Raw genomic sequence first — 54,175 nt, 5'->3', positions numbered from 1 at the left:
CGTTTCGCATTCGCCGTGGCCTGTGCGGTTTCGCCGCTCGCAAGCTGCGCTTCGATGGTGAAGACCGGCGCGTGGTCGGGACCGGTGCGTTCGACCACGGCATAGACCGGGGGCGGCAGGCCACGGCCCTGTGCCCATTCCTGCAACGCGGTCTTGGCGTCCTTGGCGTCTTCCTCGACCGCGCCGATGCGGTCGCCCCAGAGCCGCAGGATCAGCGCCTGCGCCACCTCGAAGCCCGCGTCGAGGTAAACGGCGGCGATCACCGCCTCCATCGCGTCGCCCAGAAGCGCCAGCTTGCGGCGGCCGCCGGACATCTGCTCGGAGCGGCCCAGCTTCAGCGCCTCGCCCAGGCCGATCTCGCGCGCGACATCGGCGCAGGCCTCCTTGCGCACCAGCGCGTTGTAGCGCGGCGCCAGCTGCCCTTCCGAGGCCTTGCGGTCGGCCTTCAGCAGCGCTTCGGCCATGACCAGCCCCAGCACCCGGTCGCCGAGGAATTCGAGCCGCTGGTTGTCCTCGCGCCCGGGGCCGGACATCGAGGCATGGGTCACGGCGCGGCGCAGCAGGCGCGGGTCGGCGAAGGCATGGCCCAGCCGGTCCTGAAGCGCCTGAAGATCCGCCGATAGCTTTGCCTGCGCCATCGCGGCCTCAGTCGATCCGGTGGAAGAAGCGGTCGGAGCGCCAGGTCCAGAAATACAGCATCGACCGGCCAGCGGAGGAGAACATCACCCGGTCGGCCCGGCCCACGAGGTTCTCGTAGGGCACAAAGCCGACGCCCTGCGCGATATTGGGCACGCGCGAATCCGACGAGTTGTCGCGGTTGTCGCCCATGAAGAAGAAGTGGCCCTCGGGCACGGTATAGACCGAGGTGTTGTCCGACCCCTGCATAGCGATGTCGAGGATCGAATGCTGGGTGCCGCCGGGCAGGGTCTCGATGAACTTGTCCTTGGTGCAGGTGCCGCCGGGGCCCACCGGGCCCTCCTTGCAGCGCGGGCGCAGCCCCTGCGGGCCCTGCGGCGCGGCGGTCTCGACGAACTGGCCGTCGGGTTCGACCGTCACCGGCTGGTCGTTGATGTGGAGCAGGCCGGCCTTCATCTGGACGCGGTCGCCGGGCAGGCCGATCAGCCGCTTGATGAAGTCGCGCCCGGTGACCGGGTGGCGGAAGACCACCACGTCGCCGCGCTGCGGCTCGCCGCCGAACAGGCGGCTGTTGTCGCCGTCGGCCCAGCCGCAGATGTCCTTGGCATCGATGTCGATGCCGAAGCGCGGGATGATGATCGAGGGGCAGGAGGCGTAGGAATAGCCGTAGGCCATCTTGTTGACGAAGAGGAAATCGCCGATCAGCAGCGTGTCCTTCATCGAGCCCGAGGGAATCCAGAAGGGCTGGAACAGGAAGGTGCGGAAGACGCCCGCGATCAGCAGCGCGTAGACGATCGTCTTGACGGTCTCGACGATTCCGCCCTTCTTTTCTGCTTTCGCCATGGTGCCCTTTGCCCCCGATTGGTTCCCCGCGCTTCATGGGCGGCGGGTGCGGGCGTGTCAAGGCGGGGGCTTGGTCCGCAGAGCGGAGAGACCGGCCTGTGACGCATCCACCCGTGGCCGTGGCCGGCGCCCCGGCCTGCGGCGGATGATCGTCCTGCCGGTCTAGGGGATTTCCGGGCCGATGCGGCGCGCCTCGATCACCACGAAGGCCTGTGCCCAGGGATGGTCGTCGGTCAGGGTGACGTGGATGATCGCCTCGAAACCCTCGGGGGTCATCGCCGCCAGCCGTTCGGCGGCCCATCCCGTGACCTGCATCACGGGCTGACCGGTGGGCAGGTTCGAGACCGCCATGTCCTTCCACGAGATGCCCATGCGCAGCCCGGTTCCCAGCGCCTTCGAGCAGGCCTCTTTCGCGGCCCAGCGTTTGGCGTAGGTGCCCGCCACGTCCTTGCGCCGCTCGGCCTTGAGCTGTTCGGTCTCGGTGAAGACGCGGTTGCGGAAGCGGTCGCCGAAGCGGTCGAGGGTGGCGGCGATGCGCTCTATATTGGCGAGATCGGTGCCGATGCCGAGGATCATGGGGCCTGCCTTTTGCGCGGATCGTCCCGGGCGTAGCGGGTGGCGGGGCGGGGTGCAAGGCGTGGCTTGGATGCAGGGCCCTGCGGTGTCCCGGGTGCGGGGCTGCCCTGGGCGCGGCACAGGGTTGGCGGGCCCGGAGCGGGGGGAGGCAGGCGCCGGGTGGGGGCGCTGCCCCCACACCCCCGAGGTATTTGACGGACCAAAGAAGGGGCGGTCGGGGGGCGGGTGGTGCGGTGACGGGGCGGGTGCTAGCCGCGTGCTTCGTCCATCAGGCGGCGCATTTCGTGGATTGCCGGGGTGAGGCCGCGGAAGATGGCCTCGCCCACGATGAAATGGCCGATGTTGAGTTCCACCAGTTCCGGCAGCGCGGCGATGGGCGCGACGGTGTCGTAGGTCAGGCCGTGGCCGGCGTGGACCTCGAGCCCGAGGCCATGGGCGAAAGTCGCCATTTCGGCGAGGCGCGCCAGTTCGGCGTCGCGCTCTGTCATGCGGCCCTCGGCGTGGAGGTCGCAATAGGCGCCGGTGTGCAGCTCGATCACCTGCGCGCCGATGCGATGCGCCGCCTCGATCTGGGCGCGGTCGGCGGCGATGAAGATCGACACCCGGCAGCCCGCGTCACGCAGGGGAGCGATGAAATGCGCCAGCCGGTTCTCGTCCCTGGCGACCTCGAGGCCGCCCTCGGTGGTGCGCTCCTCGCGCTTTTCCGGGACGATGCAGACCGCATGGGGGCGGTGGCGCAGCGCGATGGCCTGCATCTCTTCGGTGGCGGCCATCTCGAAGTTGAGCGGCAGGGAAAGCGCCTGCATCAGGCCCTCGATATCGGCGTCCGAGATATGGCGGCGGTCTTCGCGCAGATGCGCGGTGATGCCGTCGGCGCCCGCCTCTTCGGCCAGCTTCGCGGCGCGGATCGGGTCGGGATAGGCGCTGCCACGGGCGTTGCGGACGGTGGCGACGTGGTCGATGTTGACGCCGAGACGGAGGCGGGTGGCGGACATGGGTGGGACCCCCTTGCTGCGAAATTCGATCAAGACGTAAGCGGCGCAGGGCGGAAAGGGAACCCGATTCCGGCAGGGGGGCAGGGGGGAGGCATCGGCGGGCCAGGTGCGGGCGCTTTCGGAACCGGGATGCGTGGCGGTGCCATGAGCGGGGACATGCCGCGCAGCCCGTACGCGCCTGCGGTCTGCATGGGCTGCTGCTGCGTGCTCGGGGGCCGCGGCCCCGGGGTCAGCCGTTGCGCGTGGCTTCGGCCTTGCGCTTCTTCAACTCTGCGAGCTTGGCCTTGATCACGCCCTTGCGGCGGTTCTGGAAGGCCGAGATCAGCGGCAGCGAGACGTAATAGGCGATCAGCCCGCAGATGATGCCGGGCAGGATGCCGCCGATCATATAGGGGTAGAAGACCTCGTCGAAGAAGATCTCCAGCCGGGTCCAGTCCGTCGCCTCGCCATAGGCGGCGGCCAGCAGGTTGTCCCAGAGATCGGCCCCGGCGGCGAAGAACTTGTCGACGAGGTTGCCATGGTGATCGCCGGGCTGCGGATGCGGCCCCTTGTCCATGTCGAGCAGCCAGTAGCCGGTCTTGAGAGAGGCGACGCCGATCGGCACATAGGTCAGCGGGTTGCCGAAGAAGGTCGAGAGCAGCGCCGCGATCACGTTGCCGCGCAGCATCAGCGCCAGCATCCCCGCCACGACGAAATGCAGGCCGTAGAAGGGCGTGAAGGTGGTGAAGACACCGGCAAAGATGCCGCGCGCGATCTTGTGCGGCGGATCGGGCAGGCGGTTCAGCCGCAGGCGGACGTAACGGGCCGCGCGCCCCCAGCCCCCCTTGGGCCAGAGCAGCTCGACCACGATCCGCCAGATCGGGCGTCGATCCCGCCGCTTGAAGACCACTCCCGTCCTTCCTTTCGTTTACCGGGCCGCCGCCTGCGCCGCCGCAAGGCCGGGGTCGCGGCGCCGCTCGACCGAGGCGACGTTGTTTTCCGCTTCCAGCGCCGAGATCACAGAGTGCAGATGTTCCGCATCGCGCAGTTCGACATCCAGCATAAGCCTGTAGAAGTCCGGTTTCCTGTCAACAAAGTTCAGGTCCGAGATATTGGCCTTCTGCTCTCCGATCAATGTGCAAATCCGCCCCAGAACACCGGCGTCGTTGCCGATCACCAGTTCAAGAGACACCGGGTAGGCCGCGGGATGCGTGCCCTCGGCCCAGTGCAGGTCGAGCCAGGGCGCGCTTTCGTCCTCGAAGTCGGCCAGCGCGGCGCAGTCGATGGCATGCACCTGCACGCCGCGACCGGGCCGGGACAGGCCCACGATGCGCTCGCCGGGAAGCGGCTGGCAGCAGGGCGCGCGCGAGAAATTCTGGTTGTGGTCCAGGCCGATGACCGGGTGATCGGCGTCGGCCAGCTGGGTATCGACGATCACGAGGTTGGGGTAGACCGCCTCGACGACCGCGCGCGGCGCAAGCTCGGCGCTGCCAAGCTGCGCCAGAAGCGTTTCGACGTCATCCATGCGCAGCGTGTCGGCGGCCTTGGCCAGCACCTTGTCGGTGCATTTCTTGCCGTGCCGTTCGAAGGCCACGCGGGCCAGTTCCCGGCCCAGCCGGGCATAGCGCTCTTTGTTGGCCTCGCGCAGGGCGCGGCGGATCGCGGTCTTGGCCTTGCCGGTCTGCGCGATGTCGAGCCATGTGGCCTGCGGGGTCTGACCCTCGGCGGTGATGATCTCGACAGACTGACCGTTCTTCAGCCGGGTCCAGAGCGGCACGCGGATGCCGTCGACCTTGGCACCCACGCATTTCGAGCCGATCCGGGTATGGATCGCATAGGCATAGTCCAGCGGCGTCGCCCCGCGCGGCAGTTTCACCACGTCGCCCTTGGGGGTGAAGCAGAAGACCTTGTCGGTATACATCTCCAGCTTCACCGCCTCCATGAAGGCGTCGTGATCCTCTTCTGTCCCGAAGCTTTCGGTCAGCGAGGCGATCCACTTGGCGGGATCGACGGCAAAGGGGTTCTCGGCCCGCTGGCCGTCGCGGTAGGACCAATGTGCGGCCACGCCGGTTTCGGCGACCTCGTGCATCTGGCGGGTGCGGATCTGCACCTCGACCCGCTTGCCGTCGCGGCCCGAGACGGTGGTGTGGATCGAGCGGTAGCCGTTGGACTTGGGCTGGCTGATGTAGTCCTTGAAGCGACCCGGCACCGCGCGCCACCGCTGGTGGATCGCGCCAAGGGCAGTGTAGCAATCGGCCTCTGAGCGGGTGATGATGCGGAACCCGTAGATGTCGGAGAGGCGCGAGAAGCCGGTCTTCTTCTCCTCCATCTTGCGCCAGATGGAATAGGGCTTCTTGGCCCGGCCGAAGACATCCGCATCGACGCCGGCCTTTTCAAGCTCCTTGCGCATGTCCTTGGTGATCCGGTGGATCACGTCGCCGGTTTCCTTCTGCAGCGTGACGAAGCGGCGGATGATCGAATCGCGGCCCTGCGGGTTCAGGACGCGGAAGGCGAGGTCCTCCAGCTCTTCGCGCATCGACTGCATGCCCATGCGACCGGCCAGCGGCGCAAAGATCTCCATGGTCTCGCGCGCCTTCTGCATCTGCTTTTCCGGCTTCATCGCGCGGATCGTGCGCATGTTGTGCAGCCGGTCGGCCAGCTTCACGAGGATCACCCGCAGGTCCTTGGACATGGCCATCAGAAGCTTGCGGAAGTTCTCGGCCTGCTTGGTCTCGGAACTGGTCAGCTGAAGGTTGGTCAGCTTGGTCACGCCATCGACAAGATCGGCGACCTCCTGCCCGAAGCGGTCGCGCACCTCGGCGTAAGAGGCGCGGGTGTCCTCGATCGTGTCATGCAGAAGGGCGGTGATGATCGCCGCGTCGTCAAGCTGCTGCTCTGTCAGGATGGCGGCAACGGCGACGGGATGGGTGAAATAGGGCTCTCCGCTCTTGCGGAACTGCCCCTCGTGCATCGCGCGGCCATAGTCGTAGGCCGCGCGGATCAGGTCCTCGTCGGTGCGGGGATTGTAGTTGTGGACCAGCGAAACGAGGTCTTCGGCCGAAATCATGGCTGTCGCTCCGCGCTGGCCCCGGTCCCCGGTATCACCGGTGGGCTCAGCCCTGTCCCTGGGCTTCCATCAGCGCCCGCAGGAGCTTTTCTTCCGACAGGTCGTCTTCCGCCGGCTTGTCCTGTTCGGCACCCATGAGCAGCGCCATGGTGTCGTCTTCGGGCTCGTCGACCTCGATCTGGCTTTGGTTCGACTCGATCAGCCGTTCGCGCAGTTCGTCGGTGGACTGGGTTTCCTCGGCGATCTCGCGCAGGGCGACGACCGGGTTCTTGTCGTTGTCGCGGTCGACAGTCAGCGCGGCACCGGAAGAGATCTCGCGCGCGCGGTGGGCGGCGAGCATCACCAGTTCGAACCGGTTCGGGACCTTGTCAACACAATCTTCTACCGTCACGCGGGCCATGGGCGCTCCGTCCTATCGTCTGGATGCATCAGAAGGTGATGATCTAGCGCGGCTGCTCTGGTTTTACAAGCGGCATCGCGGGCAACGGCTGCAGTGCGGCGCGGTCCCCGGGGGGCAGGTCGGCCAGCAGCTGCGCGACATTTCGGCACAGCAGGGGGTGGGTCCAGCCTGCGGCGATGTCGGCCAGCGGGCCCAGCACAAAGGCGCGGTCCTGTATCCGGGGGTGCGGCAGGATCAGGGTTTCGGGGCTGGCCCGGGTCTGATCCTCTGGCGGCAGGGTGCGCCAGGCGGTCTGCGTCTCGGCATCGGGCAGCACCCGGTCCGCCATCGCCAGAAGATCGAGATCGAGCGTCCGGCTGCCCCATCTCTGGATGCGCTCCCGGTCGAAGGCCTGCTCGACCGCATGCAGTTTCAGCAAGAGCGCGTCCGGCGAAAGCGGCGCGCGCACCAGGGCGCAGGCATTCACGTAGTCCGGGCCCGCGCCTGCCGGAAAGCAGGGCGTGGCGAAGAAACGGCTGACCCGCCGCAGCCCGACCCCCTGCGCGGTCAGGGCGGCAAGCGCCGCGGCCAGCGTGGCCGAAGGGCCGCCGGCGGAGGATCCGAGGTTAGATCCGAGAGCGATGAGGAATTCTTGTACCATTGGTCAAAACGCGCTATTCTTTTGAGAGAATTAATCCCTTGCGGCGCAACGCGGAAGTATTAATTTTATTGGACTTGCCACCGTCCGCGCCCACTCAACTCACTCACGGCACTCTGGGGCGGCTGCATTCTACGAAAGGACATTTCATGTTTTACAAAGACGAACGGCTCGCGCTGTTCATCGATGGGTCGAATCTATACGCTGCCGCAAAGGCGCTTGGGTTCGATATCGACTACAAGCTGCTCCGACAGGAATTCGCGCGCCGCGGGAAAATGGTGCGGGCCTTCTACTATACCGCGCTTCTGGAAAACGACGAATACTCGCCGATCCGTCCGCTGGTGGACTGGCTGCACTACAACGGCTTCACCATGGTGACGAAGCCAGCGAAGGAATACACCGACAGCCAGGGCCGCCGGAAGGTCAAGGGCAACATGGACATCGAGCTGACGGTCGATGCCATGGAGCTGGCCCCGCGCGTCGATCACATCGTGCTGTTTTCCGGCGACGGCGACTTCCGCCCGCTGGTGGAGTCGCTGCAGCGTCAGGGCGTGCGCGTCTCGGTCGTCTCGACCATCCGGTCGCAGCCGCCGATGATCGCCGACGAGCTGCGCCGCCAGGCCGACAACTTCATCGAGCTGGACGAGCTGCGCGAGGTCATCGGCCGCCCGCCGCGCGAGCAGCAGGTGGAGCGCAACTTCGAGGTTGCGGCATCGAGCGAGTAAGTCGCCGGGCGCCTTCATGGGGATGAGGGGTGCCCGCGATGTGGGATGAGGCCGCCGGACTGGGCGGCCTTTTCCTTGCCGCCTTCGGCGCGGCGACACTGCTGCCGTTCCAGTCAGAGGTGGTCTTTGCCGCGATGCAGGCCGCCGGAGCCGCGCCGCTGGGCTGGATGCTGGCGGTGGCGAGTATCGGCAATACGCTGGGATCGGTGGTCAATTACTGGATGGGCCGGGGCGCGGAGCGGTTGAAGCACCGCCGCTGGTTCCCGGCCAGCGCGGGGCAGATGGCGCGGGCGCAGGACTGGTACGGGCGCTGGGGTCTCTGGACGCTGCTGCTCAGCTGGGCGCCCCTGGGCGATGCGATCACGGTGGTCGCGGGGGTCATGCGCACACCCTTCTGGACCTTCCTTGCGCTGGTCGCGGTGGCCAAGACGGGGCGTTACCTCGTGTTGGCCGGGGTTCTCGACCGGCTTCTGTAGGGCGGCGGATTTTTCCAAAAAATCCGCCTCGTTTTCCTTGCAGGAAAACGGCGCCTCAGCCGGGCGCGCGTGCGTTCATCGCGTCATGCGTCTCGATGATCTCGTCGGGCCAGGTGCTCTTGATATAGGCCAGCACGTTCAGGATCTCGTCCTCGGACAGGATATCGCCGAAGCCGATCATCGCCGAGCGGTAGTCGCCGCCGACGATGGCCTCGGTGCCCTCGGTGACGATCCGCACCAGCAGCGCGTCGGGGTGGTGCCAGGTGTGGCCGGTCTCGTCATGCGGCGGTGCGGGCAGGGTTCCGTCGGCGTTTTGTTCGCGCCAGTTCGCCTCTCCGGACAGGTCGGCCCCGTGGCAGGCCGCGCATTGCTCGGCGTAAAGGGTCCGCCCCTCGGCCACGCGGTCGGGGTCGGTATAGGGCAGCAGGCCACCGGCAAGGCCCGGGGCGGCAAGGCTGGCGAGGGGGAGGGCGAGGACGAGGGCGGCGCGGCGCATGGCTTGGGTCTCCTTTGGGCGAAAGGCTGATCGGGGCTTCCAGCGCGGGAAGGTCCAGTCACAAAACCGTGGGGCCGGGATGCGGAGCGGGTCCGCACGCGGGGGTGACGTTTCACGGTTCAGGGGCCGGGGCAGGGCCGTGCAGGACGCCAGGGGGCCGCCCGGGCCGACCTGCGCCGCGGGTCTTCCGTGGGGGCGTCCTGGCAGCGGCCCCGCCGGTCCGGGGGCGGGGAAGGGCCGGCAAGGGCGCCACGGGGCTGGACGGGCCGGGGTCCAGCCATTACCTGCGGGGGCAAGGAGTGTTGCCATGACCCAGCCCCAGCTTGCCCCGCTGACCCTGTACCTTGCCGCCCCGCGCGGCTTTTGCGCCGGTGTCGACCGGGCGATCAAGATCGTCGAGATGGCGCTGTCGAAATGGGGCGCGCCGGTCTACGTGCGCCACGAGATCGTCCATAACAAATACGTGGTGGACGACCTGCGCGCCAAGGGCGCCGTCTTCGTCGAAGAGCTGGACGAATGCCCGCCGGACCGGCCGGTGATCTTCTCGGCCCATGGCGTGCCCAAGGCCGTCCCCGCCGAGGCCGCGCGGCGCGAGATGATCTATGTCGATGCCACCTGTCCGCTGGTCTCCAAGGTGCACATGGAAGCGGCGCGCCACCACGAGCGGGGCCTGCAGATCGTCATGATCGGCCATGCGGGCCACCCCGAGACCATCGGCACCATGGGCCAGTTGCCCGCCGGAGAGGTGCTGCTGGTCGAAACCCCCGATGACGTGGCCAGCGTCGCGGTGCGCGATCCGGGACAGCTGGCCTATGTCACCCAGACGACGCTGTCGGTCGATGACACCATCGACATCGTCGCGGCCTTGCAGGCGCGCTTCCCGGCCATCGTTGGCCCGCACAAGGAAGACATCTGCTACGCCACCACCAACCGGCAGGAGGCGGTCAAGGCCATCGCGCCCAACTGCGACGCGCTGCTGGTCGTGGGGGCGCCGAACTCGTCGAACTCGCGCCGTCTGGTCGAGGTCGCGGCGCGGGCGGGCTGCGGCTATGCGCAACTGGTGCAGCGGGCCTCGGACATCGACTGGCGCGCGCTCGAGGGCATCGGGAGCATGGGCATCACCGCCGGGGCCTCGGCCCCCGAGGTGCTGATCAACGAGGTCGTCGACGCCTTCCGCGCGCGCTTCGACGTGACGGTCGAGGTTGTCGAGACCGCGCAGGAGAACGTCGAGTTCAAGGTCCCGCGGGTGCTGCGCGAACCGGCCTGAGGGCGCCCGCCCGGGAACGCCGGTCCCGGAGCCGCAGCCCGTCCCGCCAATGCCCACCCTCAGGGACCCGTGACGGTCTTCGGGAAAGCCCCCGCGCTTCGGTTTGGCGCTGCGCTTTGGTGTCCCGCCGCCCCCCTCAGGCGCCCAGGGGCGCCGACGTCCCGGCAGGGCCCCGGGTGCGGCAGGGCGCCGGTGTCTCGGGCCGCAGGCGGGGCGCTTCCCTCCCTTCGGCAGGGTCTGCCCGGCGCTGCGGGCGGCTTGACAGGGCTATCGGGGCCTGCGTCACTGGACGCCGAAAAGGAGCCCGCCATGCCGACCCCCTTCGATCCCGAAGACCTCCTGCGCCTGCCGCTGATGGCCATGCTGGGCACGGTTTCCGAGGATGGCGCGCCCCGCACCGCGCCGGTCTGGTTCGCCTGGGAAGAGGGCGCCCTGTGGATGTTGTCGGACGAGAACGGCAGTTCGGCGCGGCGGGTGGCGCAGGATCCGCGCGTCTCTGTCGAGATCGTCGAATACGACAACGCGGGCGGGGTGCTACGCCACCTTGGCCTGCGCGGCCGCGCCGAGGTGCGGCCCATGGATCCCGCGCTGTTCCGGCGCCTGTTGCGGCGCTACCTCGGCCCGCAGGAGGACTGGAACCCCTGGTTCATCGAAAACGTCGCCCGCATCGAGTCCCCGACGGGCCGCCTGATCCGGCTGGCTCCGTCGAGCGTGTTTACCAATGACGTGAGTTTCTTCCGCACCGGGCCGGAACTGGCAACGCGCCGCTCCTGACGCGGCTTTGCGGTGGGGCAGAAGGCTGGAAGGCCCGGGCGCCCGCCCGCGACATGGCCGGGGCCGGATGTCCACGGTTCGGGGGCGGGGGGCCTGTGCCGGACCAGACGGCGCGGGCTTCCCGTGCCGTCACCCAACGGACGACCGTGTGGCCGACTGCCGCGTGGCCGGAGGCCGAAAACACGATCCCGCGCGCGGCGCCGCTAGGCCTGTGCCAGAGGGTTCCGCACAGGGGAGCGGCACGCCCCGTCAACCGGACCGCTGTGGGGTGGCCGGAGGCGTGAAAACCACGCTCCACCGCGCGGCGCGGTTGACAGGATGGCGCGCGCCGGGCCTCTTGGCGGGGTATCGTGAAGAGAGATCCGCCATGACCGCCGCTTTCCTGCTGACCGCCCTGATCGTCTGCCTCGCTCCGGGCATCGGCGTTGTCTATACCCTGTCAATGGCGCTGGGGCGGGGCCTGAGTGCCGGGCTCTGGGCGGCTCTGGGCTGCACGCTGGTGACGGCGGTGCATCTGGCTGCCGCGCTGGCCGGGCTGGCGGCGGTGCTGCACACCTCGTCCCTGCTGTTTGCGGCGGTGAAATACGCAGGCGTCGCCTATCTGCTCTGGATGGCCTGGGGCACCCTGCAGGGGCGCGGTGCGCTGGAAGTCCGCGCCGAAAGCCAGCCGCTGCCGCCGGGCCGGATCGTCTGGCGCGGCATGGTGCTGAACCTGCTGAATCCCAAGCTGCCGATGTTTTTCATGGCCTTCCTGCCGCAGTTCATCCCGGCGGGATCGCCGCAGGCGACGGCCATGCTGGTAGAGCTGGGGCTGGCCTTCGTCGCTATCACCGGGCTGGTCATGGCGGTCTATGCGTTGGCGGCGGGCTGGCTGCGGGCGCGGGTGGTGGAAAGCCCCCGTGCCATGGCCTGGCTGCGGCGCGTCTTTGCCGCTTCTTTCGCCGGGCTCGGGGCGAAACTGGCCTTCGAGCGGGCCTGACCGTCAAGCCCCGACCCGCCGAGGGCGGTCTGTGCCCCGCTTTCTAGGCGTCCGGCCAAGAAAGCCCCGCTTCCGGGTTTCATGGACCATCCTGCGACCGCGTCAGGGGCCGCGCGCCGCCGACGGGACCGGGCAGGGCGGTTGTCCTGCGCGTGGCGCTGGCGTAGGGAGCGGCGCAAGGAAAGTGAGGCAGCGATGAGCGATCCGCTGACCCTTGGGGTCTACAACACACGCGGCGAGGACTACCGCCGGATGATGGCGGATTACGCGCTGTCGGACGAGGCCAGGGCGCGGTTTCTCGACGCCTGCCCGCCGCCCGGGCGGGTGCTGGATCTGGGCTGCGGACCGGGCGCTTACGCGGTCCATTTCGCCGAATCCGGGCATCAGGTCGATGCCTGGGACGCGGCAGAGGCGGTGCTGGGCATGGTGCCCGAACATGACCGCATCGCCCCCCGTCTGGCGCGTTTCGACGACCTGACGGCGGTGGCGGATTACGACGGTGTCTGGGCCTATTTCAGCCTGCTGCACGCCCCGCGCGCGGCCCTGCCGGGGCATCTGGCGGCCATTGCGCGCGCCCTGAAACCGGGCGGTGTGCTGTTTCTTGGCATGAAGCTGGGCAGCGGCGGGGCGCGGGATGCGCTGGGACGGCACTACGAATACTACGCGGTCGGAGAGCTGGAGGCGCTGCTGCGCGAGGCCGGGCTGACACCCGTCGACCGCTGGGAAGGCGAGGGCAAGGGGCTGGCCGGAGAGGTCCAACCCTCTGTCGTGGTGCGCGCCGATGCCTGAGCTTTTCGCCTATACGGACGGGGCCTGTTCGGGCAATCCGGGGCCCGGCGGCTGGGGTGTGCTTCTGCGCGCGATGGATGGCGCTACGGTCGTCAAGGAACGCACGCTGAGCGGTGGCGAGGAACAGACCACCAACAACCGCATGGAACTGCTGGCGGCGATCCACGCGCTGGAATCCCTGTCGCGGGCCTCGCGGATCACGGTGGTGACGGATTCGGCCTATGTGAAGAACGGCGTGACCGGCTGGATCCACGGCTGGAAACGCAACGGCTGGAAGACCGCCGCGAAGAAGCCGGTGAAGAATGCCGAACTGTGGCAACGGCTGGACGCGGCGCAGGCCCGTCACGACGTGACATGGGAGTGGGTCAAGGGCCATGCGGGCCACCCCGAGAACGAGCGCGCGGACGAGTTGGCGCGCGAGGGCATGGCGCCTTTCAAGGGCGGCAAGGGCTAGCGGTCCGGCGACCGGAACCCGATGTCGCGGAGGGGGCGGGGGCGACCCGGCCCCGGAGGGAGGGCGGCGCAGCCTGCTCGCGCTGCGCTGCGGGCCAGCGGCGGCGCACCCCGGTGCGCGGGGCGCGGGCCTCGGGGTTCTGGCGCGCCTGCCCGCGTTGCGGGTAGCATGACCCGGCGCCCGGGGTTCGTGGATCTGGGGCGCCGGGAATGCAGCGCGCGGAGGAGGCGGCATGACGGCACTGGCGGTTCTGGATTACACCTCGGTCGTGATCTTCGCGCTGACCGGCGCGCTGGTGGCAAGCCGGGCGCAGCTGGATATCGTGGGCTTCTGTTTCTTCGCCTGCCTGACCGGGCTGGGCGGCGGCACGATCCGCGACGTGCTGCTGAACCGGGCGCCGATCTGGATGGGCGATCCGACCTATCTGGCGCTGTGCTGCGCGGCGGCCCTGATCGTCTTCTTCACCGCGCACCGGCTGGAAAACCGCTTCAAGGCGATCCTCTGGCTGGATGCGCTGGCCCTGTCGGTGGCCGTCGCGGCGGGGGCGGGCGTGGCGTCGAGCCTTGGCCAGCCCCTGCCGATCGTGCTGGTGATGGGCATCGTGACCGGCTGCGTCGGCGGCCTGATGCGCGACGTGGTGGGCAACGAGGTGCCCTTCGTGCTGCGGCAGGGCGAGCTGTACGTCACCTGCGCTCTGGCGGGCTCCGGGGCCTGGGTCGCGGTGCAGGCGCTTGACCTGCCCGCGCCGCTGCCCGCGCTGGCCTGCGCGGGGGTGACCTTCGCGCTGCGCGCCGGAAGCATGGCCTTTGGCTGGGCGCTGCCGGTCTACAAGCCGCGCCCGCCGCGCCACCGGCCCTGAGACAGCGCCCTGTCCGCGCCGCCCGGGGGGCGATGCCCAAGGTCGCGCAGGCCGGGATGGGCCGTGGGGGCGGCGCTACCGGTCGGCTGCGCGCCCGGGAACCACGGCCCACCCGGGCCTTGCCGACCCCGGGCAGGGCCGCCCCGGCAGGCGCCTGTGCCGGGGTCGGCGCGCGCCGGACGTTATTGCAGGTCGCCGAAGGCCTCTTGCAGCCGCTTCACCGCCTCGGCCACGCGTGCGCGGGGAGTGGCGATGTTGAAGCGCAGGAAGTCCTCTCCGCCGCTGCCGAAGGTCGGGCCGTGGTTGACGGCGATGCGGGCGCCCTGCTCGACCCGGTGGGTGAATTCCGCCCGCTCCATCCCGGTGCCGGAGAAGTCGACCCACGACAGGTAGGTCGCCTGCAAGGGCATCGAGGCAAGGCCGGGGATCGCGTTCACACCGTCGTCGAAGAGGCGCCGGTTGCCGTCGAGATAGGCGACCAGCGCATCCACCCAGGCGGCGCCTTCGGGGGAATAGGCGGCCTCGGCCATGAACAGGCCGAAGCTGTTGGGCGACAGGCCCAGACCCGCCATGCGCGCGGCGAAGCGGGCGCGCAGGTTGGGGTCGGCGATGATCACGTTGCCGATATGGGTGCCCGCGAGGTTGAAGGTCTTGGTGGTCGCGGACATCATCACCAGCCGGTCGGCGATGCTGTCATCCACCAATGCCATCGCGGTATGCTTCTGGCCGGGCATCACCAGATCGTGGTGGATCTCGTCCGAGACGAGGATCAGGTCGTGGCGCTTGGCGAAATCGGCGACGCCCTGCAGTTCCTCGCGGGTCCAGACCCGACCGCCGGGATTGTGGGGCGAGCAGAGCACCAGCATTGTCTCGGCGCCGGTCATCTGTGCGTCCCATGCCTCGAAGTCCATGGTGTAGCGGTTGTCCTTCAGCGCCAGCCGGCATTCGTGGACCTCGCGGCCAGAAGCGCGGATGACCCGGGCAAAGGCGTGGTAGACGGGCGTCATCAGGACAACCGCATCCCCGGGCCGGGTGAAGGCATCGACGCAAAGCGCCGTGCCGTTCACAAGGCCATGGGTCGAGAAGATCCAGTCCCGCTCTACTGCCCAGCCGTGGCGCTCCTGCATCCACCAGCGGATCGCGTCGCGATAGCCGGTATCGTCGCCGTAGTAGCCGTAAAGCCCGTGGTCGGCCATGCGCTGCACTGCGGCCTGCACGCAGGCGGGCGGGCGAAAGTCCATGTCGGCCACCCACATGGCAAGGCCGTCCTCGGCGGGCACGCCGTATAGCGGCTGCATCATGTCCCACTTGCTGGAGTGGGTGCCGAAGCGGTCGATTTCCTCGTCGAAGTCGGGGGTCAGGGGGGCCATGGGATACCTCGTGTCGTTTGGCCCATTGGTTTCAAGGCCGCGCGGCAAGGGCAAGAGCAAATGCCTGCGGTGCGCATGGATCAGCGCGGCGGGGCAGAGGCGGGGGGCTGTCGGGCGATGTCCCGGTGGGCCCGATGCAGGCCCGGGGGCGCGTGGCGTTACGGGCTTTGGCGCGACAGGGTGGCGCCCTCAAGACCCGGCGCGGGCGGTCAGCACAGCGGTTGCGTTCGACCCAGAGAGCAGCCCCGACGGGCGGGGCGGCCCGCTCTGCGCCCCCGCCACCAGCGGGGCGTCGGGAAAGCCATCAGTCCGGCGATCAGCGCAGAGCGCAGCGTCACGGTGGCGCCAAGCCGGGCGGCGCGGGCGGCATCGCGGCCTGTGCCAACGAGGGCGCGCCGTGGCGCAGGAAACCGCAGAGCCCCGCCAGCCCCCCCGGTGACCGTTGCCGCACCCGCGTGGAGGGGCGCAACCGGCCGCGCAAGGCCCGTCCGGAGGCGCGCCGCCAACAGCCTGCCGCCCGAGGCCAGCAGCACCTGCCCGGGCCAGGCCTGTCCACGGCCCCCTGCGCGGGCATGGGCCGCCGTAACCGGGCGGCCGTGCCGAGGCCCGGCAAGGATCGGCAGGCCCCCTGTCAGCGCATCACCGGTCGCGGCGGAGATACCGATGCCCAGGGCGCCGCAGGTCAGCCCAGGGACGACAATCATGCGCAAAGCCCGGGTCATCTGCCCCTTTCATGCCCACTTCAGAAGGGTTTTCCCTGCCGGTTCGGGGCGGGCAACGGACAGATGGTTCGGGTTGTTGCGATTCTGCGCGGGGCGCCTTAGATCGGAGCCATGAAGCGCCCCATCCTGATCCACCCCGATCCCCGGCTGAAGAAGCTCTGTGCAGAGGTCGACGACGTCTCGGACGACCTGCGGGTTCTTGCCGCCGATATGCTGGAAACCATGTACGAGGCGCCCGGCATCGGTCTTGCCGCGCCGCAGATCGGTGTGCTGTCGCGGCTGATCGTGCTCGACTGCGTCAAGGAAGAGGACGGGCCGCCGCGCCCGCTGGTCATGGTGAACCCGCGGGTCCTGGCCTCTTCGGACGAGCGCAATGTCTACGAAGAGGGCTGCCTGTCGATCCCCGACCAATATGCCGAGGTCGAGCGGCCGAAGGTGGTGGACGTGGAATGGATGGACCTGAACGGGGCATTGCAGAAAGAGACCTTCGACGGGCTCTGGGCGACCTGCGTGCAGCACGAGATCGACCACCTCGACGGCAAGCTTTTCATCGACTACCTCGGCGCGATGAAGCGGCAGATGATCACCCGCAAGATGGTCAAGCTGAAGAAGGAACGCGCGAGGGAGAAGGCGTGAGCCTGCGGCCGATCCTGCGCTGGCCCGATCCGCGCCTTGCCCGGCCCTGCGCACCGGTCACAGACCTCGAGGCGGCGCGGACGCTGATCGCGGACCTGTTCGAAACCATGTACGCCGCGCCCGGGCGGGGCCTTGCGGCGCCGCAGGTGGGCGCGATGCTGCGGGTCTTCGTGATGGATGCGGGCTGGAAGCGCGGCGAGAAGACCCCGCGCGCCTGCATCGACCCGCATGTGATTTCTGCCTCCGAGGCCACGGCCATGGGCGAAGAGGGCTGCCTGTCGGTGCCCGGTGTGGCGGCGCTGGTCGAACGGCCCGTCAGCATCGTTCTGGGCTACCGTGACGCGGCGGGCGAAGCGCGGCAGGTGGCGCTGGAGGGCGCCGAGGCGCGGGTGGCGCAGCACGAGCTGGACCATCTGGACGGGGTGATGCATTTCGACCGGCTGGGCGCCGCGGCCCGGGATGCGCTGCTGGTGGAGTACGGCGCATGAGCGGTCTGCGGTCGGTCACGGCGGGCGGGCCGAAGGCCCTTGCAAGGGCCTTCCCCGCGCCCGTTGCAGCGGAGGTATACCCATGACCGTGCGTCCCTTCGTGGCCTGGCCGGACAGGCGCCTGAAGACAGTGGCGGCGGATGTCGCGGTGGTGGACGACGACGTGCGCGCGATCTGGAAGGACATGGTGGACACCATGGAGGCGATGCCGGGGGTCGGTCTGGCCGCCGTGCAGATCGGGGTGATGCGGCGTCTGGCGGTTGTCGATGCCTCCGATACGCGCGGGCAGGCGGTGCTGATGGCCAATCCCGAGGTGCTGCATGCCAGCATCGAGCCGCGCAGCCACGAGGAAGCCTCGCCGAACCTGCCCGGCGTTTCGGCGAAGGTCGAGCGCCCGCGCGCCGTGACGGTCCGCTTCATGGACGACAGCGGCGCAGTGGTGGAGCGCGATTTCGTCGGGCTTTGGGCGACGAGCGTGCAGCACCAGATCGACCATCTTGCGGGCCGGATGTATTTCGACCGGCTGAGCCGGACGAAACGCGAGATGCTGATCCGCCGGGCGAAGAAACTGACCGGCTAGCGGCGGCCTTGCCGGGGCCCTGCCTAGCGCCGGGGCTGACCCGGGACCGCAGGGAGGGGGCTCTGCCCCCGCTCGCCGAGGCTCGCCCCCCGAGGTATTTTGCGGACCAGAGAAGCCGGGCGCGGTTCGGCGGGGTTGCCCTTGCCGGTGGCGCGGGGCAAGCAGGGGGCCTGTCAGGAGGGCTGCGATGCGTGTGATCTTCATGGGAACCCCGGAATTCTCGGTGCCGGTGCTGGAGGCGCTGGTGGGCGCCGGGCACGAGGTGGCCTGCGTCTACTGCCAGCCGCCGCGTCCCGCCGGGCGGGGCAAGAAGCCGCGCCCGACGCCGGTGCAGGCGCGGGCCGAGGCGCTGGGCCTGCCGGTGCGCCATCCCGAGAGCCTGCGCGCTGCCGAGGAGCAGCAGGCCTTTGCCGCGCTGGGGGCCGATGTGGCGGTGGTCGTGGCCTATGGGCTGATCCTGCCGCAGGCGGTGCTGGATGCGCCCGCGCAGGGCTGCCTGAACATCCATGCCTCGCTGCTGCCGCGCTGGCGCGGGGCGGCGCCGATCCACCGCGCGATCATGGCCGGCGATGCCGAGACCGGCATCTGCATCATGCAGATGGAGGCGGGGCTGGACACCGGCCCGGTGCTGTTGCGCGAGGCCACCGCCATCGGCGCGACCGAGACCACCGGGGGCCTGCATGACCGGCTTTCGGACATGGGCGCGCGGATGATCGTCGAGGCGCTGGACCGCCTGCCGGACCTGCTGCCGGAGCCGCAGCCCGAGGAGGGCGTGACCTATGCCGCCAAGATCGACAAATCCGAGGCGGCGGTGGACTGGACGCGGCCCGCGCAGGAGGTCTCGGCCCATATCCGCGGGCTGGCGCCCTTTCCGGGGGCCTGGACCCTGCATCACGGCGAGCGGCTGAAGCTGCTGGGGGCCGAGGTCGTGGCGGGTGCGGGCGCGCCCGGCACGGCGCTGGACGCGCAGTTTACCGTGGCCTGCGGCGCGGGCGCGGTGCGCATCACCCGCGCGCAGCGGCCGGGCAAGGCGGCGCAGGATGCCGAGACCTTCCTGCGCGGACACCCGGTGGCCACGGGCGACGGGCTGGGGGGCTGAGCCATGGGCTCCGCTTCTTGCCCTCGGGCGGTGGCCCCCTGTATCCTGCGCGGGCTGCTTCTGTCCGGCCACCGCCCGATCCCGAAAGGCTGAGCCCCATGTTTCCCGTTCTCATCGGCACCGTCGTCATCGCGGGCATCGTCGGCTACGCCTCGGAGCGCAGCGGTTTCACCCGCAACGGGGGGCTGCCCAGCATCATCATCTGCGTCGGCGGCGCCTTCCTGTTCTACTTCGTGCAGACCATGTTCGGCGTGGGCTTCCGCTCTCCGGGGCTGAACGCCATCGCCGCCTCGATCGGGGCGCTGATCATCGTGCCCACCCATTGGCGGAGGAAATAGCCATGCCTGTCGTTTTGCTGATCATCATCGGCGCCGCTGCCGGGTTCATCGCCACCCGGCTGATGCGGATCGAGGCCGGGATCGTGCAGACCGTGCTGATCGGGATCGGCGGGGCGCTGATCGGCGGCCTTGCGATCCGCTTCCTCGTGGCGATCACCGGCGCGCTGGCGGGGCTGGTGGGCGCGGTGCTGGGGGCGCTGCTGCTGATCTGGGTCTGGCAGACCTTCCGCCAGCGCTGAGGCCCGGTTCCGTGCGCGGATGCGCAACCGGGCGTGCGGGCTTGCCCGTTTGCACAGAAGCGGCCTGACGCTACCTCTGGTCCAACGGATACGGAGGACGTCATGGGCCATCTCGACAAGGGTGAATGGATAAAGCAGTCGATCGCGGAGCGCAGCAAGGGCGGTGCTTTCAAGCGGTCGAGCACCCAGTACCGCAACTGGATCACCGCCGACGGCAGCGCCGGGCCAAGCGGTGAGGGCGGGTTCGAGGCCGAGGCGGACCGTTATCACCTCTATGTCTCCTATGCCTGTCCATGGGCGCATCGCGCGCTGATCCTGCGCGCGCTGAAGGGGCTGACCGAACTGATCGGCGTTTCTGTCGTGCATCCCGACATGCTGGAGGAGGGCTGGACCCTGTCGGACGCCTATGACGACGCCACCGGCGACCGCCTCTACGGGCTGGACTACCTGCGCGAGGTCTACCTGAAGGCGGACCCCGTGGCCTCGGGCCATGTCACCGTGCCGGTGCTGTGGGATCGCAAGCGTGAAACCATCGTGTCGAACGAAAGCGCCGAAATCATCCGCATGTTTAATTCCGCCTTCGACGGGCTGACCGGCAACCGCGACGACTACTGGCCGGAGGCGCTGCGCGATGCCATCGAGCCAGTGAACGCGCGGATCTACGACACCGTCAACAACGGCGTCTACAAGGCCGGTTTCGCCACCACGCAAGAGGCCTACGACAAGGCCGTGCATCCGCTGTTCGACAGTCTCGACTGGCTGGAAGAGCGGCTGGGCCGGAACCGCTACCTGATGGGCGACCGCATCACCGAGGCCGACTGGCGGCTCTTCACCACGCTGGTCCGCTTCGACAAGGTCTATCACGGGCACTTCAAGTGCAACCGGCGGCGGATCGTCGACTACCCCAACCTCTGGGCCTATACCCGCGAGCTGTACCAGTGGCCGGGCGTGGCCGGGACCGTGCATTTCGGCCATATCGAACGGCACTACCACTACAGCCACGAAAGCGTGAATCCCTATCGGATCGTGCCCATCGGGCCGCAGCCCGATTTCGACGCCCCGCACGGGCGAGAGCGGCTGGCCGCGGCCTGATCCGATCGGCGCCGGGCCCGTCGCGCGGGTCGTGGCGCGGCAGCGCGAAGAGGGCCGGGGGGGTCAGCCCGTCCGTGCCCCGGGCGGCGATGGGCGCGCGTAATGCGCGGCCATATGCGCAAGGTCTTCGGGCGCGGTGCCGGAGGGCACGCAGGCGCAGGCATTGGCGCAAAGCGTGAAGATCGAGCCGTCGGAGAAGAAGCTCGACGAGGTCACGAAGATGATCCGCGCCTCGGGCTGGCGGTACTGGGCCATGTCGGCGACGCTGAGCGCGCAGCCCGGTTCCGGCCCGATGTCGAGGATCAGGATGTCGAAGCGCCGGTCGGCCAGAAGGTCCGCCGCCGTCTCCGGGGTGTCGGCCAGCGCAACCCGTGCCCCGGCCCGCCGAAGCGACCGGGCCCAGAGACCCACAAGAGGGCGGTTGTCCCCGACGATCAGCACGTTCACCATGGTCTCCTGACTTCGGCTCGTCACCTCTTCCATGATCAGGGTGCGTTCATGTCGATGAATAAATAGTTAACGGCCGCTGGCTGCCGCGCGAAACCCTGAACGGTCGGTCACTTCTTGCCGATGCGCGGCGCTTGCCCCCGCAGTGGCCTGCGTTATCCTGCAGGCCAGAGCAGAGAACGAGGACACCAGAATGCGGATCGCGATCCTGATGGGGGCCATGGCTGCGGCCGGCGCCCTGCACGCGCAAGAGCCCCCCTGCGGCGGCGGTTTCGACGCCTTCGTCGAGGGGCTGAAGGCCGAGGCCGTGACGCTGGGCCATGCGCCCGAGACGGCAGAGCGTTTCCTCTCGGGCGTGTCGCAAAGCGATGCGGTGCTGAAGGCCGACCGGCGGCAGGGCATCTTTCAGGACCCTTTCATCACCTTCTCGCGCAAGCTGATCTCGCAGTCGCGGCTGGACAAGGGCCGCCAGATGGCAGAGCGCCACGACAGCGTCTTTGCCCGGATCGAGCAGGACTATGGCCTGTCGCGCGGTGTGCTGCTGGCCTTCTGGGCTTTCGAGACCGATTACGGGGCCTTTCAGGGCGATTACAACACGCTGAACGCTCTGGTGACGCTGGCGCATGACTGCCGCCGCCCCGAGATCTTCCGCCCGCAGATCTTCTCGGCGCTGTCGCTGTACGAGAACGGCGACTTCGACCCGGCGACCACCACCGGCGCTTGGGCCGGCGAGATCGGCATGGTGCAGATGCTGCCGAAGGACATCCTTGAAAACGGCGTTGACGGCGACGGCGACGGGCATGTCACGCTCAAGACCTCGGCGCCCGATGCGCTGCTGTCCGGCGCCAAGATGCTGTCGCATCTCGGCTGGCGCCCGAATGAGCCGTGGTTGCAGGAGGTGGTGCTGCCCGGGGACCTCGTGTGGTACGACACCGGGATGCATGCGACCAAGACGGTGGCCGAGTGGGAGCAGCTGGGCGTGCGGGCGCGCAACGGGCAGCTGGACGACGGGCGGCTCGAGGCCTCTATCGTGATCCCGCAGGGCAAGGACGGCCCCGCCTTCATAGCCTATCCGAACTTCCGGGTTTATTTCGAGTGGAACCAAAGCTTTACCTATGTGCTGACCGCCGCCTATTTCGGCACCCGGCTGGAGGGCGCGCCGGTCTATGACGCGGGCAATCCGGCGCCGGGCCTGTCGGGCGACCAGATGAAGCGGCTGCAGGCAAAGTTGACCGAGCGGGGCTACGACGTGGGCGAGGTCGACGGCATCCTCGGGGCCGGCACCCGGGCAGCGGTCCGCGATGTCCAGCGCGAATTTGGCCTGCCCGCCGATGCATGGCCGACGCCGGAGCTGCTGCAGCGTCTGTGACCGAAAGGCCGCGTGCATTTTTGGTATCGTTTTCTACCCTTGGTGGAAGGGGCGCCGCAGCGGGCCGGGGCCCCGATCCCGGCGCGGACCCGGTGCCGGGGTCAAAAACCTCTGGAAACGCACGCGGTTTCATGCCCTTATGAGGCATGATCCGCGCTTGCCTCGCCGTCATTCTCGCCTCACTTCTCTCTGCCTGCTTTCCGGCGGATGAGCTGGATATACCGCGCAGCGTGCCGCTGGCCCTTCAGGGGCGCTGGGGTCTTGTGGCGGACGATTGCGACCCGCGGCGCGACGACGCCAAGGGCTTGATGGTGGTGCAGGCGGACACGCTGGCCTTCTACGAAAGCCGCGCCACGCTGGCCCGGGTGGACGACCGCTCGGAAACGCGGCTGGAGGGGGTATTCGTCTTCAGCGGCGAGGGAGAGACCTGGCAGCGGGCCTTGCTTCTGGACCTGCGGGACGGCGGCGAGGGGCTGATGCGGCAGGAACTGGGCGAGGGCGCCGCGCCGGACGCCCTGCACTACATCCGCTGCCCGGCGCCCTAGGCCCCCAAAAGGACCATCCGACAGTCCGCCCGCGCGGACAGGATGCCGCCCGGCGTCTGACAATCCGACGCCAGGGGTGCCTTTTTGCGGCCCGGTACAGGGTGCTGCGGACACTCTGCGCGCCCCGGGCCGGTCTTCAACCCCCCGGTCCGGCAAGCGCCCTGCGCCGGGGCGTGCCGGTTCCGAAAGCGCGGCGCGGCGGTGGCTTGGGGAAAGGGGCCGGCGGCTCAGCCGATGATCTCGAATTTCATCACGTCGACCATGCCGCGATCGGTGATCTTCAGCGCGGGGATCACCGGCAGGGCAAGGAAGGCCAGTTGCAGGAAGGGCTCTTCCAGCGTGACGCCAAGCGATTTCGCGGCGACCCGAAGGTCCTCCAGCGCCGCGCGCACGGTCTCGAAGGGTTCCAGCGACATCAGCCCGGCCACCGGCAGCGCCAGCTCGGCCAGAACCACCCCGTCGCGGACCACGACAAAGCCGCCCTCGATCTCGGACAGGCGGTTGGCGGCCACGGCCATGTCCGCATAGTCGATCCCGACGCAGGCGATATTGTGGTGATCGTGGCAGACGGTCGAGGCGATGGCCCCGGCCTGCAACCCGAAGCCCCGCACGAAACCGCTGGCGATATTGCCGTTCCTGCCGTGCCGCTCGATCACCGTGATCCGGACAAGGTCGCGGGCGGGATCGGGGTGCTTGTCGCCATCGGCGATGGGGATGTCCTCGTGCAGGTGGTCGGTCAGGATCTGCCCCTCGCGGATGCCGATCACATCGGTCTCGCTGCGATTGGCCGTCACGCGGAAGTCGCGGGCCGACACCCTTGGCGCCTTCACCGAGTTCCGCCCGACCGGCGCCACATGGCCACGCCGGGCAAAGGCCGCCTCGTCGACCGGAACGCCCGCCGCCAGCACCAGCTGCGCGTCGCAGGCCTCCAGCGACCGGACCGCCACGATGTCGGCGCGCTTGCCCGGCGCGATCTGGCCCCGGTCCTTGAGGCCAAAGGCCTCGGCGGCAGAGAGCGAGGCGGCGCGATAGGCGGCCAGCGGCGGGGTGCCCAGCCGGATCAGCTCGCGGATCATGTAATCCAGATGGCCGTGCTCGCCGATATCCAGCGGATTGCGGTCGTCGGTGCACAGGCACATGTAGGGGGCGGTCCGCTCTGACAGCAGCGGTTGCAGCGCGTGCAGGTCCTTCGAGACAGAGCCTTCGCGGATCAGCACCCGCATGCCCTTGCGCAGCTTCTCAAGCGCCTCTTCGGCAGAGGTCGCCTCGTGTTCCGTGCGGATGCCCGCCGCCACATAGGCGTTCAGATCCCGCCCCGACAGCAGCGGGCAATGGCCGTCCACGTGGCCGCCCTCGAAAAGCCGCAGCTTCTCCATCGCCTGCGGGTCTCTGTGAATGACGCCGGGGTAGTTCATGAACTCGGCCAGCCCCAGACCCGAGGCATGGCCCATCAGTCCGGCAATCGCGGCGGCATCCAACTCGGCCCCGGCGGTCTCCATGTGGGTCGAGGGCACGCAGGAGGACAGCTGCACGCGGATGTCGATCAGCGAATGGGCGCTGGCCTCCTGGAAGTAGCGGACGCCGGGCGCCCCGATCACATTGGCGATCTCGTGCGGGTCGCAGATGGCGGTGGTGACCCCGCGCGGCGCCACGCAGCGGTCGAACTCGAATGGCGTCACCAGCGAGGATTCGATGTGCAGGTGGGTGTCGATGAAGCCGGGCACCAGGATCAGCCCCGAGACGTCGATGGTCCTGTGCCCCTCGTAACGGTCGAGGATGCCCACCACCACGCCGTCGCAGATCGCCACGTCGCCCTCCAGCAGATCGCCGGTCATCAGGTCGAAGATCCGGCCGCCCCGCAGGACGAGATCCGCGGTCTGATCGCCGCGCCCCTGCGCGATGCGGGTTTCGAGGTCTGCCATTCTGCGCTCTCCCTGCGGTGTTCCGGCAGAGCATCGCACAGGCACGGGGCAGGGGCGAGGGGGGCAAAGTCTTCGACGAAGACTTTGCCGGCGCCCGAAGTCTTCGTCGAAGACTTCGGCCCCGCAGCCCATGCGCCGGTTGCAATGCCCGGGCTTTGGGCGTTCACTGCGCGCCAGAGACCGATCCACAAGGAGACCGCCATGAAGACCACCTTGACGCTGACCACCGCCCTCGGGCTGATCGCCTCGGGCGCGCTGGCCGACTGCGACGCCGTCACCTTCTCGGACGTGGGCTGGACCGACATCACCGCCACCACCGCCGCGACCACCGTGGTGCTGGAGGCGCTGGGGTACGAGACTGACATCAAGGTGCTGTCGGTGCCCGTCACCTATACCTCGATGGCCGAGGGCGACATCGACGTGTTCCTCGGCAACTGGATGCCCACGATGGAGGCCGATATCGCGCCCTACCGCGAGGCGGGCACCGTCGATACCGTGCGCGCCAACCTTGAAGGCGCCAAGTACACGCTGGCCACCAATGCCGCCGGCGCCGCGCTTGGGATCGACGATTTTTCCAGGATCGCCGAGCATGCCGAGGCGCTGGACCAGACCATCTACGGGATCGAGCCGGGCAACGACGGCAACCGGCTGATCATCGACATGATCGACGCCAATGCCTTCGGGCTGGAGGGCTTCGAGGTCAAGGAAAGCTCGGAGCAGGGGATGCTGGCGCAGGTCGGGCGCGCCGACGGTCGCGACGAGCCGGTGGTCTTCCTGGCCTGGGAACCGCACCCGATGAACGCCAATTACGACCTGACCTACCTGACCGGGGGCGACGACTTCTTCGGCCCGGATCTGGGCGGCGCAACGGTCTATACCAACACCCGCGCGGGTTATGTGGCGGAATGCCCGAATGTCGGCAAGCTGCTGGAAAACCTTTCCTTCTCTCTGCAGATGGAGAACGAGATCATGGGGGCGATCCTCGACGAGGGCGAAGACCCCGAAGCGGCGGCGACCGCGTGGCTCTCGGCCAACACAGACGTGCTGGACGGCTGGCTCGAGGGCGTGACGACCAAGGACGGCGGCGAGGCTCTGGCGGCGGTCAAGGGCGCGCTGGAGTAAGCGCCCTGCCGGGGCCGCGGCGCATCTGCATGCCCGGCGGCGGCCCCGGCGATCGGGCGGCACGCCCTGCCGCCCCGGACAGGCACGGGCGGGCCGCATCCTCCGTCATGGCCGCCGCCCGGCTTTGAGGGGCGGGCGTCTTGCCCGAGCGGAGGGCCTTCTTCAGGCCGCACCCGGGCGGCGCGGCTGATCTGCGACGCCCCGCCGAAATCCTGCAACCGCCCTGTCCGCAAGGTGCCGGGCGCGGCGGATGACGCTGTGACAGGTCGCAGGTCAAAGGCGGTATGGCCCGGCGCCACCAGTCCCTTCATGCGCTGTCCCGGGGCCGCGGCTGGCGAGGGCCGCGTCCGGGCGTTCCGCGCCAGCCGCGATGCGGCACAGCTCCCGGGCCTCCCCGGGGTGGTTCCGCATCGCGACCTGATTGCCCTCGGCGGCCACGCTTGCCATTGTAGGCGTGGCGCGATCCGTGTCGCCTCACAACCGAAAACCGAAGGGAGCCACCGCCTTGGACTGGCTGACAGAGCACAAGATCCCCGTGGGCGACGTGGCGGAAGCCTGTTTCGACTGGCTGCAAAAACACGGCGGGGCAGTCTTCGATATCCTGTCCGACGGCATGGAGGCCTTGATCGACGCGATCCTCTGGCTGCTTCAGACCCCGCCGGAACTGGCGGTGGTGGCGGTCTTCGTCGCTGCCGTGGCGGCGCTGCACCGCAGCTGGCAGGTGCCGCTGATGGTGGGGCTGGGCTTTCTCTTCATCCTCAACCAGGGCTACTGGGAAGAGACCACCGAAAGCCTGACGCTGGTGCTGTCGGCCTGCGTGGTCTGCATGGGCCTGGGCGTGCCCATCGGCATCGCCGTGGCGCATCGGCCCAAGCTCTACGCCTTGGTCAGGCCGGTGCTCGACCTGATGCAGACGCTGCCGACCTTCGTCTACCTGATCCCGGCCATCGTCTTCTTCGGCATCGGCATGGTGCCGGGGCTGATCGCCACGGTGATCTTCGTGGTGCCCGCGCCGATCCGGCTGACGCATCTGGGGATTTCCTCGACACCGACGGCGCTGATCGAGGCCGCCGACGCCTTCGGCGCCACCCCCCGGCAGAAGCTGTGGAAGGTGGAGCTGCCAAGCGCGCTGCCGCAGATCATGGCGGGGCTGAACCAGACCATCATGCTGTCGCTGTCGATGGTGGTGATCGCGGCACTGGTCGGCGCCGACGGGCTGGGCGTGCCGGTGGTGCGCGCGCTGAACCGGGTCGACACCGGGCTGGGCTTCGAGGCGGGGCTGATCATCGTCGTCGTCGCCATCATGCTGGACCGCGCCCTGCGGTGGGAGCGGCGCAAATGAGCGCGGTACGCTTCGACAGGGTCTCGATCGTCTTCGGCGATCACCCCGAGCGCGCCCTGCCGCTGGCCGACGCGGGCCAGAGCCGGGCCGAGATCCAGGAGGCGACCGGGCAGGTTCTGGGCGTGCACGATTGCTCTCTGGAGGTGGCCGAGGGCGAGATCCTCGTGCTGATGGGCCTGTCCGGCTCGGGCAAGTCGACGCTGTTGCGGGCGGTGAACGGGCTGAACCCGGTGGTGCGCGGTGCGGTCGCGGTCAGCACCGGCAAGGGCATGACCGATGTCACCCATTGCCCGGCGGCAGAGCTGCGCGCGGTCCGCCAGCAGCGGGTTGCCATGGTGTTCCAGCAGTTCGGGCTGCTGCCCTGGCGGACGGTGGCCGAGAATGTAGGCTTCGGGCTGGAGCTCGCGGGGCAGGGGGCAGTCGCGCGGGCGCGGACGGTGGCCGACCGGCTGGCACAGGTCGGGCTGTCGGACTGGGCCGACCGCAAGGTCAGCGAACTCTCGGGCGGCATGCAGCAGCGTGTGGGGCTGGCGCGGGCCTTTGCCACCGGCGCCCCGATCCTGTTGATGGACGAGCCCTTCTCGGCGCTTGACCCGCTGATCCGCACCCGGCTTCAGGATGAATTGCTGGACCTGCAGCGCGACCTGAAATGCACGATCATCTTCGTCAGCCACGACCTCGACGAGGCCTTCAAGCTGGGCAACCGCATCGCCATCATGGAGGGCGGGCGGATCGTGCAGCAGGGCACCCCGCGCGAGATCTTCTCGGCGCCCTCCAGCGATTACGTGGCGGATTTCGTGGCCAATATGAACCCGCTGGGCGTGCTGACCGCGCGGGACGTGATGGAGCCGGGCAGCGGGGCGCAGCACTGCGACGCCGAAACGCCGGTGCGCGCGGTCATGTCGCTGTTGCAGGAAGGGCCGGTGACGGTGCTGGACAATGGAACCCCCTGCGGCCGCGTCACGGCGGACAGCGTGGTGCGGCGGCTGTCCGGCGCTGCGGAAGGCCCTTCGAAGGGCCTTTGAACGCCCTGCAAGGGCGTTGGAAGCCGCTTCGAAGCGGCTTCGCCCCCTCAGATCATGCGCTTGATGGCGGCGGCATGGGCGGGCGTGGCGCCCAGCGTATCGGCGGCCAGGGCGCGGGCGCCCTCGACCACGTCGCCCTCGACAACCGCATCGATCAGCCCCCAGCCCTGCGCCTCTTCCACCGGAACCCTGCAGCCGGCCATCAGGATCGCCTTGGCCCGCGACGGCCCCACCAGCGCCCGCAGGCGCGCCGGGTCCGAGGGCTGCGGCAGGAAGCCCAGCTTCATCACCGGGTAGAAGACCTTGGCCCCCGGCACCGCGATGCGCAGGTCGCAGGCCAGCGCCATGCCCATGGCGCCGCCCGCCAGCGTGCCGTTCAGCGCGCAGACCGTCAGCCCCGGCAGCGCCGCCAGCGCGCCCGACAGCCGTTCCCAGACATCCGAGGTGGCCAGCCCCGAGGCCGCCGCCTCGAGGTCCATCCCCGCCGAGAAGACCTTGCCCGTGCCGGTCAGCACCAGCGCCCGCGCCTCTTGCGCCTCGCGTGCGATCTCGGCCAACCGTTCCAGCATCTCGGCGGTCAGTGCGTTGGCCTTGTCGGGCCGGTCCAGAACCGCGATCCAGAGGCCCGAGGCCTCCTTCTCCAGCCGGATCACGCGACGCCGACCTGTGCGCGGATGCCCTCGTCGCGCAGGCTGATCTCGTCGCCGAGATAGCCGTCGGCCTCGGATCCGCACATCCAGACAAGTGCCCTGGCGACCCATTCGGGCGGGATATGGTCGGACCAGTCCAGCTGGCTGACCGGGTTTATCCCCGAGGCCTTGATGTCGCGCTGCATCTGCGTGGCCACCGTGCCGGGCGATAGCGAGATCGCCCGGATGCCCTGCGCGCCGTATTCCTTGTGTGCCATCTTGGTCAGCATCATCGCGCCCGCCTTGGAGGCGCAGTAATGCGACCAGGCCTCGACCGGGCCATGCGCCGCGCCCGAGCCGATGGTCAGCAAGGATCCGCCGCCGGCCTCCAGCATCACCGGCAGGGCCGCGCGCATGCCGTGAAAGACCCCCTTGAGGTTGACGTCGATGACCTCTCCCCAGGCGGCGGGGTCGGCTTCGGCCATATGGGCGATGGGCTCGATCGCGCCGGCGTTGTTCACCAGCACGTCCAGCGAGCCATGCGCCTTCAGGCAGTTCTGCACGGCCTGTTCGACCTCCCAGTAGCGGGCGATGTCGCAGGGGATCGCCACGGCCTGAGCGCCGATCTCTCCGGCGAGGTCGGCGATGGCCTCGGCAGAGCGCGCGACCAGCGCCACCTTTGCCCCGGCGCGTGCGAAGGCGCGCGCCGCCTCGGCGCCGATGCCCCGGCTCGCGCCGGTGATCATGACGGTTGTTCCGCTGAGTTCCATGACAGTTTCCTTATGCGTCTCGCCTTCGTGGTAAAGGCAACCTAGTATGGAATCCAGTCCCTTGACCGGTCCCGGAATGGCCGGTCTTCTTGGGGTATTGAATTTGAACCCACAGAAGAGGTGCATTATGCAACGGTTCGCAACAGCCTCGGTCCTGGCCCTGATGGCGGCAGCCGGTCAGGTGCAGGCAGAGGTCACGCCCCAGCAGGTCTGGGACGATTTCGAGGCCTATATGACCGGTTTCGGTTACCAGGTTTCCGCGCGCGAGGTGATGGAGGGCGATACGCTTACCATCGGCGATCTGACCATGGTCGTGCCGGTGCCCGAAGAAGAGGCCACCGTGACCATCACGATGTCCGAGATGACCCTTGCCGATACCGGTGACGGCGCGGTGCGCATCAGCTACCCGGAACAGATGCCGATGACCCTCACCTTCTCGGAGGGTGAGGAAACCGCCGCAGAGCTGGTCTTGGACATGACCCAAAGCGATTTCGACATGGTCGTGTCGGGCGATCCGGGTGATATGCTGTACACCTTCTCGGCCACCTCGATCGGGCTGAAGCTGGCAGAGATCATGGCGGAGGGCGAGCAGATCCCGTCGGACCTCTTCGACGTGACCTTCGACATGGGGCCGATGGAAGGCACGCAGCACATGCTGATCGAGGACGGCCTGCGCAAGATCACGCAGGACGTCACGCTGGGCGATCTGGCCTATTCGCTGATGTTCGACGATCCCGAAAGCGAGGATGCGGGCAGCATGTCGGGCCGCTTCACCGGCCTCGCCTCCTCGGGCACGACCGAGATCCCCGAGGAGGCGGATTTCGCCGATCCGACGGCGCTGTTCACCGCCGGGCTGATGATGGATGTGGTGATGTCGCACACCGGCGGCGAGAACCAGTTCAAGGTGACGGAACGCTCGGGCACGACCGAGGGCGCCTTCTCCTCGACCGGCGGTGAGCTGGGCGTGGCGATGAACGCCGACAGCCTGACCTACGCGATCTCGGCCTCGGGCCAGACGGTCGCGGTCTCGGGCCCCGAACTGCCGCTGCCGATCAATGCGGAACTGGGGGAGCTGGGCTTCTCGCTGACCATGCCGCTGTCGGAATCCGACACGCCGGTGCCGGCGGCGATCTCGGTCCTGCTGGGCGAGTTCGCCATGTCGGACATGCTGTGGAACATCTTCGACCCGCAGCAGGCGCTGCCGCGCGACCCGGCGACCGTGGCGATCAACCTCGAGGCCGAGGTGACGCCCAAGGTCAACCTCCTCGACCCCGAGGCCATGGAGGAAATCGGGCGCTCGGGCGAGATGCCGGGCGAGTTGCACAGCCTCAAGCTGACCGATCTCGTGGTCGACGCCGCGGGCGGCAAGATCATCGGGTCGGGCGACTTCACCTTCGACAACACCGACCTGGAAACCTTCGACGGCCTGCCGCGGCCGAAGGGCGAGGTGAACCTCGACATCTCCGGCGCCAACGGTCTGATCGACAAGCTGATCGCCATGGGGCTGATGCAGGAACAGGACGCGATGGGCGCCCGGATGATGCTGGGCATGTTCACCGTGCCGGGCGCAGAGCCGGACACCGCAAGCTCGAAGATCGAGATCAACGAGCAGGGCCACGTTCTGGCGAACGGCCAGCGCATCAAGTAAGCTTTTGTGAAACCGAAAGAAAAGGGCGGCCCCGCGGGTCCGCCCTTTTCCTTTTTGCATCTCTTCCGGCATTTCGGTCCCCAGGGGACAGTCGCTGCGCGCCTGTACGAGAGGCGCTGCCTCTCGTGCTCTCCGAGGTATTTTCGGACCAAAGAAGACCGAAAGGCGCTTTGTCGGCCTGTTGCGACGCCAGCCGGGTTGGCCGGGTCAGACCCGCAGTGCCGGAAGCCCCACGCCGGTGGATTCGAAGCCGCCGTCCACGGCGACAATCTGCCCGGTGACATAAGAGGCCTTCTCTGAACACAGGAAGACGATGACCTGCGCCAGCTCGTCCTCCGAACCGTAGCGGTTCAGCGGGATCGCATCGTGATAGGCCTTGATGATCTCGGGCGAATGCACCGCCATCGACAGCTTTGTCTTGACCGGCCCGGGCGCCACGCAGTTCACCCGAATGCCGTATTCGCCGAACTCCGCCGCGAATTGCTTGGTCAGCTGGATCACCGCCGCCTTCGAGGTGCCATAGGCCACTCGCAGGGTGGAGGCGCGCAGCCCGCTGATCGAGGCGATGTTCAGCACCGCGCCCCGGGTCTCTTTCAGCGCCTCCGCGCAGGCCTGCGTGCAGAGGAAGACGCCGTCGAGGTTGGTCTCCATCACCCGGCGCCACATGGTGAAATCGTGATCCGCCACCGGGCCGAATTCCGCCACGCCCGCGTTGTTGACCAGCGCGTCGATGCGGCCCGACCAGTCCAGCGTCTCGCGCACCATGGCGTTCACGTCCTGCGGGTTCGACACGTCGCGCACCACCGGCAGGACGTTCTGCCGCTCGCCCGCGACCTTGGCCAGCTCTTCGCCGTCGCGGTCCAGCATTGCCACCTGCCAGCCCTCTTTCAGGAATAGGTCCGTGGTGGCCAGCCCGATGCCGCGCGCGGCCCCGGTGACGATTGCGCATTTGGTCATGATCTACTCTCCCGGTTTCCGTCGCGGTGACATGTCACAGCTTGGGCGTGAAGGGAAGACGCTGGACGCTGCGGATGATGTGCCGTGAGGCCGCGTTGCATCGGGTATTGCGACAGGGCAGCAGCGCAGGCCAAGCCCTGGAACGCAGAGGCCTCCCGGGCCCCCGGTTTCTTCTGTCCGGAAATATCCCGGGGGAGCGCAGCGGGGGCAGAGCCCCCTCCGCCCGTGCCGCGGATCGCTAGCCGCGCATCAGGTCCGGCAGGTCGCCTGTCAACCCCGCCGCCTCGCGGATCACGCCGCGGCGCAGGCCGGGCAGGGCGCCAAGCGCCGCCATGCCCAGGTCGCGGCCCATGCGCACCAGCGGGTTGTCGTTGGAAAACAGGCGGTTGAACAGGTCGGTCGAGGCCGCCAGCGTGGCCGTGTCGAATCGGCGCCAGCTTTCGTACCGCGCCAGAACGGCGGGGGCGGCGATGTCCTCGCCGCGCCGCTGGGCATGGCTCAGTACATGGGCCAGCGCCGCCACGTCGCGCAGGCCGGCGTTCAGCCCCTGGCCCGCGATGGGGTGCATGCCGTGCGCCGCGTCGCCCACCAGCGCAAGGCGCTCGGCGACCAGCGCATTGGCCAGCGTCAGGCCCAGCGGATAGGTGAAGCGCGCACCGGCCAGCGAGATCTCTCCGAGGAAATCGCCGAAGCGGGGGCGCAGCACCTCGAGGTATTGCGCGTCCGGCAGGGCGTTGATCGCCCTGGCGCGGGCCTCGGTCTCGGCCCAGACGATAGAGCTGCGGTTGCCGGTCAGCGGCAGGATCGCCAGCGGCCCCGGCGGCAGGAACAGCTGATGCGCCACACCGCCATGCGGCTTGTCATGCGCGATGGCGCAGACCAGCGCGGTCTGGCCGTAGCCCCAGCCGGTGCGCCTTATCCCTGCGCGCTGCGCCACGCCGCTTTGCCGCCCGTCGGCGCCGACCAGCAGGCGGCCCGTGATCCGCGTGCCGTCCTCCAGCGTGACCGAGGCGCCCTCGGGTGCGGTTGACTGCGCGGTGACGCGCGCGCCGCCGCGATGGCTCACCAGCGGCTCTGCCTCCATCGCCTCCAGCAGGGCGCGGCGCAGGAAGCGGTCCTCGACCATGTAGCCCATCGGGCCTTCCTCGATCTCGGCCGAATCGAAATGCAGGCCGAGGAAGACCTCCGCCTCGCCGACGCGCCCGTCGGTCACCTTGATCTCGCGCATCGGCTGGGCGTTCCCGGCCAGCCCGTCCCACAGGCCCAGCCCCGCCAGCATCCGCTGCGAGGCCAGCGCCAGCGCGTAGGAACGTCCGTCGAAGGCGTCCTCCGACCGGGTGGTGGCGGGCAGCGCGTCCAGCACCGCCGAGGACAGGCCCGCCTGCGCGGCGGCGAGGGCAAGGGCGGGGCCGTTCAGGCCGCCGCCCACGATGATCAGGTCGTGTTCCATGGCGCGCAATATGAAGCGCCGGGCGGGATTGTCCATGCGCCCCGCTGCCGCTACCGTCCGCCGCGACGACCCGGGTACAGCCGACAGGACAGGGCACCCGGACAGGATAGGTCCGCCCGAACCCGGGACGGGCAAAGGCGACGCAAGACAGAGGGGCGAAGGCGATGGCAGACTGGACGACAATGAGCGCGGCGGACCTGGGGCGTGGCATCGGCGCGGGCGAGATCGACCCGGTTGCGCTGACCGAAACCTATCTCGACGCGATCCGGGCCCATGCCTTCGCGCCCCGCATCTATGCCCGCCTGACCGAAGATCGGGCGCTGGCAGAGGCCGAGGCCGCCCGCGACCGCGCGCGGCTGGGGCTGCGCCGGGGGGTGCTGGACGGCGTGCCGATAAGCTGGAAGGATCTCTACGACACCGCCGGGGTGGCGACAGAGTCGGGCTCTGCGCTGCTGAAGGGGCGCGTGCCCGCGCGCGACGCCGAGGTGCTGCGCAACGCCACGCAGGCGGGGCTGGTCTGCCTTGGCAAGACGCATATGTCGGAACTGGCCTTCTCGGGGCTGGGCCTGAACCCGGTCACGGCCACCTCGCCCTGCGTGAACGACCATGACGCGGCGCCGGGCGGCTCGTCCTCCGGGGCCGCCGCCTCTGTGGCCTTTGGCCTGGCGCCCGCCGGGATCGGGTCGGACACTGGCGGTTCGGTGCGCCTGCCCGCCTGCTGGAACGACCTCGTGGGGCTGAAGACCACCGTGGGCCGCCTGCCTCTGACCGGCGTGGTGCCGCTGATCACCAGTTTCGACACTGTCGGGCCGCTGTGCCGGACGGTCGAGGATGCCGCGCTTCTGCTTGGCGCGCTCGAAGGCGCCCCGGCGCCCGATCTGCGCAATCCGCGCCCGGTGAAAGGCCTGCGCCTCGGCGCGCTTCAGACCGTTGTGCTGGACGCCATGGAAGAGGTGCCCGCCCGCGCCTATCGCGCCGCGCTGGAGCGTCTGGAAGGCGAGGGGGCCGTGATCGTGCCCTTCGATTTCCCCGAGATCGAGGCGCCGATGGACGCATCCGGCATGCTCTACAGCGTCGAGGCCTGGGCCACCTGGCGCGAGGCCATCGAGGCCGATCCGCAGGCGATGTTCCAGCCCATCCGCGAGCGTTTCGAGCTGGGCAAGACGCCCGCCGCCGCCGATTTCGTCGCCGCGTGGAAGCGGCTGGAAGAGGTCCGGCTGATCTGGGCCGAACGCACGGCGGGCTTTGACGCGGTGATCGTGCCGACCGCCCCGAATCTGCCGCCCAAGGTCGAGATGCTGATGCAGCTGGGCGAGACCTTCGCCAAGGCCAACCTGCTGACGCTGCGCAACACGCGCCTTGGCAACCTGCTGGGCGGGGCCATCGTGCATCTTCCCAGCGACACGCCAAGCTGCGGCGTCTCGCTCATGGCGCCGCCCATGGCCGAGCATCGCGTGCTGCGGCTGGCGGCGGAGGTCGAATCCACCGTGCGGGGCGTTGCGTAAACCTTTTCACGCATTGCGACTTTCCCGCCACATCCGCCGTCAAGGGTCTGAGGATTCTGGACAGATGCCCCCCATATTTCGTATCCTCCCGGAAAGCGGGGCGCCCATGATCCCGCATCCAGAGGCAGTCCATCCATGTTCCCCGAGCGGTTCTCGAACCTACCGGCCTATGCGTTCCCGCGTCTGCGGGCCTTGCTCGACCCGCATCCCGCGGGTGGTCCGGTCTTGCACATGTCCATCGGCGAGCCGAAGCACCCCTTCCCCGACTGGGTCGGGCCGGTCATGGCCGAGCACGCCGCCGACTTCGGGCGCTATCCGCCGAACGAGGGCACGCCCGGCCTGCGCGGGGCGATCTGCGGCTGGCTGAACCGCCGCTACGGCGTGACGCTGGACCCCGAGCGCCAGGTCATGGCGCTGAACGGCACGCGCGAGGGGCTGTACAACGCCGGCATGGCGCTGATCCCCGAGACCAAGAACGGCCAGCGCCCGGTCGTGCTGATGCCCAACCCCTTCTATCAGGTCTACATGATCTCGGCGATTTCCGTGGGGGCCGAGCCGGTCTTTGTCCCCGCCACCGCCGAGACCGGGCACCTGCCGGATTTCTCGTCGGTCGCGCCCGAGGTGCTGGCGCGCACGGCGATGGTCTATCTCTGCTCGCCCGCGAACCCGCAGGGTGTCATGGCGAGCGCCGAGTACTGGGCCGACCTGCTGGCGCTGGCGGAGAAGCACGACTTCCGCATCGTCGCCGATGAATGCTATTCCGAGGTCTACCGTGACGCCGCGCCGGTGGGCGCGCTGCAGGTGGCCGCGAAGACGGGCGCCGACCCCGAGCGGGTGCTGGCCTTTCATTCGCTGTCCAAGCGGTCGAACCTGCCGGGCCTGCGCTCGGGCTTCGTCGCGGGCGGACCCGAGAGCATCGCGCGCATGAAGCAGTTGCGCGCCTATTCCGGCGCGCCGCTGCCGCTGCCGGTGCAGCATGTGTCGGAACGGCTGTGGGGCGAGGAAGAGCACGTCGCCGCCAGCCGCGCGCTCTACGCGGCGAAATACGCGCTGGCGGACGAGATCCTGGGGCATGTCCCCGGCTACATGAGCCCGCAGGCGGGCATGTTCCTCTGGCTGCCGGTGCCCGACGGCGAGGCGGCGACCCTGAAGCTCTGGCAGGAAACCGGCGTGCGGGTGCTGCCCGGCGCCTACCTGTCCAAGGCGCAGCCCTCGGGCACGCCGGGCGCGGGATACATCCGGGTCGCCCTCGTGGCGCCCTTTGACGAGACCAAGGCAGGACTGACGGCGATCAGGGACTGCTTGTTTGCATAACTAGAAGAAACGGTGAGGCGAGGCATGGCATCATATCAGGCACGGGGGCGCGATCCCCTTTTCGACAGCGACACGGCGGCGACGCTGGAACGGCGCGGGCGCGAACTGGTGGGTGTCGGGCTGGTGATCGTCGGGCTGATCGTCTCGGCGATGATCGCCTCCTACTCGCCCGATGACCCCAGCTTCCTCTCGGCCACGGATGCGCCGGTGCAGAACTGGATGGGGCGCATGGGCGCCTATATCGCCGCGCCGCTCTTCATGATCGTGGGCGCCGGCGCCTGGGCGCTGGCGGCGGTCTTCCTGACATGGGGCGGGCGGTTGATCCTGCACCGGGGGCAGGGCCGCGCCATGACCTGCCTGATCTTCGCCCCCATCTGGGTTGCCCTCTGCTCGGTCTATGCCTCGGGCCTGACGGAAGGCGCCGAGTGGGGCCACAACTTCGGCATGGGCGGCCTCTTCGGCGACATGATGATGGGGTCGATCATCGGCATCCTGCCGTTCTCTGCCGGTCTCGGGCTGAAGCTGGCCCAGCTGTTCCTGGGGCTGGGTATCCTTGGCCTTGGCGCCTTCGTGCTGGGCTTTACCCGCCCCGAACTGAAGGCGATCGGGCGCTTCGGCCTGATCGGGCTTCTGGTCAGCTACGCAACCTTCGTGCGCATCGCCGGGCGCTCTGCCTCGGGTGCCATGAGCGGTGCCATGACCGGCGCACAGCGGCTTCAGGCCGCCCAGCAAGAGCGCCGCGCCCGCCGCATGGCAGAGGCCGAGGCCGCCGCGCAAGAGGCGATGCCCATGGCCGCGCCTGCGCCGCTGGTCGCGACCCGCGTGCGCCGCGCCGATCCGCTGCCCGCCGCGCCGGTCTACGAGGAGGACGAGGACGACTATATCTTCGAGGATGACGCGGTCTTTGACGAACCCGCCGTCCCCGCGCAGCCCGAGAAGGGCGGGTTCCTGTCGCGGATGCCCGCGCTGATCCGCCGCGCCGATCCGATGCCAGAGCCGGAACTGGTCACCCGCGAGGTCGCGCACGACATCGACGCTCCGGGCGAGGATCGCATCCGCGCCAAGATCGCCAAGGCGGTCAGCGCGCGCGGCAAGCCGGTGGCCGTGCCCGGTGTGCAGAAGCGCCCCGACCCGACGAAGCCGCTGACCAAGGGGCGCGGCCACGGGCCGCAGCCGCTGATCTTCAAGCCGCAGACGCGCGGCCTGCCGCCAGAGCCGCCTCTGACCGCCGCCGCCCGCACGCTGCCGCCGGAGCCGCCGCTGACGGCGCATCACGCCGCGCCCATGGCCGCAGGCGTCGCGACGGATGCGCTGACCGCCACCCGCGGCCTTGTCCGGGCGCCCGAACCGCAGGGCGCCATGCCGCGCTTTGCCGAACCGCGCCATGCCGAACCGCGTCATGTCGAGCCGCAGCAGACCATGCCCCGCTTTGCGGAGCCGCGTGCTGCCGAACCGCAGGCCCCCGTCGCGCAGGCGCCCGTGGCGCAGCCGATGCCGGAGCCGGAAGAGGCATGGCAGGACGATGCCGCCTTCGCCGAGATGCGCGATTTCGACGACTACGGTGACGACGACCGCGACGATGACCGCTACGACGACCAGCAGGACGACCGGGCCGAGGCCTGGCAGGCCGAGGACAGCGCCGCGTGGTCGACCGAGAGCGTCGGAACATGGTCGGACGACGATTTCGGCGAGGCGGAGGAAGCCACGATCCTCGACCACTCCACCCCCGCGCCCACGCCGATCCACCGCGCCGCCCCCGCGATGCCCGAGCCGAAGAAGGTCGTGCAGCAGCCGGTGCGCAAGCCGGTGCAACTGTCGACCCGCGCCAAGCTGGAAGCACAGCCCGACCTGTCCTTCGAGGACCGGCAAGTGGACTACGAGCTTCCGCCGCTGTCGCTGCTGATGTCGCCCGACCAGGTGACGCGTCACATCCTGTCCGACGAGGCGCTGGAAGAAAACGCCCGGATGCTCGAATCCGTGCTCGACGACTACGGCGTGAAGGGCGAGATCGTCTCTGTCCGCCCCGGTCCCGTCGTCACCATGTACGAGCTGGAACCGGCGCCGGGCTTGAAGGCCAGCCGCGTCATCGGCCTTGCCGACGACATCGCGCGCTCGATGTCGGCGCTGTCGGCGCGCGTCTCGACCGTGCCGGGCCGCTCGGTGATCGGTATCGAACTGCCCAACGACAACCGCGAGATGGTCTGCTTCCGCGAGATCCTCGCGGGCCGCGAATTCGGTGACGGCAATCACAAGCTGCCGCTGGCCCTGGGCAAGAACATCGGCGGCGATCCGGTCGTTGCGAACCTTGCCAAGATGCCCCACCTGCTGATCGCGGGCACCACCGGTTCGGGCAAGTCGGTGGCGATCAACACCATGATCCTGTCGCTCTTGTACAAGCTGACGCCCGAGGATCTGCGGCTGGTCATGATCGACCCCAAGATGCTGGAACTGTCGGTCTATGACGGCATCCCGCACCTGCTGTCCCCCGTCGTCACCGACCCCAAGAAGGCCGTCGTGGCGCTGAAGTGGGTCGTGGGCGAGATGGAAGACCGCTATCGCAAGATGTCCAAGATGGGCGTGCGCAACATCGACGGCTACAACGGCCGCGTCGCCGACGCGCTGTCCAAGAACGAGATGTTCGAGCGCACGGTTCAGACCGGTTTCGACGACGAGACCGGCGAGCCGGTCTTCGAGACGGAACAGATCGAGCCGAAGAAGATGCCCTATATCGTCGTCATCGTCGACGAGATGGCCGACCTGATGATGGTGGCGGGCAAGGAGATCGAGGCCTGCATCCAGCGTCTTGCGCAGATGGCACGCGCCTCGGGCATCCACCTTGTCATGGCCACGCAGCGGCCCTCGGTCGACGTCATCACCGGCACGATCAAGGCGAACTTCCCGACCCGGATTTCCTTCCAGGTGACCTCGAAGATCGACAGCCGGACCATCCTCGGCGAGATGGGGGCAGAGCAGCTTCTGGGCATGGGCGACATGCTTTACATGGCGGGCGGGTCGCGGATCACGCGCTGCCACGGCCCCTTCGTGTCGGACGAAGAGGTCGAGGAGATCGTCAACCACCTCAAGGCCTTCGGTCCGCCGGACTATGTCTCGGGCGTGGTGCAGGGGCCGGACGACGAGAAGGCCGACAATATCGACGCGGTGCTGGGCCTGAACACCGGCGGCAACACCGGCGGCGAGGACGCGCTCTACGATCAGGCGGTGGCGATCGTCATCAAGGACCGCAAGTGTTCGACCTCTTACATCCAGCGCAAGCTGGGCATCGGCTACAACAAGGCAGCGCGCCTCGTCGAGCAGATGGAGGAGGAGGGCGTCGTCTCTGCCGCGAACCACGTCGGCAAGCGCGAGATCCTCGTGCCCGAGCAACAGTAGGGCCGGCTGCCGGACCCGCGCGGCGGCAGCGCCGCTGAAGCATCGTGCTGTCATGCGCCGGGCCGGGGGGTGACCTTGGCCCGGCGCTTTCGTATCGGCGCGTGCGGGCAGGGGGGCGGCGCAGGGCTGCGCTGCAGGCCGGGGGCCTACCGATTCGACGCTCTGGGCGTGGACGGCGACGGCGCAAGAGGCCTGCGGCTGAAGCGCCGGGCCTGCTATCCGGTCATGGTGTCGGAGGGAGAGGGGATCGTGCGCCTGCCTGACAGTCTGCCGCAGCCATGGATCGCTTGCCAAGGGCCGGATGCAACGCGGCGTCGGTGCTGGCGGCGGCTGGCGCGACGGGGCTGGCGAAAAGCTGGCGACTGGACGGGCTGGCGAAAAGCTGGCGTGCTGGCTTGCAAAAATGCTGGCTTGCTAGGGAGCGAGGAGTTTGCTGGCTTGCGAAAGGCTGGCTGGCGTCGTCCGATGACATGAAGATAGGGCAGGCCTTCCGGGGTTGCAAGGAAAAATTACGTAAAATCAAATACTTGAGTTGGCTTGTCGGGTATTGCGAGGAAAGTGTTTTTGTCAGGTTTCCGCAGGCCTGCCCCGGCGGGCGGGCCTGACCCGCATTCTGCCTCTCGCGGCCCCTTGCCGGTGGCCCGCGCCGGGCCGATCCGACCTTGCCATGGAACGCTCTGTCGCCCTCGCGCGTTGCCTCCACGATCGCACCGCGTGAAACAGCCCCTGTCGCGGACGTGATAGGGCCGGAGCGCCGCAGCCCCGCTTGGGGGTTGATCGGCCCCGATCCGCCACCGATATGGGGTTCCATGCGGCTGATATCGCATATCAAGGCCCGCCGTGGCACAGTGACCACGACACGATCAGGAAGGACCGACATGATCCGCAAGACCCTCGCCGCACTGGCCCTGACCCTGCTTGCGCTGCCCGCGCAGGCGCAGCAGCTCTCGCTGGGCGAGATCTCGAAGTATCTCAACTCTATCCAGTCGGCAGTCGGCACCTTCACTCAGATCAACGCCGATGGCACGATCTCGACCGGCGAGATTTCCATCAAGCGTCCGGGCAAGGTGCGTTTCGACTACAATCCGCCAGAGCGGGCGCTGGTCATGGCCTCTGCGGGCGCGGTCTATATCCTCGACCGCAAGCTGGGCGCTACCGCCGACACCTATCCGCTGAACCAGACGCCGCTGTCGATCATCCTCGACCGCAACGTGGACCTGACCCGTGCCGGCATGGTCACCGCGCATCAGTACGACGGCACCGCGACGGTGGTCACCGCCCAGGACCCCAAGCGGCCGGAATACGGGTCGATCCAGCTGAAGTTCACCGGCAGCCCGGTGGAACTGCGCCAGTGGGTGATCACCGACGGGGACGGCACGAAGACGACCGTGGTGCTGGGCGGGCTTCAGCAGAAAGACCTGCCGAACCGGCTTTTCTACATCGACCCGGAGCTTGAGAAGCTGCGGAACTGAGCCCTGCGACGATTGCGCAAAGCGTCCGGCCCCTGCCGGGCGCTTTTTTATGGGAAGGCCCCGGCAAGGCGGGGAGAAGGCCGCGCCCGGAGGCACCCACAAGACAGGCAGGCGGTCCCTGGGACCTGCCAAAGACGAAAAGGGGGGGCCTGAGGCCCCCCGCTCGCAATCGACAGCACAGCGCCTCAGCGCGCGTGCCGACAGCTTTTCAACTGCTGCTCGTAAACCAGCGCGCGGTTGCCGACTTCCGAGGATACGCGCAGGAGCCATGCCTTGGAATTGTAGCTGCCGCGCCGGAAGCCCGTCCGCCCCTCGTGATAGGCAAGGTAGTGGTTGCGCGCGTCCGCCATCGGGATGCCAAGCTCACGGTTCGACTGCGCCATGTACCAGCCCATGAAATCGGTCGCGTCCCGGATGTCGTCCCGTCGCGCCCGGCGCTGCCCCTCGGAGGCGAGGTATTCCTTCCACGTCCCGTCGAGCGCCTGGCTGTAGCCGAAGGCCGAGCTTTGCCGGCCCTGGGGAATCACGCCAAGCGAGAAGCGCAGGGGGGTGCGCGCATCGCTGATGAATTTGCTTTCCTGGTAGATCGTGGCCATCTGCACATGCACCGGGACGCCCCACTTGCGTTCGGTCCCGCGGAAGGCCCGGTAGTAGCCGGGGCGCTGCTGCAGGATCGAACAGGCGTTGTCGAGGTTGTCCGGTGACGTGCCAGATCCGCCGCCGCCGCCACAGGAGCCGGCCAGCAAAAGGATCGTAATGGCGCGAAGGAGTCTGCTCATATGCCTCTCGCGTCTGTTGTTTTGTTATGTCTTTCCGCCTATTTTAACCGATCCCGCGCGATGTGGAAATCACATTTCAGGGGCGGGCGGAAACCCGCATTGACGGTCGGGCCGCCCTGCGACACAAACGCCGAAAGCACTGTTGGAAAGCGCTTCACAGAGTGTTTCCGGCGAAAATAGGGCAAGAGTTGGACTTACAGCCCCGGTCGACGGTAGGATCGGGACTGTAAAAGGGAAAGTACATGCTTCGTACGCGCGCAAAATATCATCTGGGCCAGGTTGTCCGGCACCGCAAACACCCCTTCCGGGGGGTGGTCTTCGACGTGGATCCGGAATTCAACAACACCGAGGAATGGTACGAGGCAATCCCCGAGGACAGCCGCCCGATCAAGGACCAGCCCTTTTACCATCTGCTGGCGGAAAACGAGCAGAGCTTCTACGTGGCCTATGTCTCCGAGCAGAACCTCGTGGCGGATTATTCCGGCGAACCGGTGGATCACCCGGACATTCCCGACCTCTTCGGCGCCTTCGAGGACGGCAGCTACGCGCTGCACTTCCAGATGAACTGAGCCGGCCCCGACCCGGCCAGAACGGGTGGCTGCGGTCTGAAGGCATGCGAACCGGTCCGCCCGCGGCGCGGGAACGGTCGACAGGCGACCGTACGAGAGGCTCTGCCTCTCGTGCTCTCCGAGGTATTTCGTAACCAGAGAAGGGCAGCCCGCGCCCGCTCTTCTTTGGTCTCCAAATACCTTGGGGGGCGAGCGCAGCGAGCGGGGGCAAAGCCCCCAGCCGGTCGCCTGCCAAGGGCAGGCGAAACCGCAGGAACCGGCTAGAGAGCCATCCGCAGGGCGTCCAGAAACCCCGTGACCTGCTCCTCGGTCGTTGACCAGTCGCAAACCAGCCGCCCGGCCACCACGTCCCCGGGCGCGCCGCTGTCGAAGAAATGCACCACGCCGCGCGCCTTGAGCGCCTCGTGCACGCGCACCGGCAGGCGAATGAACAGCATATTGGCATGGCTCGGGTTGATCACCTCGACCCCGGCGGCCTCGATCCCGGCGCGCAGCCTGTCGCAGCGTGCGTTGGCCTGGGCGGCGAGGGCGTGCCACAGGTCGTCCTCCAGCAGCGCCGCCATCTGCGCGGCCATGTAGCGGCCCTTGGAATAGAGATGCCCGCCGCGCTTGATCCGATAGGCCATCTCCTCGGCGCGGCTGCCGTCGCGCAGCACCACCGCCTCGACATCCATGGCGCCCACCTTCGTGCCGCCGAAGACGACCGCCTCGGCCCCCAGTGCCTCTGCCATGGCCTTGGGGCTGCAGCTCAGCCTGGCGCAGGCCATGGCCAGGCGCGCGCCGTCCAGATGCACCGGCAGGCCGTGTTCGCGCGCCACCGCGCCAAGCGCCGACAGTTCGTCCAGCGTGTAGACATTGCCCATCTCGGTTACATTGGTCACCGAGACCGCCGCCCGCTTCGGTCCGTGGACGCCGCGGTTGCCCTCGGCGGCCAGCGCCGTCCGCAGGGTCTTGGGGGTCATCACATCGCCGCCGCGCACCAGCGTCAGCCGCGCGCCGCCGGTGTAGAACTCGGGCGCGTTGCATTCGTCCTCGTGCACATGCGCCACCTCGGAGCAGAAGACCGTGCCATAGGGCGGGCAGAGCACCGAGAGCGCCAGCGCATTGGCCGCCGTGCCGGAGGCCACCAGGAAGACCCGCGCCTCGGGCCAGCCGAAGATCTCGCGAAAGCGCGCCTCGACAGCAGCGGTCTCGGGGTCGGCCCCATAGCTGGGCATGGCGCCGGTGTTCACGCGGGCGAGCGCGGCGAGGATCTGCGGCGGGACCGGGGCGCAATTGTCGGATGCGAAGGACAGGCTCATCCCGTGGGCTCCTCTATGATGTGGTCTTCCCAGTCGTCATCATCGACCTCGAATTCCGCCACCGTACGGTGCAGCATCGAGACGCCCGCCTCGTGGACGCTGTCCTGCGTGCCGGTCAGCAGCGGGTGCCAGTCGGGCAGGCTCTGCCCGGTCCAGAGCCGCTTGTAGGCGCAGGTTTCGGGCATCCAGTAGAGATTTTCGCCGATGTTCGAGGGCTTCAGCACGATGCATTCGGGCACGAACTGGTGGCGGATCGGGTATTGTGCGCAGCGGCATGTGGTGTCGTCGAACAGCCGGCAGGCGACGCGGGTCAGTGCGACTTCGCCGGTTTCCTCGTCCTCCAGCTTGTTCAGGCAGCATTTGCCGCAGCCGTCGCAGAGCGCTTCCCATTCCGGGCGCGACATCTTCGTCAGGGGCTTCTTTTCCCAGAAGCGGGGGGCGAGGCCGTCGCGGGGGATGGGGTCGGAGCTCATGCCCCGAGCCTTAGCGAAGCGCAGGCCGAAGGACAATCCGCCCGCGCCAAAGCGGGCTGCACGCGGGACGGCAGGCCGCTACGGGGTTTCCGGTGGCGGGGGTCCTGACGGCCCGCATCCGGGGCCGTGTCAGGGGTTTTGCTGGCGAAGGCCGGCCGTTGCCGGGGGCAGATCCGCGGGGCCTAGAGCGCCGAGAGGATCTGCCGGGCGCGGGCGCAATCGGCATCCATCTGCGCGATCAGCGCATCGAGGCTGTCGAACTTCTCTTCCGGGCGCAGGTAGTCGACCAGCGCGACCGACAGGGTGCTGCCGTAGAGATCGCCGGTGAAGTCGAAGAGGAAGGTCTCGATATTCGCGCTGTTCTCACCGAACATGGGCCGCACCCCGATCGAGGCGGCGCCCTGGTAGCTGCCCTTGTGCGGGCCGTCGCGGACCTCGACCAAGGCCGCATAGACGCCCAGTCTTGGCGGGTGCAGCCCGTCGATGGACATGTTCGCGGTGGGAAAGCCCAGCACCCGCCCGCGTTGCTCGCCGCCGATCACCTGCCCGTCGATGCGGTGCCAGTGGCCCAGTTGCAGGGCCGCGTCGCGGGGGCGCCCCTCGGTCAGCGCCGCGCGGATCGCGGTCGAAGAGACCTCTTGCCCGCCGGTTTCCAGCAGCTCGGCCACGGTCACGCCGAATCCCATCTCTTCGCCGAAGGCCTGAAGATCCGCCACCGATCCGGCGCGGCCCTGGCCAAAGCAGAAATCGGCGCCCACGACCACATGCACCAGCCCCAGCCCGTCGCGGATGACATTGGCGGCGAAGGCGCGCGGCGTCAGAGAGGCCAGCGCGGTGTTGAAGTTCAGCTGGTACAGGTGCTCGACGCCCAGCTTTTCCAGCCGCGCGGCGCGGGTCTCGGCGCTCATCAGGCGGAAGGGCGGGGCCTCGGGGGCGAAATACTCGCGCGGGTGCGGCTCGAAGGTCAGCACGCCCAGCGGGGCGGCGGGGGCGGCGTTGCGGGCAAGGTCGATGACCGCCTGATGGCCCAGATGCACGCCGTCGAAGTTGCCGATGGCGACGCTGGCACCCCGATCCTCGGGCCTGACATATTGGTAGTCTCGAACGATGCGCATGGCAGCGGATTAGCTTGGACGGGCACGGGCCGCAAGGCGCCTTCAGGTCTTCACGCGCTCTCCGAAGATGGCAGAGCCGACACGCACATGGGTCGCCCCCAGCGCGATGGCCTCTTCGAAGTCGCCGCTCATGCCCATGGACAGACCGCTCAGCCCGTTGCGCGCGGCGATCTTGCCCAGCAGGGCAAAGTGCAGCGAGGGCGTTTCCTCGACCGGGGGAATGCACATCAGCCCCCTGACCGGCAGATCCAGCGCGCGGCATTCGGCGATGAAATCATCCGCCTCGGCGGGCAGGATCCCGGCCTTCTGGTCTTCTTCGCCGGTGTTCACCTGGATGAAGAGGTCGGGGCAGCTGCCCAGTTCCTGCGCGAGTCGCGCGATGGCCTGCGCCAGCTTGGGCCGGTCGACCGAGTGGATCACGTCGAACAGCTCCATCGCCTGACGGGCCTTGTTCGATTGCAGGGGACCGACCAGATGCAGCGCGACGCCCTCGAAGCGCGCCTTGAAGTCGGGCCACTTGCCCGCCGCCTCCTGCACGCGGTTCTCGCCGAAGACGCGCTGGCCCTCGGCCAGCACCGCCTCGACCCGCTCCAGCGGCTGGACCTTGCTGATCGCCACCAGCGTCACCCCGGACGGATCGCGGTCCGCCTCCCTGCAGGCCTTTTCGATACGGGTGCGGATGTCGGTCAGTCCCAAGGGTCGTCTCCCCATGCTGCGATGAAGGGGGCCAGGTCGGCCTCGTATTTGCGCCAGGCCTCGCGGCGTCCGGCATGAATAGGCTGGCGCACCTGCGCCAGGCTCAGGGTCTTCACCGCGCCCCTGGCCTTGTGGAAGTCGAGACAGGCGTCCTCCCACTCCAGCCCGGCGGCGGCGATCAGGGCGCGGGCCTGCGATTCGGGATCGCTGACCAGATCCTCGTAGCGGATCTCGAACAGGCGATCACCCAGGCGCGGGCGCCACCAGTCGATGTTCTCGCGGAATCGCTTGATGGTCTCTGCGATGGCGGCAAGGTCGGTGGCATAGCGGTGCGTGCCAAGCGCGAAATGGTTGCGGTAGATCGACAGGGCGATGTCGCGCGGATCGCGGTGGACGACGATCAGCCGTGCCTCGGGCATGGCGCGGGCGATGTAGCCGTAGACCAGGTGTGACTGGATCGACTTGTCGGTGACGACGCCGGGCGCGGTGCCGGTGTCGCGCCGCACCAGGCGGGTGTAACGGTCGGCATAGGCGCCCAGCTCTTCCGCGCCGAGGCTGGCCAGTGGCTTCGCCCGCGCGGCGGGGCCGAAGGCGGCCACGGCCTGCGACAGCGCGTGCCCCATCTCTCCGCCCGCGCGGGCGCCGCTGTGGGCGGCAATGATCTGTTCCACCAGCGTGGTGCCCGACCGTGGCAGGCCGGTGACGAAGACGGGCCGCTGGGGCAGGGGGGCAACGGGGCTGCTGTAGTCGGGGGCGTCCTGCGCCGCCCGGAAAGCCCGCCATTCCGCGTCGCGGGCAGGGGCATCGAAGGGCGCAAGGCGTCCCTGCGCGGCATTGGCGGGGCGCAGGAAGGCAAAGACCTTGTCGGTCTGCCCCGAATCCTCGGACACCTTGGCCAGGGCAAAGCCCAGATGCATGCGCCCGTGATCGTTCAGCCGCTTGTCGGGCCAGAAGGACCGCATCTGCCGCACCAGCGCATCGCCCCTGGGCAGCTTGGTGACGGTCGAGAGCATGCGGTAAAGTTCCAGCGCCTGCGGATTCTGGCGGATCAGCCTGCGCAGGATCTTCTCGGCGCCCTCGAAATCGCCGGTGTTCTGAAGATACAGCGCCTTGGCCGCCCGGGGGCCGATGTCCTTGGGGTTAAGCGCGATGAGTCGGTCGTAAAGCGCGACAACCTCGGCCGTGTCGCCGCGACGGCTGTGCGCGGTGATCGCCGCCGTCAGCACGGCGGGCTCATCGGGCTTCTTGTGCAGGGCTTCGGTCAGGGCGGCGATCTGGGCCTCTGTCTCGCCGCGCATCTCGGCCACGCGCGAGAGGTGGAAATGCACCTCGGCGGCGCCCCGTGTCGCTTCCAGCAGCGCGGTCAGCAGCGGCTCTGCCCGGTCGGGCTGGCCGGATTGCAGGAAGGCCAGGGCCTTCTGAAACGCTGGGCGGATTTCCTGGGGGGTCATGGCGGCCTCGGGCATGTGCCGGGCCGTTGAACCAAAAGAAAAGAGCGGACGCAAGCGCCCGCTCTTCCCTAAGCCGAATGGCTGATGTCCTTAGAAGGACATTGCCAGACCCAGCGACCAGGTGTCTTCGTAGTCGACGCCCGGTGCGGAGAATTCGCCGGCACCGTAGCCGAACTGACCGACGAGACCGCCGCCGAAGTCGTAGTTGGCGACCAGGCCGTAACCCGAGGAGTCACCGCCGTCCCAGTCGTACTCGCCGTAGTTGGCGGCGAGGGTCAGGGCGTTCATGGTGTATGCAACGCCAACACCCCAGTGGCTGCCGTCGTCCAGGCCGCCCGACGAGTCGTCGGACATCTTGGAGTAGTTCAGCACAGCCTGCAGGCCGTTGTCGAAGGTGGTTGCAACGCTGACACCCAGCTCGCTGTCGTAGCCGAGAACGTCTTCGTCAACCTGGATGTAACCCAGGCCGAGGGCCAGGTTCAGGCCAGCCAGGTCGGCGTTGTACGACACACCAACTGCATAGGACGGGTCGAAGTTCTTGAAGCGGTCCGGCGAGGTCGAGACCGACATGGTGAACGCGTCGAAGGTGTAGTCGAAGCGGATTTCCTGACCACCGTAGAACTCGTCGAAGTTGCTGTGGCCGTTCCAGCCCGGGTGCACGGTTTCGTCGTCGTTGATCGAGCCGCCGGCCAGGTTGGTTTCGGTCAGGCGAGCGTCGAACGCGGAGTCGGTGTCACCAACGGTCAGACGGGCTGCGCCGTATGCCAGGAAGATGGTGGCGTCGGGCAGGCGAGCTGCGTCATCGACGTTCGGATCCGGGTTGCCGGTCTCGTCCAGATCGATGCTTGCACCGAAGGTCAGGCCGTTGTCGGCTTCGCCGGTCATCGAGAAGGTCACGTCGATGTCGGTGAAGACCTGCGTTTCGGACAGGTCGCCGGTGTACGCGTCGCCGGAGCCGTTTTCGTTCTGGACGAGGCCCAGCTCGGCGGAGCCGGTGATGGTCACTTCGGCAGCTGCTGCACCCGCGACGGCAACCAGTGCGGTGGTCGCAAACAGGATGTTTTTCATTGTTTCCCTCATGTGTTCAAAGGCACGTACCAAGCCGGTGTTCCGACCTTGATGCGGTTTCTATGCGCTTCACGGCCCCGCCTTTGCAACCCGTCCGAAAATCCATGCCTCAACAACCGGATCAGTGATGCGCAATTGTCACAAGGCCTTTGCCAGACGGCTCTTTTATCGGGGATTCCCGCGGGAATGGGGCGGTCAATGGTCTCTTGCCGCCATGGCGCCCCGCTTGTATGCAGGGTTCCGAACGATCCGAGGTGGGAGAGGGTGACATGCGCATTTCGCGACTCGTAACCGGCACGGCGCTGGTGATGGTGCTGGCGGTGACGGCGGGGTGCGGAAACCGGGCCGGACAGCCCGTGGAAACCCCCAGCGCCAATGAAATCCTCGACGAGATCGATATCGAGAAGGGCCGTCGCGCCCGCTCGCGGTCCACGATCTGGGATCTTTTCCGGGCCCGCGAAGACGCCGGTCAGGTCGGCGCGGTCAACAAGTACATCTGGAACGCCTCGCTCGAAACGCTCGATTTCCTGCCGGTGCAGTCGGTCGATCCCTTCACCGGGGTCATCACCACCGGCTATGGCACGCCTCCGGGCGGCGGTCGGGCCTATCGCGCGACGATCTACGTCAGCGACCCGGCGCTGGATGCCCGCTCTTTGAACATTGCGCTGATGACCAACGCGGGCCCCGCGCCCGAGGCGACGGTGCGCGCCATCGAGGACGCGATCCTGACCCGTGCCCGCCAGCTGCGCGCGCAGGACGGTCGGATCTGAGGCGCCGAATTCTTCCAAAGAATTCGTCCCGTTTTCCTTGCAGGAAAACGCCCCCCTCAATCAGCCGTGCGGTCAGTCGCGCGGCGGAAGCGGGGGCGTGTCGGCCAGTCGCATGACCCAGTCCACCTGTTTCGGCAGGCAGAGCCGCTGCAGGTCGTAGTGTTCCTGCGCGAAGGCGCGGGCCGTCCGGCCCAGCCCTGCGCGCGCCTCCGGATCGTCAAGCAGCGCGGACAGCCGCTCGGTCAGTGCCTCGGTGTCGAAGAAATCGACCATCCAGCCGGTTTCGCCCTCTGACATGACCTCGCGCACCGGGTCGGTGTCGCTGGCGAGGATCGCGCAGCCCGCGCTCATTGCCTCCAGCAGGGACCAGGACAGGACGAAGGGGTAGGTCAGGTAGACATGCGCGCTGCTGACCTGCAGCATCGCGAGGAATCGCGCGTAGGGCACGCGGCCCAGGAAGTGCACGCGGTCCCAGTGCGGCGTGGGGATTCGGCCCCGCACCTCGTCGATGAAGATCTGCTTCCAGGTCTGCCCCTTCGGCGGCCGCGCCCCGTAAGAGGTGTCATCCCCGCCCAGCAGCACAACATGCGCGTTTGGCCGCCGCTTCAGGATGCCGGGCAGCGCCCGCATGAAGATGTGGTAACCCCGGTAGGGTTCGAGGTTGCGGTTGATGAAGGTGATGACCTCGTCGTCGCGGCTCAGCACCCTGCCGTCGTCGAGCGCAAGGCGGGCCTGCGGGTCGGGGCGCACCTGATCGGTGTCGATGCCGTCATGGGCGACGGTGATTCGATTCTGCCAGTCCGCCGGGAAGGTCGAGGCCTGGAAGCGGGTGGGCGAGATACCCGCGTCCATAACCTCTTCGTGCAGGCGATTGTTGAGGTTCTTCAGCCGGATGCGCAGCCCGTCGATGTCCGGCGTGCGGCTGGGAAACTCGGGGTCGAAGTTCAGGAAGGGCTGTTGCGACAGGTGGTAAAGTTCGCAGTACAGGCCCAGCCGCGCCTTGGGCCAGACGTCCTTCAGAAACAGGCTTTCGCCCCAGCCGTGGTGGGCGCAGATGACATCCGGCTCGAACCCCTGCTGTTTCAGCGCCATGGCGCCCTGGTAGCAGGAGGTGCCGCGCAAGAGCTTGGTTTCGAAATCCGACAGCCAGGGGTGGATGCCCTGCGTGCTGGCGCCGCGAATGGCGTAGGGCACGATCTGCACGCCTTTCCAGCGTTGCGGTTCCTTGACCTTGCAGGTGAGGGCCACGACCTGATGGCCAAGGGCCACAAGCGCGGGCGCCAGGTGCTTGTATTGGCCGGGAAAATTCTGGTGGATCAGGAGGATCTTCATGGGCGCCCTTTCCGCTGGTCCCGGGACTCTTGCCACGGCGGAGGCGGGCGGGCCAAGGGGGAGGGTGCCCATCCGGCCCGGGGTGCGGCAGCGATGCCAGACCGCCGGGGCGAGCTGGCGCGGCCCCTGTCTGCGGCGCGGCCTTTCAGGAATGCAGGGGGACAGGTGGCTCGCCCCGGCCCGGGGCGGGGCGGCCCCGGGAAAGGGGCGAACGGAAAAGCCGGGCCCTCGCGCTTCGGCGCCAGCCCGGCTTGCGGCAATATGCTGGGCGGCGGGCCGCGGCCCGCGCCGGGGTCACGCGTCGTCGCCCTTGGGCGGCAGGGCCTCGGCCAGTTCCTCGAAGGCCTGCCCGCTGGCGACAAGGCAGGTGACGCCGTTTGTCATGGTCACCGTGATGGTCCAGGACCCCGAGTCGGGAGAGGCGAAGACCTCCATCACCGCATTGTTGGAGCCGAGCCCCATGCTTTGCCGCGTCTCGCCGTATTTCGTGGCCAGACGTTCCACCACCGTGTCGCGCGGGGCGCAGTGGCGCATCGCCTGCTGGGCCTCCACAAGGGTTGCGGCGCCCAGCAGGATGCCCGCCGAGAGCATCCCCAGTTTCGCCAACTTGTCCGTCATCGTTGTCACCCTTCGGCTTGTACCGGTCGATGCGCCGCTTTGCGGGCCGGGCCGGTACGGATTGGGTCCTCTCAGATCCCCGGACGCCGGCCTTGTTGTCAGGCCCCGCGCCCCGGCCCGTTCTGAGCCATGCAGGCATCCTCATGCCGGGTCGCCTACCAGCCGGTTAACGCTGCGCGCGTTGCCTAAAATTCGCAGTATTTACCCTCTTCGCGGGCTCCCGAAGTCGGGCGAAAGGCGCTGACACCCTGCGCGGGTCCCCCGCGCCCGAACGATTCTTCTGCACTGCGGCAATTTGGGCTTGAACTTTCCGGCAAGAAATGTGCATTTCATGCGCAATATTGTTGCGCATGGAGACTCGCATGGACATGGCCATCCGCCCCTACCGTTCCGTTCTCTACATCCCCAGCTCGCGAGAGCGGGCGCTGGAGAAAGCGCGCTCTTTGCCCGTGGACGCGGTGATCTTCGACCTTGAAGACGCGGTTGCCCCTGCGGAAAAGCCTGCCGCCCGGGACACTCTTAAGGCGGCGCTGGCGCAGTCCTATGGCAACCGGGTGCGGATCGTGCGGATCAACGGGCTGGACACCGAGTGGGGCGAGGCCGATGCCCGCGCCGCCGACGCCATGGACTGCGATGCCGTGCTGCTGCCCAAGGTCGAAAGCGCCGCGGATCTCGATGCGCTGGCCGCGCTGACCTCGAAGCCGCTCTGGGCGATGATGGAGACGCCGAAGGGCATGCTTGCCGCCGCCGAGATCGCCGCCCACCCGAGGCTTGCGGGCTTCGTCATGGGCACCAATGACCTTGCGAAAGAGCTGAACGCGCGCTTCCGCGCCGACCGCCTGCCGATGATGCCGGGGATCGGCCTGTGCCTGCTGGCCGCCAAGGCGCATGGCGTGGTCATCGTCGACGGTGTCTACAACGCCTTCAAGGATGCCGAGGGCCTGCGCGCCGAATGTGAACAGGGCCGCGACATGGGCATGGACGGCAAGACGCTGATCCACCCGGCGCAGGTCGAGGTGGCCAATGCGGCCTTTGCGCCGTCCGGGGCAGAAATCGACCTCGCCCGCCGCCAGATCGCGGCTTTCGAGACCGCCGAGAAAGAAGGGCAGGGGGTCGCCGTCGTCGATGGCAAGATCGTCGAGAACCTGCATGTCGAGACCGCCCGCAGGATGCTATCCAGGGCAGAGGCCATTGCCGCGCTTGCGCAATAGGGTCTTTGTGGACGGGGTTAACATGAGGGATCGCCAATGCTGCTTCTGATTCTCGGTGTCGCGCTCTGGTGGGCGGCGCATCTGTTCAAACGGGTTGCCCCGGGCTTTCGCCAGCCCATGGGCGACAAGGGCAAGGGGATGGTGGCGCTGGCGCTTGTGGCCTCTGTCCTGCTGATGATCTTCGGCTACCGCATGGCCGAGGGCGCCTTTTTCTGGGGCCGGCACCCCGCAACCGTGGGCATCAACAACCTGATGATGGTGGCCGCGCTCTATTTCACCTCGCCGGGGCCTGCGAAGGGCGCACTGTTCTACCGGATGCGCCACCCGATGCTGACCGGCTTCCTGATCTGGACGCTGGCGCATCTGCTGGTGAACGGCGACGTGCCGTCCTTTGTCCTGTTCGGCGGGCTGGGCCTTTGGGCCGTGGTCGAGATGGCGGTGATCAACCGCGCCGAACCCGGCTGGGTGCCGCCTGCCAAGGGGGCGATCAAGAAGGACGCGATCTTCCTTGCCGCCTCGCTTGTGCTGCTTTTCGTCATCGGCATGATCCACGGCTTTCTCGGATATCAGGCCTTCGGCTAAACGACTGGAAAAACTATGAAACTTTACCGCTTCCTCTCCGAGGACGACACCTCGGCCTTCTGTCACAAGGTCACCGCGGCGCTGAACAAGGGCTGGACCCTTTACGGAGAGCCCACCTACGCCTTCGACGCCGCCAATGGCGTGATGCGCTGCGGGCAGGCCGTGGTGAAAGAGCTCGAGGGCACCTACACCCCCGAGATCAAGCTGGGAGAGCAGTGATGAAGACCAATCCGGGCCGCTTCTTCGAGGATTACAGTCTCGGTCAGGTGCTGGAGCACGCCGTGCCGCGCACCGTCTCTGGCGGAGAGCGGGCGCTGTACCATGCGCTCTACCCGGCGCGGCATGCGCTGTATTCCTCGGATGCCTTTGCGCAGGCCTGCGGGCTGAAGGCTGCGCCGATCGACGATCTTGCCGCCTTTCACGTGGTCTTCGGCAAGACCGTGCCGGACGTGTCGCTGAACGCCGTGGCCAACCTCGGCTATGCCGAGGGGCGCTGGCTGGCGCCGGTCTGGCCGGGGGACACGCTGCGGTCGGTGTCCGAGGTGATCGGGCTGAAGCAGAACTCGAACGGCAAGACCGGGGTGGTCTGGGTCCGCACCCGTGGCCTGAACCAGCATGACGCGGTGGTGATGGAATATTGCCGCTGGGTGATGGTGCGCAAGAAGGACGCGGACGCCCCCGCGCCCGAGACGGTGGTGCCGGATCTGAAGACGGTGCTGGCGCCCGGGGATCTGGTGATCCCCGAGGGGCTGGATTTCACCGGCTACGACTTCACGCTGGCCGGAGA

The 54,175-nt window shown here is 68.3% G+C and carries 56 protein-coding genes (2 of these 56 running past the window's edge); 31 read left to right on the top strand and 25 right to left on the bottom strand.

The genetic code is table 11. The annotated features are described in order from the left end of the window. The 8 genes from rnc to folK form a co-directional block, all read right to left on the bottom strand. Positions 1-638, bottom strand: the 5' portion of a protein-coding gene (gene rnc / locus ACN5KJ_RS07875) for a ribonuclease III (protein ID WP_418593139.1). The gene continues 49 nt to the left of window position 1, outside the view; only the first 638 of its 687 coding nucleotides appear in the window; it begins with the start codon at positions 636-638; its stop codon lies beyond the left edge, outside the window. Between the two features lie 7 nt (positions 639-645). Further along, positions 646-1,479 (bottom strand): signal peptidase I, encoded by an 834-nt coding sequence (gene lepB, locus ACN5KJ_RS07870; protein WP_418593137.1) that lies wholly within the window; start codon positions 1,477-1,479, stop codon positions 646-648. Positions 1,480-1,641: 162 nt separating this feature from the next. Further along, positions 1,642-2,055 (bottom strand): holo-ACP synthase, encoded by a 414-nt coding sequence (gene acpS, locus ACN5KJ_RS07865; protein ID WP_418593135.1) that lies wholly within the window; start codon positions 2,053-2,055, stop codon positions 1,642-1,644. A 248-nt stretch (positions 2,056-2,303) separates the two neighbouring features. Further along, complete coding sequence (locus ACN5KJ_RS07860; RefSeq protein WP_418593133.1) at positions 2,304-3,050, bottom strand: pyridoxine 5'-phosphate synthase; 747 nt, start codon at positions 3,048-3,050, stop codon at positions 2,304-2,306. A gap of 229 nt (positions 3,051-3,279) precedes the next feature. Beyond that, complete coding sequence (locus tag ACN5KJ_RS07855; protein ID WP_347165640.1) at positions 3,280-3,939, bottom strand: DUF2062 domain-containing protein; 660 nt, start codon at positions 3,937-3,939, stop codon at positions 3,280-3,282. 18 nt (positions 3,940-3,957) lie between these two features. Continuing rightward, complete coding sequence (locus tag ACN5KJ_RS07850; protein WP_418593130.1) at positions 3,958-6,096, bottom strand: RelA/SpoT family protein; 2,139 nt, start codon at positions 6,094-6,096, stop codon at positions 3,958-3,960. A gap of 46 nt (positions 6,097-6,142) precedes the next feature. Continuing rightward, the gene (rpoZ, locus tag ACN5KJ_RS07845) at positions 6,143-6,496 is read right to left on the bottom strand and encodes a DNA-directed RNA polymerase subunit omega (protein WP_206564747.1); all 354 of its coding nucleotides are present in this window, start codon (positions 6,494-6,496) and stop codon (positions 6,143-6,145) included. A gap of 43 nt (positions 6,497-6,539) precedes the next feature. Next, positions 6,540-7,136, bottom strand: a complete 597-nt coding sequence (gene folK, locus ACN5KJ_RS07840; protein ID WP_418593128.1) for a 2-amino-4-hydroxy-6-hydroxymethyldihydropteridine diphosphokinase — start codon at positions 7,134-7,136, stop codon at positions 6,540-6,542. 146 nt (positions 7,137-7,282) lie between these two features. Between folK and ACN5KJ_RS07835 the strand changes: the two genes are divergently transcribed. Both ACN5KJ_RS07835 and ACN5KJ_RS07830 read left to right on the top strand, forming a co-directional pair. Further along, entirely contained in the window at positions 7,283-7,858 is a 576-nt protein-coding gene (locus tag ACN5KJ_RS07835) for an NYN domain-containing protein (RefSeq protein WP_418593126.1), read from the top strand. Between the two features lie 38 nt (positions 7,859-7,896). Further along, complete coding sequence (locus tag ACN5KJ_RS07830; protein WP_418593124.1) at positions 7,897-8,334, top strand: YqaA family protein; 438 nt, start codon at positions 7,897-7,899, stop codon at positions 8,332-8,334. A gap of 55 nt (positions 8,335-8,389) precedes the next feature. Here the strand turns inward: ACN5KJ_RS07830 and ACN5KJ_RS07825 are convergent, their stop codons facing one another. Next, positions 8,390-8,830: a c-type cytochrome gene (locus tag ACN5KJ_RS07825; protein ID WP_418593123.1), complete on the bottom strand. Its 441-nt coding sequence runs from the start codon at positions 8,828-8,830 to the stop codon at positions 8,390-8,392. 307 nt (positions 8,831-9,137) lie between these two features. Between ACN5KJ_RS07825 and ispH the strand changes: the two genes are divergently transcribed. The 6 genes from ispH to ACN5KJ_RS07795 all read left to right on the top strand — a co-directional run bounded on the left by ispH (position 9,138) and on the right by ACN5KJ_RS07795 (position 13,952). Beyond that, a complete protein-coding gene (gene ispH, locus ACN5KJ_RS07820; protein ID WP_418593121.1) occupies positions 9,138-10,097 on the top strand; it encodes a 4-hydroxy-3-methylbut-2-enyl diphosphate reductase in 960 nt (319 codons plus the stop codon). Between the two features lie 309 nt (positions 10,098-10,406). Continuing rightward, entirely contained in the window at positions 10,407-10,871 is a 465-nt protein-coding gene (locus ACN5KJ_RS07815) for a pyridoxamine 5'-phosphate oxidase family protein (protein ID WP_418593119.1), read from the top strand. A 367-nt stretch (positions 10,872-11,238) separates the two neighbouring features. Continuing rightward, a complete protein-coding gene (locus ACN5KJ_RS07810) occupies positions 11,239-11,850 on the top strand; it encodes a LysE family translocator (protein WP_206564741.1) in 612 nt (203 codons plus the stop codon). A 195-nt stretch (positions 11,851-12,045) separates the two neighbouring features. Next, positions 12,046-12,639, top strand: coding sequence for a class I SAM-dependent methyltransferase (locus tag ACN5KJ_RS07805; protein ID WP_418593117.1), 594 nt, complete (start codon positions 12,046-12,048; stop codon positions 12,637-12,639). After that, positions 12,632-13,093 carry a ribonuclease HI gene (gene rnhA, locus ACN5KJ_RS07800; protein ID WP_347165631.1) on the top strand — a complete coding sequence of 154 codons (462 nt, stop codon included), beginning with the start codon at positions 12,632-12,634 and terminating at the stop codon, positions 13,091-13,093. Before ACN5KJ_RS07805 ends, rnhA begins: the two co-directional genes overlap by 8 nt. A gap of 232 nt (positions 13,094-13,325) precedes the next feature. Beyond that, complete coding sequence (locus tag ACN5KJ_RS07795; RefSeq protein ID WP_418593114.1) at positions 13,326-13,952, top strand: trimeric intracellular cation channel family protein; 627 nt, start codon at positions 13,326-13,328, stop codon at positions 13,950-13,952. Between the two features lie 182 nt (positions 13,953-14,134). Here ACN5KJ_RS07795 and ACN5KJ_RS07790 read toward each other — a convergent pair whose 3' ends face one another. Next, positions 14,135-15,322 carry a MalY/PatB family protein gene (locus ACN5KJ_RS07790; protein WP_418593112.1) on the bottom strand — a complete coding sequence of 396 codons (1,188 nt, stop codon included), beginning with the start codon at positions 15,320-15,322 and terminating at the stop codon, positions 14,135-14,137. An 833-nt stretch (positions 15,323-16,155) separates the two neighbouring features. On the opposite strand from ACN5KJ_RS07790, the gene def (ACN5KJ_RS07785) reads away from it, so the two are divergent. The 7 genes from def (ACN5KJ_RS07785) to ACN5KJ_RS07755 all read left to right on the top strand — a co-directional run bounded on the left by def (ACN5KJ_RS07785) (position 16,156) and on the right by ACN5KJ_RS07755 (position 20,516). Continuing rightward, a complete protein-coding gene (def, locus tag ACN5KJ_RS07785; RefSeq protein WP_418593110.1) occupies positions 16,156-16,680 on the top strand; it encodes a peptide deformylase in 525 nt (174 codons plus the stop codon). Further along, on the top strand, positions 16,677-17,168 hold the full coding sequence (gene def, locus ACN5KJ_RS07780; RefSeq protein WP_418593109.1) for a peptide deformylase: 492 nt from the start codon (positions 16,677-16,679) through the stop codon (positions 17,166-17,168). The genes def (ACN5KJ_RS07785) and def (ACN5KJ_RS07780) overlap by 4 nt, the downstream gene beginning before the upstream one ends. An 82-nt stretch (positions 17,169-17,250) precedes the next feature. Further along, positions 17,251-17,748, top strand: coding sequence for a peptide deformylase (gene def / locus ACN5KJ_RS07775; RefSeq protein WP_347165628.1), 498 nt, complete (start codon positions 17,251-17,253; stop codon positions 17,746-17,748). A 187-nt stretch (positions 17,749-17,935) separates the two neighbouring features. Then, positions 17,936-18,847, top strand: coding sequence for a methionyl-tRNA formyltransferase (gene fmt, locus ACN5KJ_RS07770; protein ID WP_418593107.1), 912 nt, complete (start codon positions 17,936-17,938; stop codon positions 18,845-18,847). A gap of 98 nt (positions 18,848-18,945) precedes the next feature. After that, complete coding sequence (locus ACN5KJ_RS07765) at positions 18,946-19,185, top strand: hypothetical protein (RefSeq protein WP_418593106.1); 240 nt, start codon at positions 18,946-18,948, stop codon at positions 19,183-19,185. 2 nt (positions 19,186-19,187) lie between these two features. Continuing rightward, complete coding sequence (locus tag ACN5KJ_RS07760; protein ID WP_206564731.1) at positions 19,188-19,424, top strand: hypothetical protein; 237 nt, start codon at positions 19,188-19,190, stop codon at positions 19,422-19,424. Positions 19,425-19,526: 102 nt separating this feature from the next. Continuing rightward, positions 19,527-20,516 carry a glutathione S-transferase family protein gene (locus ACN5KJ_RS07755; protein WP_418593104.1) on the top strand — a complete coding sequence of 330 codons (990 nt, stop codon included), beginning with the start codon at positions 19,527-19,529 and terminating at the stop codon, positions 20,514-20,516. A gap of 63 nt (positions 20,517-20,579) precedes the next feature. Here ACN5KJ_RS07755 and ACN5KJ_RS07750 read toward each other — a convergent pair whose 3' ends face one another. Next, positions 20,580-20,999, bottom strand: a complete 420-nt coding sequence (locus ACN5KJ_RS07750) for a response regulator (protein ID WP_347165626.1) — start codon at positions 20,997-20,999, stop codon at positions 20,580-20,582. Between the two features lie 157 nt (positions 21,000-21,156). Here ACN5KJ_RS07750 and ACN5KJ_RS07745 point away from each other — a divergent pair, with 157 nt between their 5' ends. Then, positions 21,157-22,332: a lytic murein transglycosylase gene (locus ACN5KJ_RS07745; protein WP_418593102.1), complete on the top strand. Its 1,176-nt coding sequence runs from the start codon at positions 21,157-21,159 to the stop codon at positions 22,330-22,332. Positions 22,333-22,478: 146 nt separating this feature from the next. Continuing rightward, positions 22,479-22,877 carry a hypothetical protein gene (locus ACN5KJ_RS07740; RefSeq protein WP_418593101.1) on the top strand — a complete coding sequence of 133 codons (399 nt, stop codon included), beginning with the start codon at positions 22,479-22,481 and terminating at the stop codon, positions 22,875-22,877. A 227-nt stretch (positions 22,878-23,104) separates the two neighbouring features. On the opposite strand, the gene ade is transcribed toward ACN5KJ_RS07740, so the two are convergent. Beyond that, positions 23,105-24,799, bottom strand: coding sequence for an adenine deaminase (ade, locus tag ACN5KJ_RS07735; RefSeq protein ID WP_418593099.1), 1,695 nt, complete (start codon positions 24,797-24,799; stop codon positions 23,105-23,107). Positions 24,800-25,000: 201 nt separating this feature from the next. On the opposite strand from ade, the gene choX reads away from it, so the two are divergent. From choX to choV, 3 genes are all read left to right on the top strand, one after another. Further along, the gene (gene choX / locus ACN5KJ_RS07730; RefSeq protein ID WP_418593098.1) at positions 25,001-25,921 is read left to right on the top strand and encodes a choline ABC transporter substrate-binding protein; all 921 of its coding nucleotides are present in this window, start codon (positions 25,001-25,003) and stop codon (positions 25,919-25,921) included. A gap of 505 nt (positions 25,922-26,426) precedes the next feature. Then, positions 26,427-27,263, top strand: a complete 837-nt coding sequence (gene choW, locus ACN5KJ_RS07725; protein WP_418593096.1) for a choline ABC transporter permease subunit — start codon at positions 26,427-26,429, stop codon at positions 27,261-27,263. Beyond that, positions 27,260-28,288: a choline ABC transporter ATP-binding protein gene (gene choV / locus ACN5KJ_RS07720; RefSeq protein WP_418593094.1), complete on the top strand. Its 1,029-nt coding sequence runs from the start codon at positions 27,260-27,262 to the stop codon at positions 28,286-28,288. Before choW ends, choV begins: the two co-directional genes overlap by 4 nt. Before the next feature lie 47 nt (positions 28,289-28,335). Here the strand turns inward: choV and ACN5KJ_RS07715 are convergent, their stop codons facing one another. Together ACN5KJ_RS07715 and ACN5KJ_RS07710 are read right to left on the bottom strand one after the other, a co-directional pair. Beyond that, positions 28,336-28,941, bottom strand: a complete 606-nt coding sequence (locus tag ACN5KJ_RS07715) for an enoyl-CoA hydratase/isomerase family protein (RefSeq protein WP_418593092.1) — start codon at positions 28,939-28,941, stop codon at positions 28,336-28,338. Beyond that, entirely contained in the window at positions 28,938-29,687 is a 750-nt protein-coding gene (locus ACN5KJ_RS07710; RefSeq protein ID WP_418593090.1) for an SDR family oxidoreductase, read from the bottom strand. Before ACN5KJ_RS07710 ends, ACN5KJ_RS07715 begins: the two co-directional genes overlap by 4 nt. A gap of 127 nt (positions 29,688-29,814) precedes the next feature. On the opposite strand from ACN5KJ_RS07710, the gene ACN5KJ_RS07705 reads away from it, so the two are divergent. Next, positions 29,815-31,335 (top strand): DUF2125 domain-containing protein, encoded by a 1,521-nt coding sequence (locus ACN5KJ_RS07705; RefSeq protein ID WP_418593088.1) that lies wholly within the window; start codon positions 29,815-29,817, stop codon positions 31,333-31,335. A gap of 207 nt (positions 31,336-31,542) precedes the next feature. Here the strand turns inward: ACN5KJ_RS07705 and ACN5KJ_RS07700 are convergent, their stop codons facing one another. Next, positions 31,543-32,292, bottom strand: a complete 750-nt coding sequence (locus ACN5KJ_RS07700; RefSeq protein WP_347165618.1) for an SDR family oxidoreductase — start codon at positions 32,290-32,292, stop codon at positions 31,543-31,545. A 238-nt stretch (positions 32,293-32,530) separates the two neighbouring features. Next, positions 32,531-33,778 carry a UbiH/UbiF/VisC/COQ6 family ubiquinone biosynthesis hydroxylase gene (locus tag ACN5KJ_RS07695; protein ID WP_418593086.1) on the bottom strand — a complete coding sequence of 416 codons (1,248 nt, stop codon included), beginning with the start codon at positions 33,776-33,778 and terminating at the stop codon, positions 32,531-32,533. A gap of 128 nt (positions 33,779-33,906) precedes the next feature. On the opposite strand from ACN5KJ_RS07695, the gene ACN5KJ_RS07690 reads away from it, so the two are divergent. The 4 genes from ACN5KJ_RS07690 to ACN5KJ_RS07675 all read left to right on the top strand — a co-directional run bounded on the left by ACN5KJ_RS07690 (position 33,907) and on the right by ACN5KJ_RS07675 (position 41,423). Next, positions 33,907-35,247, top strand: coding sequence for an amidase (locus ACN5KJ_RS07690; RefSeq protein WP_418593084.1), 1,341 nt, complete (start codon positions 33,907-33,909; stop codon positions 35,245-35,247). 135 nt (positions 35,248-35,382) lie between these two features. Beyond that, positions 35,383-36,561 carry an aminotransferase class I/II-fold pyridoxal phosphate-dependent enzyme gene (locus ACN5KJ_RS07685; RefSeq protein WP_418593082.1) on the top strand — a complete coding sequence of 393 codons (1,179 nt, stop codon included), beginning with the start codon at positions 35,383-35,385 and terminating at the stop codon, positions 36,559-36,561. A 24-nt stretch (positions 36,562-36,585) separates the two neighbouring features. Then, the gene (locus ACN5KJ_RS07680; RefSeq protein WP_418593080.1) at positions 36,586-39,951 is read left to right on the top strand and encodes a DNA translocase FtsK 4TM domain-containing protein; all 3,366 of its coding nucleotides are present in this window, start codon (positions 36,586-36,588) and stop codon (positions 39,949-39,951) included. 878 nt (positions 39,952-40,829) lie between these two features. After that, positions 40,830-41,423, top strand: coding sequence for a LolA family protein (locus ACN5KJ_RS07675; protein ID WP_418593078.1), 594 nt, complete (start codon positions 40,830-40,832; stop codon positions 41,421-41,423). Positions 41,424-41,608: 185 nt separating this feature from the next. On the opposite strand, the gene ACN5KJ_RS07670 is transcribed toward ACN5KJ_RS07675, so the two are convergent. Beyond that, a complete protein-coding gene (locus tag ACN5KJ_RS07670; RefSeq protein ID WP_418593076.1) occupies positions 41,609-42,202 on the bottom strand; it encodes a lytic transglycosylase in 594 nt (197 codons plus the stop codon). Positions 42,203-42,444: 242 nt separating this feature from the next. On the opposite strand from ACN5KJ_RS07670, the gene hspQ reads away from it, so the two are divergent. Beyond that, complete coding sequence (gene hspQ, locus ACN5KJ_RS07665; RefSeq protein WP_023852488.1) at positions 42,445-42,771, top strand: heat shock protein HspQ; 327 nt, start codon at positions 42,445-42,447, stop codon at positions 42,769-42,771. Between the two features lie 260 nt (positions 42,772-43,031). On the opposite strand, the gene ACN5KJ_RS07660 is transcribed toward hspQ, so the two are convergent. The 6 genes from ACN5KJ_RS07660 to ACN5KJ_RS07635 form a co-directional block, all read right to left on the bottom strand. Continuing rightward, the gene (locus ACN5KJ_RS07660) at positions 43,032-44,072 is read right to left on the bottom strand and encodes a threonine aldolase family protein (protein WP_418593073.1); all 1,041 of its coding nucleotides are present in this window, start codon (positions 44,070-44,072) and stop codon (positions 43,032-43,034) included. Then, a complete protein-coding gene (locus ACN5KJ_RS07655; protein WP_418593071.1) occupies positions 44,069-44,545 on the bottom strand; it encodes a YcgN family cysteine cluster protein in 477 nt (158 codons plus the stop codon). The genes ACN5KJ_RS07660 and ACN5KJ_RS07655 overlap by 4 nt, the downstream gene beginning before the upstream one ends. Before the next feature lie 182 nt (positions 44,546-44,727). After that, a complete protein-coding gene (locus tag ACN5KJ_RS07650) occupies positions 44,728-45,660 on the bottom strand; it encodes a bifunctional riboflavin kinase/FAD synthetase (protein WP_418593069.1) in 933 nt (310 codons plus the stop codon). 42 nt (positions 45,661-45,702) lie between these two features. Beyond that, complete coding sequence (locus ACN5KJ_RS07645; RefSeq protein ID WP_418593067.1) at positions 45,703-46,371, bottom strand: YggS family pyridoxal phosphate-dependent enzyme; 669 nt, start codon at positions 46,369-46,371, stop codon at positions 45,703-45,705. Next, positions 46,347-47,807: a tetratricopeptide repeat-containing sulfotransferase family protein gene (locus ACN5KJ_RS07640; RefSeq protein WP_418593065.1), complete on the bottom strand. Its 1,461-nt coding sequence runs from the start codon at positions 47,805-47,807 to the stop codon at positions 46,347-46,349. The genes ACN5KJ_RS07645 and ACN5KJ_RS07640 overlap by 25 nt, the downstream gene beginning before the upstream one ends. A 90-nt stretch (positions 47,808-47,897) precedes the next feature. Further along, complete coding sequence (locus ACN5KJ_RS07635) at positions 47,898-48,875, bottom strand: porin (RefSeq protein WP_347165610.1); 978 nt, start codon at positions 48,873-48,875, stop codon at positions 47,898-47,900. 269 nt (positions 48,876-49,144) lie between these two features. Between ACN5KJ_RS07635 and ACN5KJ_RS07630 the strand changes: the two genes are divergently transcribed. Next, positions 49,145-49,645, top strand: a complete 501-nt coding sequence (locus tag ACN5KJ_RS07630) for a DUF3576 domain-containing protein (protein ID WP_347165609.1) — start codon at positions 49,145-49,147, stop codon at positions 49,643-49,645. Between the two features lie 72 nt (positions 49,646-49,717). On the opposite strand, the gene ACN5KJ_RS07625 is transcribed toward ACN5KJ_RS07630, so the two are convergent. Both ACN5KJ_RS07625 and ACN5KJ_RS07620 read right to left on the bottom strand, forming a co-directional pair. Continuing rightward, complete coding sequence (locus ACN5KJ_RS07625) at positions 49,718-50,977, bottom strand: glycosyltransferase family 4 protein (RefSeq protein ID WP_418593063.1); 1,260 nt, start codon at positions 50,975-50,977, stop codon at positions 49,718-49,720. A gap of 294 nt (positions 50,978-51,271) precedes the next feature. After that, positions 51,272-51,595 carry a hypothetical protein gene (locus ACN5KJ_RS07620; protein WP_418593061.1) on the bottom strand — a complete coding sequence of 108 codons (324 nt, stop codon included), beginning with the start codon at positions 51,593-51,595 and terminating at the stop codon, positions 51,272-51,274. 362 nt (positions 51,596-51,957) lie between these two features. Between ACN5KJ_RS07620 and ACN5KJ_RS07615 the strand changes: the two genes are divergently transcribed. The 4 genes in view from ACN5KJ_RS07615 to ACN5KJ_RS07600 are tightly spaced (at most 36 nt apart) and all read left to right on the top strand, a layout consistent with a single transcriptional unit that may run on beyond the window. Further along, a complete protein-coding gene (locus ACN5KJ_RS07615) occupies positions 51,958-52,806 on the top strand; it encodes an HpcH/HpaI aldolase/citrate lyase family protein (protein ID WP_418593059.1) in 849 nt (282 codons plus the stop codon). Positions 52,807-52,842: 36 nt separating this feature from the next. Next, positions 52,843-53,388, top strand: a complete 546-nt coding sequence (locus tag ACN5KJ_RS07610) for an NnrU family protein (protein ID WP_418593057.1) — start codon at positions 52,843-52,845, stop codon at positions 53,386-53,388. A 15-nt stretch (positions 53,389-53,403) separates the two neighbouring features. Further along, positions 53,404-53,607, top strand: a complete 204-nt coding sequence (locus tag ACN5KJ_RS07605) for a DUF1737 domain-containing protein (RefSeq protein ID WP_418593056.1) — start codon at positions 53,404-53,406, stop codon at positions 53,605-53,607. Then, positions 53,604-54,175 carry the 5' portion of a MaoC family dehydratase gene (locus ACN5KJ_RS07600; RefSeq protein ID WP_347165605.1) on the top strand. 457 nt of this gene lie beyond the right edge of the window, so the window shows 572 of its 1,029 coding nt (coding positions 1-572); it begins with the start codon at positions 53,604-53,606; its stop codon lies off the right edge, out of view. Before ACN5KJ_RS07605 ends, ACN5KJ_RS07600 begins: the two co-directional genes overlap by 4 nt.

The organism is Ponticoccus sp. (in: a-proteobacteria), assembly GCF_048381735.1.
The sequence above is the reverse complement of the archived record's forward strand: the minus strand, read 5'-3'. Positions and strand labels throughout refer to the sequence as shown.

Excerpts from the sequence above, each read along its gene's own strand:
- lepB (WP_418593137.1), bottom strand. The coding sequence starts at position 1,479 with ATGGCGAAAGCAGAAAAGAAGGGCGGAATCGTCGAGACCGTCAAGACG.
- acpS (WP_418593135.1), bottom strand. The coding sequence starts at position 2,055 with ATGATCCTCGGCATCGGCACCGATCTCGCCAATATAGAGCGCATCGCC.
- ACN5KJ_RS07860 (WP_418593133.1), bottom strand. The coding sequence starts at position 3,050 with ATGTCCGCCACCCGCCTCCGTCTCGGCGTCAACATCGACCACGTCGCC.
- ACN5KJ_RS07850 (WP_418593130.1), bottom strand. The coding sequence starts at position 6,096 with ATGATTTCGGCCGAAGACCTCGTTTCGCTGGTCCACAACTACAATCCC.
- rpoZ (WP_206564747.1), bottom strand. The coding sequence starts at position 6,496 with ATGGCCCGCGTGACGGTAGAAGATTGTGTTGACAAGGTCCCGAACCGG.
- folK (WP_418593128.1), bottom strand. The coding sequence starts at position 7,136 with ATGGTACAAGAATTCCTCATCGCTCTCGGATCTAACCTCGGATCCTCC.
- ACN5KJ_RS07835 (WP_418593126.1), top strand. The coding sequence starts at position 7,283 with ATGTTTTACAAAGACGAACGGCTCGCGCTGTTCATCGATGGGTCGAAT.
- ACN5KJ_RS07830 (WP_418593124.1), top strand. The coding sequence starts at position 7,897 with ATGTGGGATGAGGCCGCCGGACTGGGCGGCCTTTTCCTTGCCGCCTTC.
- ACN5KJ_RS07825 (WP_418593123.1), bottom strand. The coding sequence starts at position 8,830 with ATGCGCCGCGCCGCCCTCGTCCTCGCCCTCCCCCTCGCCAGCCTTGCC.
- ispH (WP_418593121.1), top strand. The coding sequence starts at position 9,138 with ATGACCCAGCCCCAGCTTGCCCCGCTGACCCTGTACCTTGCCGCCCCG.
- ACN5KJ_RS07815 (WP_418593119.1), top strand. The coding sequence starts at position 10,407 with ATGCCGACCCCCTTCGATCCCGAAGACCTCCTGCGCCTGCCGCTGATG.
- ACN5KJ_RS07810 (WP_206564741.1), top strand. The coding sequence starts at position 11,239 with ATGACCGCCGCTTTCCTGCTGACCGCCCTGATCGTCTGCCTCGCTCCG.
- ACN5KJ_RS07805 (WP_418593117.1), top strand. The coding sequence starts at position 12,046 with ATGAGCGATCCGCTGACCCTTGGGGTCTACAACACACGCGGCGAGGAC.
- rnhA (WP_347165631.1), top strand. The coding sequence starts at position 12,632 with ATGCCTGAGCTTTTCGCCTATACGGACGGGGCCTGTTCGGGCAATCCG.
- ACN5KJ_RS07795 (WP_418593114.1), top strand. The coding sequence starts at position 13,326 with ATGACGGCACTGGCGGTTCTGGATTACACCTCGGTCGTGATCTTCGCG.
- ACN5KJ_RS07790 (WP_418593112.1), bottom strand. The coding sequence starts at position 15,322 with ATGGCCCCCCTGACCCCCGACTTCGACGAGGAAATCGACCGCTTCGGC.
- def (WP_418593110.1), top strand. The coding sequence starts at position 16,156 with ATGAAGCGCCCCATCCTGATCCACCCCGATCCCCGGCTGAAGAAGCTC.
- def (WP_347165628.1), top strand. The coding sequence starts at position 17,251 with ATGACCGTGCGTCCCTTCGTGGCCTGGCCGGACAGGCGCCTGAAGACA.
- fmt (WP_418593107.1), top strand. The coding sequence starts at position 17,936 with ATGCGTGTGATCTTCATGGGAACCCCGGAATTCTCGGTGCCGGTGCTG.
- ACN5KJ_RS07765 (WP_418593106.1), top strand. The coding sequence starts at position 18,946 with ATGTTTCCCGTTCTCATCGGCACCGTCGTCATCGCGGGCATCGTCGGC.
- ACN5KJ_RS07760 (WP_206564731.1), top strand. The coding sequence starts at position 19,188 with ATGCCTGTCGTTTTGCTGATCATCATCGGCGCCGCTGCCGGGTTCATC.
- ACN5KJ_RS07755 (WP_418593104.1), top strand. The coding sequence starts at position 19,527 with ATGGGCCATCTCGACAAGGGTGAATGGATAAAGCAGTCGATCGCGGAG.
- ACN5KJ_RS07750 (WP_347165626.1), bottom strand. The coding sequence starts at position 20,999 with ATGGAAGAGGTGACGAGCCGAAGTCAGGAGACCATGGTGAACGTGCTG.
- ACN5KJ_RS07745 (WP_418593102.1), top strand. The coding sequence starts at position 21,157 with ATGCGGATCGCGATCCTGATGGGGGCCATGGCTGCGGCCGGCGCCCTG.
- ACN5KJ_RS07740 (WP_418593101.1), top strand. The coding sequence starts at position 22,479 with ATGATCCGCGCTTGCCTCGCCGTCATTCTCGCCTCACTTCTCTCTGCC.
- ade (WP_418593099.1), bottom strand. The coding sequence starts at position 24,799 with ATGGCAGACCTCGAAACCCGCATCGCGCAGGGGCGCGGCGATCAGACC.
- choX (WP_418593098.1), top strand. The coding sequence starts at position 25,001 with ATGAAGACCACCTTGACGCTGACCACCGCCCTCGGGCTGATCGCCTCG.
- choV (WP_418593094.1), top strand. The coding sequence starts at position 27,260 with ATGAGCGCGGTACGCTTCGACAGGGTCTCGATCGTCTTCGGCGATCAC.
- ACN5KJ_RS07710 (WP_418593090.1), bottom strand. The coding sequence starts at position 29,687 with ATGGAACTCAGCGGAACAACCGTCATGATCACCGGCGCGAGCCGGGGC.
- ACN5KJ_RS07705 (WP_418593088.1), top strand. The coding sequence starts at position 29,815 with ATGCAACGGTTCGCAACAGCCTCGGTCCTGGCCCTGATGGCGGCAGCC.
- ACN5KJ_RS07700 (WP_347165618.1), bottom strand. The coding sequence starts at position 32,292 with ATGACCAAATGCGCAATCGTCACCGGGGCCGCGCGCGGCATCGGGCTG.
- ACN5KJ_RS07695 (WP_418593086.1), bottom strand. The coding sequence starts at position 33,778 with ATGGACAATCCCGCCCGGCGCTTCATATTGCGCGCCATGGAACACGAC.
- ACN5KJ_RS07690 (WP_418593084.1), top strand. The coding sequence starts at position 33,907 with ATGGCAGACTGGACGACAATGAGCGCGGCGGACCTGGGGCGTGGCATC.
- ACN5KJ_RS07685 (WP_418593082.1), top strand. The coding sequence starts at position 35,383 with ATGTTCCCCGAGCGGTTCTCGAACCTACCGGCCTATGCGTTCCCGCGT.
- ACN5KJ_RS07680 (WP_418593080.1), top strand. The coding sequence starts at position 36,586 with ATGGCATCATATCAGGCACGGGGGCGCGATCCCCTTTTCGACAGCGAC.
- ACN5KJ_RS07675 (WP_418593078.1), top strand. The coding sequence starts at position 40,830 with ATGATCCGCAAGACCCTCGCCGCACTGGCCCTGACCCTGCTTGCGCTG.
- ACN5KJ_RS07670 (WP_418593076.1), bottom strand. The coding sequence starts at position 42,202 with ATGAGCAGACTCCTTCGCGCCATTACGATCCTTTTGCTGGCCGGCTCC.
- hspQ (WP_023852488.1), top strand. The coding sequence starts at position 42,445 with ATGCTTCGTACGCGCGCAAAATATCATCTGGGCCAGGTTGTCCGGCAC.
- ACN5KJ_RS07660 (WP_418593073.1), bottom strand. The coding sequence starts at position 44,072 with ATGAGCCTGTCCTTCGCATCCGACAATTGCGCCCCGGTCCCGCCGCAG.
- ACN5KJ_RS07655 (WP_418593071.1), bottom strand. The coding sequence starts at position 44,545 with ATGAGCTCCGACCCCATCCCCCGCGACGGCCTCGCCCCCCGCTTCTGG.
- ACN5KJ_RS07650 (WP_418593069.1), bottom strand. The coding sequence starts at position 45,660 with ATGCGCATCGTTCGAGACTACCAATATGTCAGGCCCGAGGATCGGGGT.
- ACN5KJ_RS07645 (WP_418593067.1), bottom strand. The coding sequence starts at position 46,371 with ATGGGGAGACGACCCTTGGGACTGACCGACATCCGCACCCGTATCGAA.
- ACN5KJ_RS07640 (WP_418593065.1), bottom strand. The coding sequence starts at position 47,807 with ATGACCCCCCAGGAAATCCGCCCAGCGTTTCAGAAGGCCCTGGCCTTC.
- ACN5KJ_RS07635 (WP_347165610.1), bottom strand. The coding sequence starts at position 48,875 with ATGAAAAACATCCTGTTTGCGACCACCGCACTGGTTGCCGTCGCGGGT.
- ACN5KJ_RS07630 (WP_347165609.1), top strand. The coding sequence starts at position 49,145 with ATGCGCATTTCGCGACTCGTAACCGGCACGGCGCTGGTGATGGTGCTG.
- ACN5KJ_RS07625 (WP_418593063.1), bottom strand. The coding sequence starts at position 50,977 with ATGAAGATCCTCCTGATCCACCAGAATTTTCCCGGCCAATACAAGCAC.
- ACN5KJ_RS07620 (WP_418593061.1), bottom strand. The coding sequence starts at position 51,595 with ATGACGGACAAGTTGGCGAAACTGGGGATGCTCTCGGCGGGCATCCTG.
- ACN5KJ_RS07615 (WP_418593059.1), top strand. The coding sequence starts at position 51,958 with ATGGACATGGCCATCCGCCCCTACCGTTCCGTTCTCTACATCCCCAGC.
- ACN5KJ_RS07610 (WP_418593057.1), top strand. The coding sequence starts at position 52,843 with ATGCTGCTTCTGATTCTCGGTGTCGCGCTCTGGTGGGCGGCGCATCTG.
- ACN5KJ_RS07605 (WP_418593056.1), top strand. The coding sequence starts at position 53,404 with ATGAAACTTTACCGCTTCCTCTCCGAGGACGACACCTCGGCCTTCTGT.